Source organism: Alteromonas gracilis (genome assembly GCF_002993325.1).
GTDB lineage: Bacteria > Pseudomonadota > Gammaproteobacteria > Enterobacterales > Alteromonadaceae > Alteromonas > Alteromonas gracilis.
Map to the genome: position 1 here is coordinate 230,687 of NZ_PVNO01000025.1, position 57,671 is coordinate 288,357.

The 57,671-nt window shown below is 44.7% G+C and carries 51 protein-coding genes and 3 tRNA genes (2 of these 54 running past the window's edge); 35 read left to right on the forward strand and 19 right to left on the reverse strand.

What is annotated here, in order from left to right; genetic code table 11:
- The 5 genes from topA to fdhD form a co-directional block, all read left to right on the forward strand.
- On the forward strand, positions 1-151 hold the end of the coding sequence (gene topA / locus C6Y39_RS09530) for a type I DNA topoisomerase (protein WP_105931029.1). Its footprint begins 2,510 nt before the window's first position; 151 of the gene's 2,661 nt are visible here — the last part of the coding sequence; the start codon falls outside the window, past its left edge; its stop codon occupies positions 149-151.
- Positions 152-281: 130 nt separating this feature from the next.
- Complete coding sequence (locus C6Y39_RS09535; RefSeq protein ID WP_105931030.1) at positions 282-833, forward strand: DUF2058 domain-containing protein; 552 nt, start codon at positions 282-284, stop codon at positions 831-833.
- 199 nt (positions 834-1,032) lie between these two features.
- Complete coding sequence (locus tag C6Y39_RS09540; RefSeq protein WP_105931031.1) at positions 1,033-1,848, forward strand: leishmanolysin-related zinc metalloendopeptidase; 816 nt, start codon at positions 1,033-1,035, stop codon at positions 1,846-1,848.
- 72 nt (positions 1,849-1,920) lie between these two features.
- Entirely contained in the window at positions 1,921-2,520 is a 600-nt protein-coding gene (gene mobA, locus C6Y39_RS09545; protein WP_240618856.1) for a molybdenum cofactor guanylyltransferase, read from the forward strand.
- Between the two features lie 65 nt (positions 2,521-2,585).
- Complete coding sequence (gene fdhD / locus C6Y39_RS09550) at positions 2,586-3,404, forward strand: formate dehydrogenase accessory sulfurtransferase FdhD (protein ID WP_105931458.1); 819 nt, start codon at positions 2,586-2,588, stop codon at positions 3,402-3,404.
- A 1-nt stretch (position 3,405) separates the two neighbouring features.
- On the opposite strand, the gene C6Y39_RS09555 is transcribed toward fdhD, so the two are convergent.
- Complete coding sequence (locus C6Y39_RS09555; RefSeq protein ID WP_105931033.1) at positions 3,406-5,730, reverse strand: FdhF/YdeP family oxidoreductase; 2,325 nt, start codon at positions 5,728-5,730, stop codon at positions 3,406-3,408.
- Between the two features lie 371 nt (positions 5,731-6,101).
- Here C6Y39_RS09555 and C6Y39_RS09565 point away from each other — a divergent pair, with 371 nt between their 5' ends.
- Positions 6,102-6,566, forward strand: coding sequence for a GNAT family N-acetyltransferase (locus C6Y39_RS09565; RefSeq protein ID WP_105931035.1), 465 nt, complete (start codon positions 6,102-6,104; stop codon positions 6,564-6,566).
- Positions 6,567-6,710: 144 nt separating this feature from the next.
- Here C6Y39_RS09565 and C6Y39_RS09570 read toward each other — a convergent pair whose 3' ends face one another.
- The 5 genes from C6Y39_RS09570 to rne form a co-directional block, all read right to left on the reverse strand.
- Entirely contained in the window at positions 6,711-7,535 is an 825-nt protein-coding gene (locus C6Y39_RS09570) for a haloacid dehalogenase type II (RefSeq protein WP_105931036.1), read from the reverse strand.
- 175 nt (positions 7,536-7,710) lie between these two features.
- A complete protein-coding gene (locus tag C6Y39_RS09575) occupies positions 7,711-8,400 on the reverse strand; it encodes a response regulator transcription factor (RefSeq protein ID WP_105931037.1) in 690 nt (229 codons plus the stop codon).
- A gap of 42 nt (positions 8,401-8,442) precedes the next feature.
- Entirely contained in the window at positions 8,443-10,014 is a 1,572-nt protein-coding gene (locus tag C6Y39_RS09580) for a sensor histidine kinase (RefSeq protein WP_105931038.1), read from the reverse strand.
- A gap of 114 nt (positions 10,015-10,128) precedes the next feature.
- On the reverse strand, positions 10,129-11,310 hold the full coding sequence (locus C6Y39_RS09585; protein WP_105931039.1) for a phosphotransferase: 1,182 nt from the start codon (positions 11,308-11,310) through the stop codon (positions 10,129-10,131).
- Between the two features lie 93 nt (positions 11,311-11,403).
- On the reverse strand, positions 11,404-14,817 hold the full coding sequence (gene rne / locus C6Y39_RS09590) for a ribonuclease E (RefSeq protein ID WP_105931040.1): 3,414 nt from the start codon (positions 14,815-14,817) through the stop codon (positions 11,404-11,406).
- A 792-nt stretch (positions 14,818-15,609) separates the two neighbouring features.
- Here rne and rluC point away from each other — a divergent pair.
- Entirely contained in the window at positions 15,610-16,551 is a 942-nt protein-coding gene (gene rluC, locus C6Y39_RS09595) for a 23S rRNA pseudouridine(955/2504/2580) synthase RluC (RefSeq protein WP_105931041.1), read from the forward strand.
- A 5-nt stretch (positions 16,552-16,556) separates the two neighbouring features.
- Complete coding sequence (locus C6Y39_RS09600) at positions 16,557-17,264, forward strand: HAD-IA family hydrolase (protein ID WP_105931042.1); 708 nt, start codon at positions 16,557-16,559, stop codon at positions 17,262-17,264.
- Positions 17,265-17,270: 6 nt separating this feature from the next.
- Here the strand turns inward: C6Y39_RS09600 and C6Y39_RS09605 are convergent, their stop codons facing one another.
- Positions 17,271-17,891 carry a Maf family protein gene (locus C6Y39_RS09605; protein WP_105931043.1) on the reverse strand — a complete coding sequence of 207 codons (621 nt, stop codon included), beginning with the start codon at positions 17,889-17,891 and terminating at the stop codon, positions 17,271-17,273.
- Between the two features lie 177 nt (positions 17,892-18,068).
- On the opposite strand from C6Y39_RS09605, the gene yceD reads away from it, so the two are divergent.
- The 14 genes from yceD (at position 18,069) to C6Y39_RS09680 (ending at position 29,667) form a co-directional block, all read left to right on the forward strand.
- The gene (gene yceD, locus C6Y39_RS09610) at positions 18,069-18,602 is read left to right on the forward strand and encodes a 23S rRNA accumulation protein YceD (RefSeq protein ID WP_105931044.1); all 534 of its coding nucleotides are present in this window, start codon (positions 18,069-18,071) and stop codon (positions 18,600-18,602) included.
- Positions 18,603-18,605: 3 nt separating this feature from the next.
- Positions 18,606-18,776 carry a 50S ribosomal protein L32 gene (gene rpmF / locus C6Y39_RS09615; protein ID WP_012518206.1) on the forward strand — a complete coding sequence of 57 codons (171 nt, stop codon included), beginning with the start codon at positions 18,606-18,608 and terminating at the stop codon, positions 18,774-18,776.
- Positions 18,777-18,791: 15 nt separating this feature from the next.
- A complete protein-coding gene (gene plsX / locus C6Y39_RS09620; RefSeq protein WP_105931045.1) occupies positions 18,792-19,817 on the forward strand; it encodes a phosphate acyltransferase PlsX in 1,026 nt (341 codons plus the stop codon).
- Entirely contained in the window at positions 19,814-20,779 is a 966-nt protein-coding gene (locus C6Y39_RS09625; RefSeq protein WP_105931046.1) for a beta-ketoacyl-ACP synthase III, read from the forward strand. The genes plsX and C6Y39_RS09625 overlap by 4 nt, the downstream gene beginning before the upstream one ends.
- 68 nt (positions 20,780-20,847) lie before the next feature.
- Positions 20,848-21,774 carry an ACP S-malonyltransferase gene (gene fabD / locus C6Y39_RS09630; protein WP_105931047.1) on the forward strand — a complete coding sequence of 309 codons (927 nt, stop codon included), beginning with the start codon at positions 20,848-20,850 and terminating at the stop codon, positions 21,772-21,774.
- A 12-nt stretch (positions 21,775-21,786) separates the two neighbouring features.
- A complete protein-coding gene (gene fabG, locus C6Y39_RS09635) occupies positions 21,787-22,527 on the forward strand; it encodes a 3-oxoacyl-ACP reductase FabG (protein WP_105931048.1) in 741 nt (246 codons plus the stop codon).
- A gap of 200 nt (positions 22,528-22,727) precedes the next feature.
- The gene (gene acpP, locus C6Y39_RS09640) at positions 22,728-22,967 is read left to right on the forward strand and encodes an acyl carrier protein (RefSeq protein ID WP_012518211.1); all 240 of its coding nucleotides are present in this window, start codon (positions 22,728-22,730) and stop codon (positions 22,965-22,967) included.
- Positions 22,968-23,046: 79 nt separating this feature from the next.
- Positions 23,047-24,285, forward strand: a complete 1,239-nt coding sequence (gene fabF / locus C6Y39_RS09645; RefSeq protein ID WP_105931049.1) for a beta-ketoacyl-ACP synthase II — start codon at positions 23,047-23,049, stop codon at positions 24,283-24,285.
- Positions 24,286-24,623: 338 nt separating this feature from the next.
- Complete coding sequence (gene pabC / locus C6Y39_RS09655; RefSeq protein WP_105931051.1) at positions 24,624-25,472, forward strand: aminodeoxychorismate lyase; 849 nt, start codon at positions 24,624-24,626, stop codon at positions 25,470-25,472.
- Between the two features lie 108 nt (positions 25,473-25,580).
- A complete protein-coding gene (mltG, locus tag C6Y39_RS09660; protein ID WP_105931052.1) occupies positions 25,581-26,600 on the forward strand; it encodes an endolytic transglycosylase MltG in 1,020 nt (339 codons plus the stop codon).
- 71 nt (positions 26,601-26,671) lie between these two features.
- Positions 26,672-27,343 carry a dTMP kinase gene (gene tmk / locus C6Y39_RS09665; protein ID WP_105931053.1) on the forward strand — a complete coding sequence of 224 codons (672 nt, stop codon included), beginning with the start codon at positions 26,672-26,674 and terminating at the stop codon, positions 27,341-27,343.
- Entirely contained in the window at positions 27,343-28,230 is an 888-nt protein-coding gene (gene holB, locus C6Y39_RS09670; protein ID WP_105931054.1) for a DNA polymerase III subunit delta', read from the forward strand. The genes tmk and holB overlap by 1 nt, the downstream gene beginning before the upstream one ends.
- 61 nt (positions 28,231-28,291) lie before the next feature.
- Positions 28,292-29,074, forward strand: coding sequence for a TatD family hydrolase (locus tag C6Y39_RS09675; protein WP_105931055.1), 783 nt, complete (start codon positions 28,292-28,294; stop codon positions 29,072-29,074).
- Positions 29,075-29,109: 35 nt separating this feature from the next.
- Positions 29,110-29,667 carry a pyridoxamine 5'-phosphate oxidase family protein gene (locus C6Y39_RS09680; protein ID WP_105931056.1) on the forward strand — a complete coding sequence of 186 codons (558 nt, stop codon included), beginning with the start codon at positions 29,110-29,112 and terminating at the stop codon, positions 29,665-29,667.
- Positions 29,668-29,844: 177 nt separating this feature from the next.
- Here the strand turns inward: C6Y39_RS09680 and C6Y39_RS09685 are convergent, their stop codons facing one another.
- From C6Y39_RS09685 to C6Y39_RS09695, 3 genes are all read right to left on the reverse strand, one after another.
- Positions 29,845-30,477 (reverse strand): SDR family oxidoreductase, encoded by a 633-nt coding sequence (locus tag C6Y39_RS09685; protein ID WP_105931057.1) that lies wholly within the window; start codon positions 30,475-30,477, stop codon positions 29,845-29,847.
- A gap of 199 nt (positions 30,478-30,676) precedes the next feature.
- Positions 30,677-33,610 carry a ligand-binding sensor domain-containing diguanylate cyclase gene (locus tag C6Y39_RS09690; protein ID WP_240618857.1) on the reverse strand — a complete coding sequence of 978 codons (2,934 nt, stop codon included), beginning with the start codon at positions 33,608-33,610 and terminating at the stop codon, positions 30,677-30,679.
- A 176-nt stretch (positions 33,611-33,786) separates the two neighbouring features.
- Positions 33,787-35,607: a M2 family metallopeptidase gene (locus C6Y39_RS09695; RefSeq protein WP_105931059.1), complete on the reverse strand. Its 1,821-nt coding sequence runs from the start codon at positions 35,605-35,607 to the stop codon at positions 33,787-33,789.
- A 220-nt stretch (positions 35,608-35,827) separates the two neighbouring features.
- On the opposite strand from C6Y39_RS09695, the gene C6Y39_RS09700 reads away from it, so the two are divergent.
- Positions 35,828-36,193, forward strand: a complete 366-nt coding sequence (locus C6Y39_RS09700) for a DUF4870 domain-containing protein (protein ID WP_105931060.1) — start codon at positions 35,828-35,830, stop codon at positions 36,191-36,193.
- 32 nt (positions 36,194-36,225) lie between these two features.
- On the opposite strand, the gene C6Y39_RS09705 is transcribed toward C6Y39_RS09700, so the two are convergent.
- From C6Y39_RS09705 to C6Y39_RS09715, 3 genes are all read right to left on the reverse strand, one after another.
- Entirely contained in the window at positions 36,226-36,501 is a 276-nt protein-coding gene (locus C6Y39_RS09705) for a hypothetical protein (RefSeq protein WP_105931061.1), read from the reverse strand.
- A gap of 218 nt (positions 36,502-36,719) precedes the next feature.
- Complete coding sequence (locus C6Y39_RS09710) at positions 36,720-37,484, reverse strand: SDR family NAD(P)-dependent oxidoreductase (RefSeq protein WP_105931062.1); 765 nt, start codon at positions 37,482-37,484, stop codon at positions 36,720-36,722.
- 46 nt (positions 37,485-37,530) lie between these two features.
- Positions 37,531-38,445 carry a haloalkane dehalogenase gene (locus tag C6Y39_RS09715; RefSeq protein WP_105931063.1) on the reverse strand — a complete coding sequence of 305 codons (915 nt, stop codon included), beginning with the start codon at positions 38,443-38,445 and terminating at the stop codon, positions 37,531-37,533.
- Positions 38,446-38,690: 245 nt separating this feature from the next.
- Between C6Y39_RS09715 and C6Y39_RS09720 the strand changes: the two genes are divergently transcribed.
- The 3 genes from C6Y39_RS09720 (at position 38,691) to C6Y39_RS09730 (ending at position 43,960) form a co-directional block, all read left to right on the forward strand.
- Positions 38,691-40,814 carry a 3-hydroxyacyl-CoA dehydrogenase NAD-binding domain-containing protein gene (locus C6Y39_RS09720; protein WP_105931064.1) on the forward strand — a complete coding sequence of 708 codons (2,124 nt, stop codon included), beginning with the start codon at positions 38,691-38,693 and terminating at the stop codon, positions 40,812-40,814.
- A 155-nt stretch (positions 40,815-40,969) separates the two neighbouring features.
- Positions 40,970-42,151: an acetyl-CoA C-acyltransferase gene (locus C6Y39_RS09725; RefSeq protein WP_105931065.1), complete on the forward strand. Its 1,182-nt coding sequence runs from the start codon at positions 40,970-40,972 to the stop codon at positions 42,149-42,151.
- A 9-nt stretch (positions 42,152-42,160) separates the two neighbouring features.
- Positions 42,161-43,960 carry an acyl-CoA dehydrogenase C-terminal domain-containing protein gene (locus C6Y39_RS09730; RefSeq protein ID WP_024016198.1) on the forward strand — a complete coding sequence of 600 codons (1,800 nt, stop codon included), beginning with the start codon at positions 42,161-42,163 and terminating at the stop codon, positions 43,958-43,960.
- 681 nt (positions 43,961-44,641) lie between these two features.
- Here C6Y39_RS09730 and C6Y39_RS09735 read toward each other — a convergent pair.
- Positions 44,642-45,040, reverse strand: coding sequence for a DUF3718 domain-containing protein (locus tag C6Y39_RS09735; RefSeq protein WP_105931066.1), 399 nt, complete (start codon positions 45,038-45,040; stop codon positions 44,642-44,644).
- A 242-nt stretch (positions 45,041-45,282) separates the two neighbouring features.
- Positions 45,283-45,681 carry a DUF3718 domain-containing protein gene (locus tag C6Y39_RS09740; protein ID WP_105931067.1) on the reverse strand — a complete coding sequence of 133 codons (399 nt, stop codon included), beginning with the start codon at positions 45,679-45,681 and terminating at the stop codon, positions 45,283-45,285.
- A gap of 396 nt (positions 45,682-46,077) precedes the next feature.
- Here C6Y39_RS09740 and C6Y39_RS09750 point away from each other — a divergent pair, with 396 nt between their 5' ends.
- Positions 46,078-46,281, forward strand: a complete 204-nt coding sequence (locus tag C6Y39_RS09750) for a hypothetical protein (RefSeq protein WP_240618858.1) — start codon at positions 46,078-46,080, stop codon at positions 46,279-46,281.
- Positions 46,282-46,436: 155 nt separating this feature from the next.
- Here C6Y39_RS09750 and C6Y39_RS09755 read toward each other — a convergent pair whose 3' ends face one another.
- Positions 46,437-46,829, reverse strand: a complete 393-nt coding sequence (locus C6Y39_RS09755) for a DUF3718 domain-containing protein (protein ID WP_105931069.1) — start codon at positions 46,827-46,829, stop codon at positions 46,437-46,439.
- Between the two features lie 163 nt (positions 46,830-46,992).
- Positions 46,993-47,895: a LysR family transcriptional regulator gene (locus C6Y39_RS09760; RefSeq protein ID WP_105931070.1), complete on the reverse strand. Its 903-nt coding sequence runs from the start codon at positions 47,893-47,895 to the stop codon at positions 46,993-46,995.
- Between the two features lie 233 nt (positions 47,896-48,128).
- Between C6Y39_RS09760 and C6Y39_RS09765 the strand changes: the two genes are divergently transcribed.
- Complete coding sequence (locus C6Y39_RS09765) at positions 48,129-48,578, forward strand: MaoC family dehydratase (RefSeq protein ID WP_105931071.1); 450 nt, start codon at positions 48,129-48,131, stop codon at positions 48,576-48,578.
- A 167-nt stretch (positions 48,579-48,745) separates the two neighbouring features.
- On the opposite strand, the gene C6Y39_RS09770 is transcribed toward C6Y39_RS09765, so the two are convergent.
- Complete coding sequence (locus tag C6Y39_RS09770) at positions 48,746-48,910, reverse strand: entericidin A/B family lipoprotein (RefSeq protein WP_105931072.1); 165 nt, start codon at positions 48,908-48,910, stop codon at positions 48,746-48,748.
- A gap of 17 nt (positions 48,911-48,927) precedes the next feature.
- Positions 48,928-49,914 carry a mechanosensitive ion channel family protein gene (locus tag C6Y39_RS09775; protein WP_105931073.1) on the reverse strand — a complete coding sequence of 329 codons (987 nt, stop codon included), beginning with the start codon at positions 49,912-49,914 and terminating at the stop codon, positions 48,928-48,930.
- 431 nt (positions 49,915-50,345) lie between these two features.
- On the opposite strand from C6Y39_RS09775, the gene C6Y39_RS09780 reads away from it, so the two are divergent.
- The 7 genes from C6Y39_RS09780 to C6Y39_RS09810 form a co-directional block, all read left to right on the forward strand.
- Positions 50,346-53,039, forward strand: coding sequence for a TonB-dependent receptor plug domain-containing protein (locus C6Y39_RS09780; RefSeq protein ID WP_105931074.1), 2,694 nt, complete (start codon positions 50,346-50,348; stop codon positions 53,037-53,039).
- A 167-nt stretch (positions 53,040-53,206) separates the two neighbouring features.
- Entirely contained in the window at positions 53,207-53,509 is a 303-nt protein-coding gene (locus C6Y39_RS09785) for a 4a-hydroxytetrahydrobiopterin dehydratase (protein WP_105931075.1), read from the forward strand.
- Positions 53,510-53,712: 203 nt separating this feature from the next.
- Positions 53,713-53,789: transfer RNA gene (locus C6Y39_RS09790), tRNA-Met, on the forward strand.
- A 53-nt stretch (positions 53,790-53,842) separates the two neighbouring features.
- Positions 53,843-53,919, forward strand: a tRNA-Met gene (locus tag C6Y39_RS09795).
- A gap of 47 nt (positions 53,920-53,966) precedes the next feature.
- A tRNA-Met gene (locus C6Y39_RS09800) sits at positions 53,967-54,043 on the forward strand.
- Positions 54,044-54,203: 160 nt separating this feature from the next.
- A complete protein-coding gene (locus C6Y39_RS09805) occupies positions 54,204-57,539 on the forward strand; it encodes an MHYT domain-containing protein (protein WP_105931076.1) in 3,336 nt (1,111 codons plus the stop codon).
- Positions 57,540-57,553: 14 nt separating this feature from the next.
- Positions 57,554-57,671 carry the start of a response regulator gene (locus tag C6Y39_RS09810; protein WP_105931077.1) on the forward strand. It continues 884 nt past the right edge of the window, so 118 of the gene's 1,002 nt are visible here — the first part of the coding sequence; its start codon is at positions 57,554-57,556; the stop codon falls past the right edge of the window.

Sequence of the window (57,671 nt, forward strand, 5' to 3'; positions counted from 1 at the left end):
ACGCTACAGCAGAAAGACCAAGCAGCAATACGTAATGTCTGAAAATGACAGCGGTAAGGCAACTGGATGGTCAGCCTGGTACGACAACGGGAAATGGCAAGAACAGGCGGCGAAAGCACCAGCGGCTAAGTCAAAAGCGAAGAAAAAGTAACGCATAGTGAAGGTAAATGCATTGCCTCAAGCGTAAAATATAAGCCCGAATTTTTCGGGCTTATTACGTATTAGCCATTATTTTGATGCGTTTAGACGTGAAATTTAGAATCTATTAATGAGAGTTGATTATGTCCTCTTTACAAGACCAACTTTTAAAAGCCGGTTTGGCGGATAAAAGTTCTGCAAAGCAAGCTCGTGCAGACAAGCGCAAGAAGCAAAAGCAAAAAAATAAACAGAAACAGCCGGTACTTGATGAAGCAACCTTAGCGGCTCAACAGGCTGCCGAAGAGAAAAAAGCGCGATCTCGTGAGTTAAATCAATTGCAGCAGCAAGAGCGTGAGAAGCGCTCAATTGTGGCCCAAGTTAGACAGCTTATCACGGCGAATAAACAACCTAGAGACGGTGACGTTGTTTTGAACTTTACTCACGATAACGTGGTAAAGCGTATGTATGTGAGCGAGTCCATTCACAAGCAAGTGACCAAAGGTCGCTTGGCTATTGTCTTGTTAGACGATGCCTATGAGCTCGTACCCATGCCTGTTGCTGACAAAATTGCTCAGCGTGACGAAGCGTCAGTCATTTATCGTGCTGATTTAGATAAAAGCGGCACTGATGGCAAAGATGAGGCTGAAGATGATTGGTATGCTGACTACGAAATTCCTGACGATTTAACTTGGTAGTCCACTTCTAAATGCGTCGGCGCAGCACTAATCTTATAGAGTTGCGTTGACGTACCTGTGTTGTTCGCAAATAGCGCTCGTCATTTATCCTTCTGATGTTACAATTTTTCAAGTATTTTAAAACGGAACACGCAAGCTGCTTCAACATTCTTGAACTATAGTTATACATCTTCACGTTTGCTGATTCAGGAGTCATACTATGGGCGGCGCAGGTAAATTAGTGTTAGCTATTACTTTTGCTCTATTCTTATCTACTTCTGCAAAAGCAGGTTTATTTAGTATTTCAATCAATAACCTGGGCGGATTAACACCATCACAATCCAGTATTTTTAATGATGCTATAGAATATTGGGAATCATATCTTACAGGGGTTCAAAGCACATTTGATCATAGTATTCTTATTGACGCGAGCGGCGTGTCCATTGATGGGACGGGAGGGATCCTTGGTCAAGCTGGACCTACTGCAATAACGCAATTAGGCGATAGTCCTTTCGTTTATGCAAATAGAGGACGAATGCGGTTTGATACTGCTGATTTGAGGAGCCTCGAAAATCGTGGGCGCCTTTTTGACGTTATCGTTCACGAAATGGCCCATGTGATAGGGTTTGGAACGCTCTGGACGACAGACTTTTTTATCGCGGGTAGTCAGTCGAACTATGTAAATGGGTCTGGGCGCTATACTGGAGAATATGCTTTAAAAATTTATCGCCGTGAGTTTGTTGAAAACGCTGAATTTATCCCTGTCGAACTTGGTGGCGGAGCGGGCACTGCCAACAGTCATTGGGACGAACCTTGGCCTGGTGGTTCATCGGACTTAATGACCGGATATTTGGGGCCGTATCCAATTACCTTAAGTGACACCACAGTAGCGTCGTTTGCTGATATTGGTTATTACACCACAGTAACTCATGCTGTAAGTGAGGCCGCGACGGTTTGGATATTTCTCTTTTCTGTGGGTTTAGTGGCTATGAGAAGTAACTCAGGAAGGCAGCGGCGCTTTTTCAACTACGTTTAATTTGCATTAAGCGCGCCCTATAATTTATTTCAAAGACGAAATTCTTTATAACCCAAGAAAATGGAGATAGGTATGTTATATGGGGTTGTGCTAGCAGGTGGTGCATCTCGACGCATGGGGCAGGACAAAGCGCTGATGCAATTTCAGGGGCGTACTTTAATAACACATGCTTCGCATTTGCTTGAGGCCGCGGGGTGTAAAAGCGTACTAGTAAGTCGTAATGAAGCGGGGCACGTCATTGATAAAATCGAAAACGCCGGGCCGCTTGGAGGTGTTCACGCCGCCGTTTGTGAAATATTAAAAAACGCGCCATGTAAAACCATGAAAAATGGGGAAGAGGAAACGCTCAAGCGTGAACTTTTGGTTTTGCCAGTCGATATGCCTAAAATGACATCACAGTTACTTAATCAATTAGTTTCACTAGGAAGGCAAAATGAACGGGCTTGTTTCGTTGAAAACCGCTTTCTCCCTTTCTATTTACCGATTAGCAGCAACACACAAGAGGTGTTAAATGATTATCTTGTTAACCAAGGTAAAAGGCGGGTTATTGGTTTTCTAGAGCACGTAAATGCGTTAGCGCTTTCTTCATCAAGTGTTGAAAATGAAGCGCAATGGCTTAATGTTAATACACCAAACGATTGGCCTAAAAACAAACCACATCCTTCTTTGTGAGCGAAAAGTGTCAACAAGAAAATCCTCAACAAAAAAACGTTTTAGCTAAACATGTCAGTACATCTGTGGCGGTCAAAAACGAAAATAAGAATGAAAGCAAAGGTGAACGCGCTGACAAAACGCAAGCAGTGATTATTCAATATAGTGCAGATAGCGAAGGGTTTATACTTGCTGAAGAAGTTGCGCTTAGTATTAGCTATAACGGCATAAATTACGCAGTAATGTTAGTGTCTCCTTACGATATCGAGGATTTTATTATTGGCTTTAGCTTGTCCAATGACATTATTGAGCACACCAGGCAGCTTTATAATATCGAAGTCTCTTATCATCAAGAGCATATTAACGCGGAAGTCGAAATAGCAAATAAGTCGTTTTGGAAACTGAAAGAAAAGAAACGTCAGCTAACTGGTGCGTCAGGCTGTGGTTTATGCGGTATTGAAGCGCTCGAAAATGCACTACCGTCACTGGTACCTGTGGACAGTGCAGCATTGCCTTCAGCTAACTGGTTTAAAGGCTTGCGAATTGCTATAGAAAAATCTCAGCGCCTCGCCCAAAAAAGTGGCGCTGTTCATGCGGCTTTATATTTTGATAAAGATCGAAATGTCATAGCATGTAGAGAAGATATAGGGCGGCATAATGCCTTTGACAAGCTTATTGGGGCTATTGCATCGAAGGGTTATTACAATACCGAGAACATTGCGGTTTTAACTAGCCGTTGCAGCCTTGAACTCGTTCAAAAAGCAATTAGAGCAAAGCTTGCGTTATTAGTAACACTGTCTGCACCAACGGCTCTTTCAGTAAAATGGGCGAATCGACATGGTGTAACCCTTATCCATGTACCCAAGCACGATGCTCCCCGAGCATTCGTGCCAGGCGCGTCTTAGTTTACGTTGAAGAGATCGGAATACGCCCATCAGATTCAGATTTAGTCAGTTTGATGGCAATAAACTTTGACGTCGGTGTAAAGGTGCCGTCTCCGTAACTATCAAGGGGTACAAGGGGATTTGTTTCAGGATAATATGCAGCAGCTTGCCCCTCAGGAATATCATAAGCTACCAGCATAAATTGCTTTATTTGACGGGTTCGACCATCGTTCCACAACGACGTAATATCCACTTTCTCCCCGTCTTTAAAGCCAAGCTTTTTTATATCACTTTCATTTACAAACAGCACGTCTCTCGCGCCAAACACATTTCTGTACCTATCGTCCATGCCGTAAATGGTGGTGTTGTATTGGTCGTGGGAGCGTAGCGTTTGCAGTATGAGGTCAGGCTTTTCGCCTCTTGCTATTATTTCGGAGTTCAACAAAGACGCTGGCAATGTATTTGTGGCAAATTCCGCCTTACCCGAAGGTGTTAACCAACGTCTCTCACTTGCTGCATTACCAAGATGAAAGCCACCAGGCTGAGACACTTTTTTATTAAAGTCTTCAAAGCCGTCTATGGTATCAGCAATAAGCTCGCGAATATTGCCGTAGTCGCTAACTAAGACGTCCCAGTCCACGGGGATATTGCCAAGCGTGGCTTTCGCTATACCCGCAATAATGGCTGGCTCTGAACGCAACATTTCTGAACTAGGGGGGAGTTGACCATAAGAGAGATGGACCATTGAAAAGGTGTCCTCTACTGTTACACCTTGCTGTCCATTTGCCTGCATATCAATTTCCGTTCTGCCTAAGCAGGGCAGAATTAGGGCATCCTTTCCCGTTGTGAGGTGAGAGCGATTAAGCTTTGTCGCAATATGTACAGTCAAATTGCACTTCGACAAAGCAGCATGAGTTCGGGGGGTATCTGGTGTAGCTTGGGCAAAATTTCCGCCTAAGCCTATGAATACCTTTGATTCACCACTTTCCATAGCCTGAATGGCTTGAATAGTGTTGTGACCTCTTTCTCTCGGTACCTTAAAGTTAAATCTTTTCTCCAGCGCGTCGAGCAATGCTTCTGGCGGCGCCTCGTTAATACCTACGGTTCTATCGCCCTGTACATTGCTGTGACCGCGAACGGGAGAAAGCCCTGCACCAGGCTTACCTACGTTGCCTCGCAATAACTGCACGTTTACTATTTCCTGTACCGTCGCGACAGAGTGTTTGTGCTGTGTGATCCCCATGGCCCAGCACATGATGACCCGTCTACCGCGCTTGTACATCATAGCAGCATGTTGTATCTCGTCTTTTGAAAGACCTGATTGCGCTTCAATCTGCTCCCAACTGGTAGCCTTAACCGCAGTTAAGTAATCGTCTAGCCCATTTGTGTGAGTTTGAATAAAGTCATGGTCTAATACCAATGGCTTGCCGTTCGCTTTTGCTTCGTCATCCCACGTTATTAGCCACTTGGCGATGCCGCGCATCACTGCCATATCGCCACCAAGTGACGGTCTGAAGTAAGCTGTATTTGTCGGCGTTGAACCATTGGTGAGCATTTCGATAGGATGTTGAGGGTGTTGAAAGCGCTCTAAACCCCTCTCTTTAAGCGGGTTAAAGCAAACAACTTGTGCACCTCGGCGAACAGCGTCACGCAGTGGCTCTAGCATGCGAGGATGGTTAGTTCCTGGGTTTTGACCTATTACGAATATGGTATCGGCCTTTTCAAAATCATTGAAGGTGACCGTGCCTTTACCAACACCTATAGTTGGTTTCATGCCTTGGCCTGATGCTTCATGGCACATATTTGAACAATCGGGAAAATTGTTGGTGCCATATGCGCGTACAAATAGCTGGTACAGGTAGGCAGCTTCGTTACTCGCTCGTCCAGAGGTGTAAAACTCGGCCTGATGAGGGGAGGGTAAATCATTTAGGTGCTTAGCGATGAGCGCAAACGCATCGTCCCATGATACGGGTTCATAATGGTCAGTCTGAGCATTGAAGCGCATAGGGTGGGTGAGTCTGCCTTGTGATTCTAACCAATAGTCAGTGTGCTTTTTGAGCGAACTTACTGAATGGTTTGAGAAAAACGCTGGGTCAACATACCGACCGGTAGACTCCCAATTCACAGCTTTAGCGCCATTTTCGCAAAACTTCACTAATCCGCTTTCTGGCGACTCCCCCCAAGCACAGCCAGGGCAGTCAAACCCTTTGTCTTGGTTGGTTTTGAGCATGGCCCGCAAATTTTTAAGCGGCTTTTCACTTTGTATCCAGCTTTGGGTAACACTTTTCAAAGCGCCCCATCCGCCAGCGGGTTTGTCGTAAGTTTTGATATTCCTTTTGTCGCTCATACTCTTTGTTATGCCTGTGAATGTTCGGATACTCTAGCTTTGATACACCTTAACGACTCAATTGGATGAAATCCAACAGTTAATAAGGTGGAACCGACCAAAAATACAAAACTTCAGATATAGGGAAAAGAAGAAAGAGTGGCAACTGGAAGCTAAGCCAATCTTTGTTGAGGTTATACCAATCCGCATCGAGAGCTTGTTTATTATAATGACGCAAGGCTTGAGTGAAAAACTCGTTGCATAATTTGTGAGAAGAAGCGCCACACGTTACACTTCGAACTTTGAGTAGCGCTCATCGGCATAAGTGTCTATCTCAACATCTAGATGACAACTGCTTGTTAGACGGCTTAAATATCAATCAACGAGGCAACATGGTTTCTTGGCAATCACTCACATTTAATGAACTGACTAATAATCAACTCTTCGACTTGCTTAAGCTGCGTGTGGATGTTTTTGTTGTTGAGCAAAACTGTGCCTACCCTGAGCTTGACGAAAAAGATCGCCATCCGCAAACCCGTCATTTGATGGGGTTTCAAGACAACCGATTAGTAGCGTGTGCACGATTACTTAGCGAAGGCGTAAGTTATCCATCGGTAAGTATTGGCCGTGTTGCTACCAGCGAGGCGTTCAGAGGGAAGGGAGCGGGCAAGGCGCTAATGCGTGAAGCTATTAATCATTGTGAGGCACTATGGCCGGGCTGTGATATTGAAATTGGCGCGCAAGAATATTTAAAACGCTTTTATGAAAGTTTTGGGTTTGAAGCCACCTCGACGATGTATTTGGAAGACGATATTCCTCACATTGATATGAAAAGAGCAGGCATGGCGAGGTCGTAGCTAAGTGCCTATCTCAAAAAATCGATTGGCATAACTTTTAGCTTTGGCTCAGGCGTTTAACCTGAGCATCAAGCGAATCTGCTATCCCGTGCAAACCAATAAACAGTGCTTTAATGTGCACCTACATACCATCAACCCTGACGCTTATTTGGCATCGGGTAATTGAGATACCAGTTCATCTAGCCCGCTTACAACAGTGTCAGGCGCTATTGCTAACGGGTAAAGTACCTTACCGGGACGTGCAATGAACGCCGCTTGCCAGCCCGCTTGTTTCGCACCAGCAATATCCCAGCCGTGGGCCGCTACTAACATAGCGTCTTCTGGTGCTATCCCCATTTTTTCAATAGCCCACTCGTACGTGCGTGTATCGGGCTTGTAGAGATTAATGTCTTCTACACTGAGTCGTTCATCAAAATAAGACAAAAGATCGGCGTTTTTAAACTGGGTATAAACACCCTGATTAGATGAGTTGGTAAGGCTTACCAGTTTATAGCCCTTGTCTTTAAGTGCTTGCAAGCCATCGCGCACGTCAGGGTGGGGCGGAAGGCTTCTAAGCGGCGTGACGATTGCCGTTTTGGCTTGCGCTTTGGTCAACTCGATCCCTTCAATTTCTGCGACCATCAACAGTGAGGCAACGCCAACTTCTCCGAAGGTATGAAAGCGACCGGTGGTTGAATCCACCAGTGAGTGATGCAACATGGTAGAGAACCACAGTGGCAACAAATCATCTCGACCGCCTAAGGCTTCACCTACCGAGCTGCGCATGGCGGTCAGGTCGAGTAAGGTCTCATTGACATCGAAAAAGATAATTTTTGGTGCTTTTAATTTACTTGTCACCTGTGTATTTGGTTCTTGCTGAGAATGTCGACTTTCATGGGTTTGTGCAGACAATTGAGCAGATACCACGCTTAAAACTAGAGAGGTGGCGCATAGAAACGTGGGGATATGTTTAGAAAGAAATCGAGTCATCATTATCCTTAGTAATTAAGATGCTATTTGAACGAGTGTTCAAATTAGTTCTAATCAATAAAGAAAGCAATAGAACCTGTGATGAATTTACTGATTTATGGGGTTGTAATCGTGGTAAGAGGCTGCATGTTTCCAGTGCTGAGAAAGATGCAACCTATTATTTAGTTTCGCGCATTTACTCTTTGGCAGCGTGCTTAATTGTAAGGCGATAGCCATTTCCGCGTAATGTCTCAATTACAATGCTATTGCTTGCCTGAAGTTTTTGTCTTAATCGGCTGATGTATACGTCGACAACATTGGTAAGCGGGTCGGCATGACTTCGCCATACTCGACTTAAAATACGCTCTCGAGACAACACCTTTTCTGCATTTTCGGCAAAATAATAAAGCATATCGTATTCCAGTTTAGTGAGGGATATCTCCACGTCGTTCAAGGTGGCTATCCTCGATTCGTCATCAATAAATAATGGACCAACGGAAAGCCCCTCATTTGCCGCCGGTACATTTGTCACCCTGCGACCAAGGGCTGTTATACGGGCCAGTAACTCATCAAAGTCAAAGGGTTTACACAGATAGTCGTCGGCCCCTTGCTTTAAGCCGTTTACTCGTTCGCGTACTTCATCTACCGCAGTTAAAAGTAACACCATAGGCGCGTTTGGTAATGATTTTATAGCGGGAAGCAATTCAACACTGTCTTCGTCACCGAACATTCTATCGAGCACAATGATAGAGGGGGATTCATGACGAATTCGCGTCACTAAATTATGTAGCGCTGATTCCTCGACACACTCGAAACCTTCGGCGCTCAAACCCCGCGACAGAAAGCGCAATAGCGGGGCTTCATCATCAGCAATAAGAATTTTCATTGTTTTTATAATCCTAAAGGTTCGAAAGTTATTCTAGACGGTTTACGCTGACGGGGTGTTTTGGTCATCCAGTAAAGGTAGCGTAAGCGTAAATTGTGACCCTTTACCCAACGTCGATTGGGCTGAAAGGGTACCATTGTGGGCCTCTGCTATTGCTCTGGCGATAGATAGGCCTAGCCCCATACCATTGCCTTTGCGTTTTAGTCGAACAAAACGCTCGAAGACATGTTGTAAATCGCTTGATGAAATGCCATCACCCGTGTCGATTACGGAGACCATGATAGTAGAGCCAACATTCTCAACCTTAAGTGTTATAGGGGCATCGGCATAAGAATATTTGTGTGCGTTTTCGATAAGGATGGTCAACACCTGCAATATTCGGTCTTTATCGATAAGCACGTTAAGGTTCATGTTGGCAAGCCACTGCAAATCAAAGGTTCTAGGCTTTGTGAGTTTTTGCCATAAGTGCATGTTTTGAGTAAGCAGACCGTGTAAGTCTGATTTCACTAAATCTACGGTGAATTCGTGCATTTCAGCACGTGCCAGTAGCAGAAGATCATCGACAAGCTTACTCAAGTTCACGGCTTGTTCAAGTATGGTCTCTAGGGTTTCTTTGTAAATTTCATTGGTTGCTGCAGCTTGGCGTAACGTTACCTGCGCCTCTCCGCGAATGATAGTAAGCGGCGTGCGTAATTCATGACTAACATCAGCCATGAACTGGCGGCGTTTAGTGTCTAGCTGGGTTAACTTGTCATTGGCCTCTTTGAGCGCTCGCGTTCGACTTTCAACTTCAAACTCTAGATGTTTACGATGAGCATCAGCCTGGTCTTCGTGCTCTTGAAGCCTCACTATCATCGAGTTGAGCGCTTTCACTAGATCGGTGAATTCGCCATCCAAGGTTTCCGGCAGCCGATAATGGTAATTACCCGATGCAATGGCATCGGTGCCTGTGCGTATAACAGTAAGCGGTTGATAAAGTGCGTTAAAAAGCCAATAACAGCCGAGCAAAATGAATGGGCAGGTGATGAGCCCTAAGCTAATCGTAAACCACACAATGCTGGTGTTGAGCGTTTCAATACTTGCATTGATACGTGAAACCACGCCTGTTTGGCGATTTACCGCAGAGTTGATAGCCTCTCGAAACTGATTGTCGATGGTTACCTCAAGCAGGGTTTGTAACCGTTCCTGTTGATTAAGCGGAGTGTTGTCGTTGCTAAGTGCAATTGCCCTGAATTCTTCTACAATGCTTTGAATAAGTGTCTCTAGTTCACCGGTGTCTTCTACACTACCGAGGGTCGCTTCAACACCCAGTGCCTCGCGCTGATCGAGTTCCAGTGATTTAATACGGTTTAGTGAATTTTCAATCTGTTGCTGTTTGTTTCTTACCTTTGCCTGATTAGCATTTTTACCGAAAATGAGTTCGTCGGTAAGTTGCTTAAATAAGCGGTAAGAAATACTGGAGAGCTGTTGATGTTCTGATAATAGCGACTGAGCGAGTTGGGCTTGTGCCAAATTGGTTCGGGTCAAATGAGCAGATACTGCCGCGCTTGCTAATGCGATCAGCAAAATAAACGTTGAAAGCAGGCCGAATAGGTAAAGTTTGCGTTTATACATGATAAGTGCGTTACATATATTTACTTGTATATACGCATAACTGTATGTAACGGAGCAAAATTAGCGCTATTTGAGGTTCAACGTAGGGCGGAAATGCGAGCTGTGTATAAAACGCTAAATGTCTTTACTTAACTTGGCCAATGTAATGTCTGTCTGATGCTGAAGTTCTTGGTCAATCTTCCAATGTTCTGGGCTCCAGCCTGCTAAAAAACGATAAAAATCTGCACAGGCAAAACTATATAGGTCTTTCCATTCTTTGATTACTTGCACTACGTCGTTGTGCGTAAGAGCATCGTTGTTTAAAGAACCATCGCTGTGTGTAAAGTCGCAGTGATGATCATTTTCAGACAAGCGAGCGAGCAACGCTATTTCTAACTCGTTAAAATACGCGTCGAGTAAAGCTTTACGATGTTCCTGTTGCTCTTGCGTGGTTAGCGCGCTTCCCAAAAAATAGGCTACGTCCTTTACTCCAACGCCGTAGCCGACATATTGAAAATCAACAGCCGCACAGGATGAGAAATCTGCGGTAAAACAAAAATTAGCGACTTTAGCATCGCCATGAACGAGTGTTTGATAACGGGCACTGGACAGACGTTTAGAAATAGCTTGGGCATTTTGCTTCAACAAACTTTCAGGCATTGCCTGATACTCATCTTCCCTTGTGGATAAGTGCCAGTAGGTGCCTTCGTGCCAAAGATTGGTATCGGGATTTTTCTCAACGGCCTCTTTAGTTAAAAAGCGGGCGTGAAAATGAGCCAGCCATTTAAGAACTGTTTTTGCATTATCCGGTGAAAGAGACATTGAGGTATGGGTAAAGCCACTGTGTGCTAAATCTTCCATCACAAGTAGCGTTGACGTACCTTTTTGCGCATGGGATACGCAAGTGGCCGTCCTACATCGGTCAGTAGTTAACCACTGCACTTTATCGTAAAAATAGTTTTCAACACGAAAAGAGCGACGCTTGCGTTCGTCACTTCGTTGTCCGTTCCATCCTCTTGGGTGGGCTAAATTAGGTGGCGGCGACGCGCACTTCACAACGACGTGGGTGAAGCGCTTGCTATCAGCGATGGGATAAAACGCGCTGTTTTTAGTATTAGTAGCAACCCCAATACCTATGCTTTCTTGCTCAAGCTTATGTTCTTTTTTATGACCAACAGGCGCAGAGTAATCAAGTTTGGCTCTAAAACACGCGCCATAGCCGCTCCAAAGTGGCTGGATCATTTGTGTATGGACAACACGGGCACAGCATGCTTCGCTAAGCCAAGTTATATAGCCTTTATCGACTGAACTTTCCATTTCTCACCTGCGACTTTTGGGAAGAGGTATGTACCAATTTAACAAACGAAAAAGCCGCTCGAAAGCGGCTTTTTTTAATTTATTAGCAAAATGCTATTCGGCAGCCGTTTCAGGCTCAACAGCAGTTTCGGCTGACTTAGGTAACGTAGTCGGTGCAGAAGCACGAGACGCTACGCGAGCCATCGCTGCTGTTTTTCCTGATACTGTTAGGGCAGGGCGAGCATCATCAGCTTTGGCCGTTAGCGCAACATCAACGAATGTGTCGTTCACTGTTGCAGGTAGGGCCATCGGATGTGATGCGCCACGCTTACCTTTTCCACTAGCCGCAAGGCTAACTTCAGTGGAGGAGGCGACGCTGTCATCAACCTGCTTAGAAACTACAGGTGTTTCAACTGCTGTTTCTGATGTCGCATCTTCTGACACAGGCTCTTCCGTCTTTTCAGAACCTAACGTTTCAGATGTATCAGCTAAGTTAATCTCAACTTGTTCTGGCGACGCCGTTGTTTCTTGAGAAGCAGCAGGAACCTCTGGTTTCTCTTCTTCTTTCGGGGCCAAGCTATCAGCAACAGGAGCGGTGTCTACTACCGGCGCTTTATCTTCTGACGCGCGAGTTTGTTCAGCCACTGGTTCTTTCTCAGTTGAGTCCGCTGTTTCAACGGAGTCATCAGTTTCTTCTAGAGGCTTTTCAACTTCAGCTGACGGCTTTTCACCTTCGGCTGACGGCTCTACCTTCTCAGCTAAAGGCTCTGCGTCAAATTGTAGCTCATCCTGAACCGCCTCCACATCGAGTTTAGCAGCTTGTTGCTTCTCTTGTGTTGATACAGGCTGCTCGTCTGCTGGTTTTAATTGACCAGGCTCTTGAGCTTGAGTTTCCTCAACAACAGGGGCGTCAGATTTAACAGGAGACTCAACCTTTGCCTCTGAATCCTGAGACTCTAGCTCGCCTGGCTGCTTAACCTGTGTTTCTGAATCATCCGCTAACTGTGATTCTTTCTTGCGACGCTGACCGGCTGCACGGACGTGACGAGGAGAACGGCGTGAACGTCCGCGTCCCTCTCGTTTCTGTCCATTTTCGTCAGCGTTAGCATCTGTAGAGTCTAACGTTCCAGCTTGGCCTTCTTCTGGCTTTTCGACGTCAGGTGTCGTTGTTGCCTCTGCTGCAGAATCAGTAGCTTTCTTTGCAGGTTTCTTAGGCTGTGGCTTTTGTTCTTGCTCTACAACACTGTCAGCTTTGTCTTCTACATCGTCAGACTTTGTTGTTTTTTGAGGCTTAGCATCGCTCTTAGATTTACTTTGCGCCTTGCTCTCTTGTTGAGGTGCTTTTACCGCATCATCACCTTTTGGTGCTGACGGCGCTTTTGCATCAATCTGCTCAATAGTATCAGATGCAACTTCATCTTTATTAACGCGAACACTACGACGCTTGTCACGGCGCTTTCTACGTTCAGCTACCTCACGCTTTTTCTGCGCTTGGTTTTCTTGCTGTTCGCCTTCTTGCTTTTCCTGCTTAGGCTTTGGCTGCTCGTCACGAGGCTGCTGTACTTTGCGCGGCTTACGACCCTTGTTGCTGCGTTTTTCCTCTTGCTCTGGACGCTGCTCACTGCGAGGTTTGCGATTGTCTTGCTCCTCGCGATCGCGGTTCTGGTCTTTAGCTTGGTCTCTGTTTTGAGACTGAGTGCCTCGACGGTTGTTCTTGTTCCGTGGCTTACGGCGTCGGTCGTCATTATTACGACTGCGGTTGTTTCGCGGCTTACTATTTTCGTCAGCCTGTTGTTTCTTGTCTTGACTTGCTTCTTGTACACTATCAGAACCAAACAAGTCATTTATCCACTTGCCGATACGAGCAAATAGAGAAGGCACATCATCAGCTTTCTTAACCGGCTCTTCTTTAGGCGCAACTACTGGCGCTGCCGTAGGTGCAACTAAGCCTTTAAGTGCTGGCTCTTCTCGCTTAACTGGGGCCGTGGTTGAAACTTCAGTTTCTGTTTCTACCGCTGGCATCAACTCTACTTCATAGCTAGCATCTGATAGAACATCATCAGGACGGCGGCGTAATACTTGGTAATGCGGCGTATCTAAATTAGCGTTTGGAATAAGCAATAAATCAACACCATGACGCTTTTCTAACAGTTGAATTGACTTACGCTTTTCGTTAAGTAGATAGGTTGCTACTGGAACAGGTAGTTGCGCTTCAATTTGCCCTGTATTTTCTTTGATGCTTTCTTCTTCCAAAATACGAAGAATAGAAAGCGCTAAAGATTCGGTTCCGCGAATAGTGCCATGGCCCGAACAGCGAGGGCACACGTGGTGCGCTGATTCGCCTAGCGACGGACGCAAGCGTTGACGAGACATCTCAAGCAGGCCAAAGCGTGAAATACGCCCTAACTGAACACGTGCTCGGTCGCTTCTCACCGCATCTTTCATGCGGTTTTCTACTTCACGCTGATGGCGCACAGGGGTCATATCGATAAAGTCGATAACCACAAGGCCACCTAAGTCACGCAGACGCAACTGACGAGCAATTTCGTCTGCGGCTTCTAAGTTGGTGTTGAGCGCAGTTTCTTCAATATCTCCGCCCTTCGTTGCGCGAGCAGAGTTAATATCGATTGAAGTTAGCGCCTCTGTTGGGTCAATAACAATTGAGCCACCTGAAGGTAAGCGAACTTCACGTTGGAATGCAGACTCGATTTGGCTTTCAATTTGATAGTGACTAAACAGTGGAACTTCACCGCGGTACAATTTTACGCGGCTAGCAAAGTCTGGTCGTACTAGCTGGATATGCTGTAGCGCCTGCTCATATATGCTGGTTTTATCAATTAGGATTTCACCAATATCGCGACGTAGATAGTCACGGATCGCACGTACAATAACGTTACTCTCTTGGTGGATTAGAAACGGTGCTTCACGCTCTTGAGAAACCTCTGAAATAGCTTCCCAGTGCTTCAGAAGTACTTTTAAATCCCATTCTAATTCTTCGTAAGATTTTCCTACGCCAGCAGTACGAACAATAAGGCCCATGCCGTCTGGAAGTTCTAGCTTGCTAAGCGACTCTTTTAGTTCTGTGCGCTCGTCGCCTTCAATACGGCGAGATATGCCACCAGCACGAGGATTATTTGGCATAAGTACCAAATAGCTACCTGCAAGTGAAAGAAATGTGGTGAGGGCAGCGCCTTTTTGACCGCGTTCTTCTTTATCAATTTGAACAATAACTTCTTGGCCTTCTTTAATCACATCTTTGATGTTTGGGCGGCCTTCGAATTTGTAACCTTTAGGGAAGTAAGTGCGGGCTATTTCTTTGAGGGGGAGAAAACCGTGGCGTTCAGCGCCGTAGTCGACAAAAGCAGCTTCTAAGCTAGGTTCAACGCGGGTTATCTTACCCTTGTAAATATTTGCTTTTTTTTGCTCGTGCCCCGGGCTTTCTATATCTAAATCGTACAACCGTTGCCCATCGACAAGGGCTACGCGCAACTCTTCTTGCTGAGTTGCATTAATTAACATTCTTTTCATTGTATCTAACTCTGGTTTAGTACAGCCGTTAAGACACAAAATTAAAGTGACATGTGCAAACCCTCACCGCGCAACCTCACGGCTGGACGGGGACTTTGTTGTAACGCCGCATTATCCTTGGTGGTTGACCATTTTGACGTCGTTTTTAACGCCTTAGCTTGCTCGATATCATTCTTACTTCGTATTGAAACTACGTTGCAAATGAATCGTTATGGTCACACTGCTTTAAGGATGTCGGGAGCGACTTGCCCTTATTACTGTATTCATTATCGCGAGCAATCTTTTATTGCTCACGTGTCATTTAATTCTGTTTTAACGGCAAACTTATTTTATGTTCGCAAGCAATGGCGGTTGCTTTATTACGGCAGTGTAGTCGTTGCCTCTCTAGCTAGGTTGGTATGAAAAGTACTTTTTCATTGCGGATGCCACCAACACGATCGCCATGCTTTTTCGTATACAAGTTTGAACAGCGCCATTATTTTTCGCTGATTCGGTCTTGTTTGTTGTTTTTATAACGCTGAGTTTCACGATTTTGAGGTAGGGGGGAGAAACCGCCTGCTACCAAAAATTATAGTGTGAATTATTCCGTGCCAAAAACGCCGTTAAGTATCGCACCAAAACCCCGTTTTTAGCAAGGAAAGCAAGTGAATAAATTGTGTATATCTTTTATATCTCTTACTGGTCTGCGCACGAAACTAGTACTTTGCTCAAAATTAAAGCGAAAAGGGTTATTTTCGATATTTTGTGACTTTCAGTTAGCCGAGAGAAATAGCATTGAGGTATACTGAGCGAATGAAAGAAGAATCTCTCCAAAAAGTACGTTTCGTAACCGTTGAGGCCGACTTGGCTGGGCAACGTATCGACAATTTTTTGCGCACGCAGCTGAAAGGTGTGCCAAAAAGCATGATTTATCGCATTCTGCGTAAAGGCGAAGTGCGAGTAAATAAAGGTCGAGTAAAGCCTGAATATAAGCTTCAGGCTGACGACCTAATCAGAATTCCACCGGTTCGCGTGTCGGAAGGCGCGCCTGCACCCTCGCCAAAGCTTGATAAAATCGCATCGTTAGAATCGCACATCTTGTTTGAAGATGATCGTCTCCTTGTTATCAACAAGCCATCAGGAACAGCGGTTCATGGCGGAAGCGGGTTAAGCTTCGGGCTTATTGAGGGGTTGAGAGCGTTGCGTCCGGATGCCAAATTTATGGAGCTGGTCCACCGGTTAGATAGAGATACCTCTGGGTGTATATTAATAGCAAAAAAGCGTTCTGCACTTCGCCATATGCACGAGCAACTGCGCACAGGTAAGATGGACAAGCGCTACAATGCACTAGTGGCAGGAGAGTGGCCAGAAAGCAGATTTAAAGTTAAAGCGCCCCTTCGCAAAAACGTGCTGCAATCTGGTGAGCGCATGGTCAGTGTGAGTGACGATGGTAAGCCGTCTGAAACTCGCTACCGCATATTAGAAAAATATGCGGGTGCCACCCTTGTTGAGGCATCGCCAATTACAGGCAGGACCCATCAGATACGAGTGCATTGCTTGCATGCAGGGCATCCAATTGCGGGTGATCCAAAATACGGTGACGCGGATTTTGATGCAGCCATGCGTCAAAAAGGATTGAACAGACTATTTCTTCACGCTCGCAGTATTTCTCTGTTGCACCCGGCAACGGAAGAACGCGTTACGTTTACTGCACCGTTAGACGATACTCTTGTAAACACACTTAAAGCACTTTAGTCGTTATGGAATCGAAAGCTCACGAAGCCGCTGTGCGGTCCTCTACCTCGTTAAACGAAAAGCAGCCCCGATATAAGTTAGTTATTTTTGATTGGGATGGGACCTTAATGGACTCGGCGGCAAAAATAGTAAGCTGTATGCAAATAGCCGCAACGCAGTGCGGTATGCCAATTCCAACTTATGACGAAGTTGGGCATATTATTGGTATAAGCCTAAAACCGGCTATCAAAAAGCTGTTCAACATTGAAGATGACAAATTAGCGGAGCAGCTAGTTGCTGCTTACAAAGATGCATTTGTGACCCGTGATACCACGCCTTGTCCGTTGTTCGATGGTGTTAATCCACTATTGGCCAGTTTAAAGGAAGCTGGTTGTACGTTGGCAGTTGCTACAGGAAAAGCACGCCGCGGCCTTGACCGAGCTTGGGCGCAAACCAATACAGGCAGCTTCTTTAGTGCATCAAGAACCGCCGACGAGGCCGAGTCAAAGCCTTCGCCTGATATGCTGTTGCAGCTTTTAGATGAGCTTGGATTTGAAATAAGCGATGCAGTTATGATTGGCGATACCACCTACGACATGCAAATGGCCAAAACCATTGGTATGGACAGAATAGGGGTGTCATACGGCGTGCATGCGCAGGTGCACTTAGAAGCGTTGTCACCCGTGGCGCTAGTTCATTCTGTAAGTGAGTTGGAAGCCGCACTTTTTAATTAGCGCTTTTTAACGCGCAGCTACCTCTAGCAAGTCAACGTTGAAGTGTGCGCCGAGTAATTCATTTAACAGCATAATAGGAAGCCCTATTAAACTGTTAGGATCTCGGCTTTCAATTTTCTCAAACAGTAAAATACCTAACCCTTCGCTTTTGAAGCTGCCCGCACAATCTAAAGGTTGTTCTTTTTCTATGTAAGCGCGAATGGCTTTTTCACTGTTGTGTCGGAAAAATACCCGTGTTTCATCCACCTGTGTAATCGTTTTATTCGTTTCGGGCTGATGCAAACAAAGGGCGGTATAAAATGAAACTTGCTTACCTTGGCACGACATTAGCTGCTCCACAGCCTTATCTGAGCTACCTGGTTTCCCTAGCAACTGGGGTCCAATGTCTGTTTGTACGAGCGCGACTTGATCACTACCGATAACGATGACATCGCTATCTAAAGAATTGCATTCAGCCGCTACCTTGCGCGCTTTCGCTTCTGCAAGACGCATACTCAATTCAGTGGGGCTTTCATTACATAAGGGCGTTTCATCAATATCCGGAGCATATGTATCTACCTGAATACCAATATTGGCAAGCAGCATTTTTCGGTATTGAGAAGAGGAAGCTAGAACCAGATGAGCCACAAAAACTCCTTGTACTGAAATCAATATGTTGCAGAACATGTGTTATTCGGTGTTTTTACCGACGCGTTATACTGAGATGGTACATTATCATTGCTCGATATATACAGCCTTTTATTGTAAGTTAAAACGCAATTATGCTTTGACAGGAAGGGGTTGACCCTTTATCATGCGCGCCCTATGCAGAAAGTGAAACTCCCTCATTCGGTTGAACCGACTAAAAGCGCCATGAAACGTTCCGATTATCGGGGCGTGATTGCGTCTAAAGATATGGAACGATTGAGTGAAGCAGTTGTCCGATGCAACGACTATGTGGACGCAGAAGTACAGTTCGAAAAAGACGCGCAGGGTCTTACTGTTTTTCACGGCCGCCTAGCCACGCAGGTAACACTTATCTGTCAAAGGTGTAATGGTGAACTTGATTATCCCGTGGAAGCGGAATTCTGTTTTACTCCAGTGCAGGGAGAAGAGCAGGAAAGCGACGACATCATTCCCGAGGCTTACGAACCGGTAGAGGTCAACGACCACGGAGAAGTTAGTCTGCTTCAAATTTTTGAAGACGAACTACTGTTATCTTTGCCAATTGTACCCCTTCATGCAGAGTCGGAGTGTACGGTAAAGCGAGACGACATGTCGTTTGGAAAGATTGAACCGGAACAAGAGCGACAAAACCCTTTCGCGGTTTTGAAAGAACTTAAGCGAGACCAGGAGTAAGTTATGGCAGTACAACAAAATCGTAAAACGCGTTCTAAGCGCGGTATGCGTCGCTCACACGATGCATTGACAGGCGCGACTTTGTCTGTCGATTCAACGTCAGGCGAGACTCACCGTCGTCACCACGTGACTGCTGACGGTTATTATAAAGGCAAGAAAGTAATCGGCGCGTAATACGGCGACTACATTTTGTCTACACTAACCATCGCGTTAGATATCATGGGGGGCGATCATGGTCCCCCTGTTATCCTTTCTGCAGCCGTCAAGGCTATCCAACTTCACCCCGATGTGCACTTTACATTGTGCGGTGACGAAGAAATTATTCATTCAGGTCTTCAACCTCTTTCTGATACAGAGCGACGTCGTGTTTCTGTAAAACACTGCTCGCAAGTTGTTGAAATGGGCGAAGCGCCGACATCAGCGCTCAGAAATAAAAAAGACTCCTCTATGCGCCGCGTTATTGAGCTTGTCGAAAGTGGCGAAGCAGATGCGTGCGTAAGTGCAGGCAATACAGGAGCGCTGCTCACTCTATCTTTTTACCTGCTTAAAACACTGTCTGGTATTGATAGACCCGCGCTTATTAACATGATGCCTACCACAGGGCATCACAATGTATTTCTCCTCGATTTAGGCGCCAATGTAAATTGTACGCCTGAAATACTATTTCAATATGGCGTCATGGGGTCAGTACTGGCACAAGAAGTTGCTGGCATTGCGTCCCCCCGCGTTGCTTTGCTCAATGTGGGTGAAGAAGATATTAAAGGTAATGCGCAGGTAAAATCTGCCGACCAGCTTTTCAAAGACGCGCCTGGCATTAACTACATTGGTTATGTTGAGGGCGATGATATTTTCACCGACCATGCGGACGTGGTAGTTACCGATGGCTTCACTGGAAACGTAGCACTAAAATCTAGCGAAGGGTTAGCTAAGTTAGTGATTAACGAGGTGAAACGTCAAACACAAAAGAATTTATATACCCGATTATTAGCCAAAATTGCTTTCCCATTACTGAAATCTATCTATAACAGTGTGAACCCCGACCAGTATAACGGTGCGAGTCTGATAGGATTGCGCGGCATTGTTATCAAGAGTCACGGAAATGCACAAAAAGACGCCTTTTATTACGCCATCGTGCAAGCAATGAAAGAAGCAAAGATGCATTTACCTGAAAAGATAAAGACAAAGATAGAAACGGTATTGTTGGAGCAGCTTTGAGCAAATATTCACGCTTTATAGGAACAGGTAGCTATTATCCCAGCGACGTGCGTACGAACGCTGACCTAGAATTAATGGTAGACACCAGTGATGAATGGATCACTGACCGTACTGGGATTAAAGAGCGACGCATTATTGGAGCAGATGAAACCGCTGCTACCATGGGGGCAGAAGCCAGTAAAAAAGCCATCGAGATGGCGGGTATCGACCCCAAATCTATCGACATGATTGTGTGCGCTACCACAAGTGGTCGCTATGCGCTTCCAAGCACAGCATGCGAAATTCAACGCATTCTTGATTTAGACGGTATTCCCGCATTTGATGTTGCTGCAGCATGCGCAGGGTATTGCTACGCTCTGAGTGTAGCCGATCAGTACATAAAGTCAGGCATGGCAAAACGCATTCTTGTCGTCGGTACTGACTGTTTAAGTCGTTTGATTAACCCCGAAGACAGAACCATGGTTATTCTATTTGGTGATGCCGCAGGGGCAACGATAATAGAAGCAAGCGATGAGCCTGGTATTCTCTCGACCCACATTAACGCATCTGGTTCTCACGGAGATTTGTTGTACGTTGGAAACCCAACCCGTGGGGATGAGCAATCAGTGCACGAAAACTGGGGGGTTATGCGCGGCAACGAGGTCTTCAAAGTTGCGGTAACTAAGCTTTCAGAAGTAGTAGAGCAAACCCTTGCTGCTAACGGTATGGAAAAAACTGATCTTGACTGGTTAGTGCCACACCAAGCAAACTTTAGAATTATAAAAGCCACAGCGAAAAAACTGAATATGTCTCTCGACCAGGTCGTGCTTACATTGGAGCAGTACGGTAATACATCTGCGGCCACAGTGCCAACAGCATTAGATACCGCTATCAGAGACGGGCGTATTCAGCGCGGACAGCATTTATTACTAGAAGCATTTGGAGGCGGATTTGCTTGGGCATCGGCGCTCGTTCGCTATTAAGCTCGGCAATCGCTTCATAAATTTTTGATGTATTCTCGTTTCTAGTAAAACAATAACAAGGAATCGACATGACAAAGACAGCTTGTGTATTTCCGGGGCAAGGCTCTCAAAGCGTAGGCATGCTAAAAGAGCTTGCTGAGACGTCTCCGATTATCGAAGCAACCTTTAAAGAAGCCTCTGACGCACTTGGTTATGACCTGTGGGACCTAGTCCAAAACGATACAGACGGTAAACTTAACGAAACCCACATTACTCAGCCAGCGTTGCTTGCTGCAAGTGTTGCAATTTGGCGTGTAATTCGTGAGCAAGGTTTAGACGTAGACTACCTTGCAGGGCACAGCCTTGGAGAGTATTCAGCGCTAGTGTGCGGTGGCGCGATGGACTTTTCTGACGCCATTAAACTCGTAGAAGCACGCGGTAAGTATATGCAGGAAGCTGTGCCGGCAGGCGCAGGCGCTATGTATGCCATTATCGGTTTGGATGATGCTGAAATTGCAGATATTTGTCAGCAGACAGCCATTGCCACTGGTGACGTTGTTGCACCTGTTAACTTTAATTCACCGGGGCAGGTTGTGATCGCTGGTGAGAAAAACGCGGCAGAACAAGCTGCCAACGCGTGTAAAGAAGCGGGCGCTAAACGCGCACTGCCGCTTGCGGTAAGTGTGCCCTCTCACTGTGAGCTAATGCGACCGGCCGCGGATAAACTCGAAGAAGCGCTTTCTTCTTTAAATGTTCACGAGCCTGCAATCAATATTGTTAATAATGTTGATGTCACCATTGAAACACAGGGTGATGCAATCAAAAACGCGCTGGTGAGACAACTTTACTGCCCAGTACAGTGGACACGTACCGTGGAATACTTAGCTGCAGCAGGTGTAGAGCGCGTTATTGAAGTTGGCCCGGGTAAAGTGCTGACGGGTCTTAATAAACGCATTGATAAGAGCTTAGCGTCTCTTGCAGTAAATACACCTGACGGTGTAGAAGCATTAAAATAATAAGGAATCGCAATGAGTCAATTAGACGGTAAAATTGCGCTGGTAACCGGAGCTAGCCGTGGAATAGGCAAAGCAATTGCCACACAGCTAGCACAACAAGGCGCAACGGTTATTGGCACGGCCACGAGCGAAAATGGCGCACAAGCAATTAGTGACTATCTTTCTGAGTTCGGTGGTCAAGGGTTTGCACTGAATGTTACCGACAAGGAAAGTGTTGATACCACCTTGAAAGCGATTAACGATGCTCACGGTGGGATTGATATTTTGGTCAATAATGCAGGCATTACGCGCGATAATCTTTTAATGCGCATGAAAGATGACGAGTGGCAAGATATTATAGATACTAACCTTACTTCAATATTTACGCTGTCAAAAGCTGTACTTCGCGGTATGATGAAGAAACGCTTTGGGCGCATAGTAAATATTGGTTCTGTAGTGGGTAGCGCAGGTAACGCTGGTCAAGCCAACTATGCTGCTGCGAAGGCCGGCGTCATTGGTTTTTCTAAATCTATGGCAAGAGAAGTGGCTTCTCGTGGTATAACAATCAACGTTGTTGCCCCTGGTTTTATCGATACAGATATGACAAAGGCGCTAAGTGATGACCAAAAAGCCGCCATTTTTAAAGATATTCCGGCTAACCGTTTAGGTGAGCCTGATGAAATTGCAGCCACTGTTGCCTTTTTGGTGAGCGATGGTGCAGCCTATATTACAGGCGAAACCATCCATGTTAATGGTGGTATGTATATGGGGTAAATTCGCAATTTTTGCGAATTTTCCTTAGTTTGGGGTGGTATTTACCCGAACTTGGATGTAAAAATAGTATTTTACGAATTTCGAATGTCGCTGGTTTGACCAGAAAATTTGTTTAAACTGGTGCTTGCAAGGATGCACCTTGCAAAATAAACTAGCGGCACTTTTATTATCTAGTGACGTTTTAAGGGAAACCTAGAATTATGAGTAACATTGAAGAACGCGTTAAGAAAATCATCGTTGAACAACTTGGCGTTAAAGAAGAAGAAGTAAAAGCAGAAGCTTCATTCGTTGACGATTTAGGCGCTGATTCACTTGACACTGTTGAGCTAGTAATGGCTTTGGAAGAAGAATTCGATACTGAAATTCCTGACGAAGAAGCAGAGAAAATTACTACAGTTCAATCAGCAATTGACTACATCAACGCTAACAAAGACGCTTAAGTCTTAAGTAGCGACAAAACGGCTCTTATTAAGAGCCGTTTTTGTATCTCCTACCTTAGTTCCAAAGCGAGGGCTTTTTGTGACAAAACGTCGCGTAGTGGTTACTGGTCTTGGAATGCTTTCACCATTAGGTCTTAATAGCGAAGACACATGGCGCAAATTGCTCGCGGGCGAGAGCGGCATCGGTGAAATCACCCATTTCGATTGTAGTAACTATTCAACCCGTTTCGCAGGTCAAATCAATGATTTTGATCCGCAGCAATACATTGAAAAGAAAGAAACCAAAAAAATGGACCGCTTTATCCAGTTGGGTATTGCAGCTGGCAAGCAAGCGCTGGTCGATTCTGGTTTCAGTGTTTCTAAAGATAATGCTCACCGTGTTGGTGTTGCTATTGGCTCAGGTATCGGTGGTTTAGAACAAATTGAACAAAACCATTTAAAGCTGACAAATAGCGGTCCTAAGCGCGTATCGCCATTTTTTGTACCTTCAACCATTACCAATATGATCTCAGGCTTCTTGTCTATCATGGAAGGGTTGAAAGGACCGAATTTAAACGTTGTGACTGCATGTACTACAGGCGTTCACAACATTGGTATTGCCGCAAGAACTATCGCTTACGGCGATGCAGATGCTATGTTAGCTGGCGGTGCTGAAGCCTCTATCACACCGTTAGGAATGGCAGGCTTTGCAGCAGCGCGCGCGTTGTCTTCTCGCAATGACAATCCTCAGGCTGCAAGTCGTCCATGGGATAAAGACCGCGATGGTTTTGTTATGGGCGAGGGCGCTGGTGTTATCATGCTGGAAGAATACGAGGCAGCGAAAGCCCGTGGCGCGCATATTTATGCTGAGCTTGTTGGTTTCGGTATGAGCGGCGACGCATATCACATGACATCACCACCAGAAGATGGTGAGGGCGCAGCAGCGTCAATGCAAAATGCTATCAATGACGCAAACGTAGATGCGAACCTCATTGGTTACGTGAACGCTCACGGTACATCAACCCCAGCCGGCGATATTGCTGAAGTTGCGGCAGTTAAGCGTGTTTTTAATGAGCATGCTTACAAGCTACTGGTAAGTTCTACCAAATCAATGACAGGCCACCTACTAGGTGCTGCTGGTTCAGTAGAGGCAATTTTTACTATATTAGCATTGCGTGACAAAATGGCGCCGCCAACTATCAATCTAGATGAACCAGGCGAAGGGTGCGACTTAGATTTTGTCGCAAACAAAGCGAAAGCCTTCAATGAAGATTACGCGCTATGTAATTCATTCGGCTTTGGCGGTACCAATGGTTCGTTGGTTTTCAAACGAATCTAGATCTAGCGAAAGCATAGATGTTATTTTCAAAAGGCAGCTAACCGCTGCCTTTTTCTTATATTCTCATTACTTAATTTCGCACATCAATAAACCCCAGCAGCAAAAATTCGCTGTAAGCGAAGTGAAATTATCTATGCGGACTGGTATTAGCGATGGACAATCACAAGGCTTCCTAAACTCTCCTAGTTGTTTGATTATTAATCTAGTTAAATGGGTTAAACGGTTATCAGGTGTTGAAATGCAATGATAAGCCTATGCTGAATAGCGCTATAAGTTGTTTGACCAACGCAACTTGGTATACTCCTCCTAATCAGTAAATCAGCAAGTAAGACCAAGCATTGATAATTATTCCAAATGCTACGCCTATTTCATCCAGTGACCGGGCATTTAATTACGGAGACGGTGTGTTTACCACATTGTTGGTCCATCGCAATAAAGCAGAGCTAAAGCCTTATCATTTATCTAGGTTAAAGCACGACGCCGCAGCAATTAAACTTGATATTGATATCAAAGCCCTGGACGTCGCTATTTCTGAGCATATAGATCATATCGCCACATCGTCATGTAACGATTTGGAATCTAAATACGTCTTAAAAGTGCACATTTCAGGTGGACAGGCGGGCAGAGGGTATGCGCGAAGCGAAGACAGTGTGGTTCAGGTCAGATTTAGTCAGCATCCTTTTCCCGGTCATTATGACGCTATGTTGCGGAAAGGTTTATCTGTTATATGCGCTCAAACTCGGTTGGCCATTCAACCGCTGCTCGCGGGCGTAAAACATATGAATAGATTAGAACAGGTCCTGATTAAACATGAAGTGAATGAGGCAGGCGCAGACGACGCTATCGTGTGTGACACTCAAGACAATGTGATTGAAGCAAGCGCGGGCAATCTGTTTTTTTTCTATAACGATGCCTGGTACACCCCTTCACTGAAAGGGAGTGGAGTAAATGGCGTGGTGAGGCAATACCTTATCGATTCATTGCTAAATGATAATCATGAATTACATGTGGGAGAGTATCAACTTTCTCATTTACAAAGCGCCAGCGCTGTCGTGATGACGAATGCTTTAATGGGTGTAATGCCCGTGAGGGAACTTCGAATGCCCGATTTTTCAATGGTCAGTTTTGACGTGAAGAACAAGGCAATTGAAGTATTACAGCAGCGACTGAATGATGGAAAGCGCTAACCCAAAGCACTCGCGCAGGGTACGCCGACAAACTCCAAATAATGATAAGCATAAAAAGCGAGAGCTTAAAATGGAAATAAAACCTGTGAATTTAGGAGAGCGGCAATAATGAAGCGCTTAGTAATTCTCCTTTTAACCCTTGGCTTACTTGCTGTCATCGGGGCTGCATCGGGCGTTATGTTTGTATCTTCGAAGGTGACTAAGCCCTTAAAACTGCAGAAAGAAACCCTCATAACTATTGAGCGAGGAAGCAATGCTTATCGAACGGTAAAGCTGTTGCGTAATGAAGGTTTGAGTGAGGTATCCCCGTTTGTAGCTAAGGTTTGGCTAAAGCTTTTTGCAGGTAATACGTTGGTTAAATCAGGCTCTTATATGTTGCGTCCCGGTCAATCCCTGGTTGATGCCTTTACCCTTTTTACCGAAGGTGATGAGCATTTGTTTGCAGTAGGTTTAGTCGAGGGCCTAACGCTCACCCAATGGCTTGATACGTTGAGACAAAACAATCAGCTAGAATTTGATATTACTGATGCTACGTTACGCGAGATAACCAATGATAATGACGTAAAGTGGTGTTGTGAAAACGTTGAACAAACTGAAGGCGTTTATTTAGCCGATACCTACTTTTTCACGAAAGGTACCAAGGCTAGCCAAATTTTGAAGCGGGCTCATGGTGCACTGGTCGATTATGTGACTAGCGAATGGGAACAGCGTGCTGTTGATTTGCCTTTGCAAACTCCATATGAAGCGCTCATTTTGGCGAGTATTATTGAAAAAGAGACTGCAGTGCCGTCAGAGCGGGATATGATAGCAGGCGTATTTATTAACAGGCTTAATAGAAATATGCGTCTGCAAACCGATCCCACCGTAATTTACGGTATTGGACCTACGTTCGACGGAAATATTACGCGTAAGCACCTGCGTACCGCTACACCCTATAATACTTATGTCATTAAAGGGTTGCCGCCAACGCCGATTGCCATGGCCGGTAAAGCTGCTATTCATGCTGCGCTGCATCCCTTATCAACCGATGCGCTGTACTTTGTGGCAAAAGGAGATGGAAGTCATCAATTTTCCACAACACTAGAAGAACACAACGCTGCTGTGCGAAAATATCAGCTTAAAAGATAACGCAGTGAAATTTACCAATGCGTTCATTATCTATCGCGAAACACTGAAAAATAAATAGAGTTTAAAACGTCATGCGCGGAAAGTTTATTGTAGTAGAAGGCCTTGAAGGGGCAGGTAAAAGCTCTGTAATCGGGTTGATTGTTGAGGCGTTAAAAAAAGCCGGAAAGCGCGTGGAACAAACTCGAGAGCCTGGCGGTACACCAATGGCCGAAGCCATTCGCGAATGTGTGAAGCATGATTGGCATGAAACGGTAAGTGAAGAGACGGAGCTACTTTTAATGTACGCTGCCCGTGTTCAACTGCTTACGAATAAAATTTTGCCGTCCCTCGATACGGGGGCGTGGGTAGTGGGAGACCGGCACGATTTATCGTCTCAAGCGTATCAAGGCGGTGGTCGTGGGGTTAGTGAAAAAACGATGACGGCGATAAGCGATATCGCGTTAAAAGGTTTCAAGCCAGACCTGACTTTGTACCTAGACGTTGACCCTGCAGTGGGCCTAGAACGTGCTCGTGGGCGTGGCGAGCTAGACCGTATAGAGCAAGCTGGTTTAGCGTTCTTTGAACGTACCCGCGCTAAATATCTCGAATTAGCAGAGCAAGATGAAAGTATAGTAGTAGTGAGTGCTATGCAGTCTATGGACAAGGTTCATCAAGACGTTATTGCAGTTATTCATCACTATATAACTAGCGAATGCAGCGGCGATGTTAGCCAGCGAAATACATCTGTGTTAGGAGACGGTTAATGCAGATGTTGCCTTGGTTCACTGCAACCTATGCCACCTTACTCTCTCGATATCTGGCTAAAAAGCTGCATCATGGATTGCTTTTAACTGGGCCAGAGGGCATCGGTAAGCACCGTCTTGCTATTGGGCTTGCCAACGCACTGCTGTGTAAGCGGCCAGGTGCAGACGGCCCGTGTGAGCAGTGCCAGAGCTGCCAGCTAAGACACGCTGGCAATCATCCTGACTTTCACATCCTTGAAAGTGAGAAACAGCTCGGCGTGGATAAAATTCGCGAAGGAATTGCCAAGCTCTCAGGAACGGCGCAAATGGGGGGAAACAAGGTGTTGCTTATCCCGAGCGCTGGCTCTATGACTGAGGCGGCAGCTAATGCGCTGTTGAAAACCTTGGAAGAGCCCACAAATAATACGTTCTTGCTCTTGATAACTGACAATATCAACAAGCTTATGCCTACAATACTAAGCCGTTGCGAGAGGCAATTATTGCCACTGCCGTCAGTATCAGAGAGTTTGAACTACTTGCAAGCCAAAGGCGTAGAAGATGCAAGCGAAGCATTACTTGCCGCCTATGGCTATGCCCCGTTGCGCGTGGAAGAAGCATTATCAGGCGATAATGATTTTAGCTACCGCAATTTCAGCGATGGTATCCAGGCGCTGCTAGCCGGGGATGCCAACTTGCAAGCACAAACGCTGGCGAGTAAGTGGCAGGATAATGCTCAGCAAGTTGCATTGTGGTGTCAGCAAATGGCTCATGATGACTATATGCAGCGCCAGCAAGTTGTTGACTTTAACCGTTACAAAACCTGTGTTGAAGCCGTCAAAACGCTTCAGCATGCAGGCGTCAACAAGTCCATGGTGCTTTTTGGGTTACTCAAACAATTTCAACGTTAATAACACAATATAAGAAACCATCTTATGTCGTGGGTATTAACTACAAAAATATAGGTGTAGTTTGTTCGTAGATTCTCATTGTCATTTAGACCGATTAAAGCAAAGCCCGCAAGAACTAGCAGAAACGCTTAACTTTGCGAGAGCCCGTGGTGTTGAGCACTTCTTGTGCGTCTGCGTGTCAGTGGGCGATTATGACAGCATGTTGGAAGCGGTAAGTGGTTTTGATGATGTTTCTGTGTCTTGTGGTGTTCACCCATTACACCAAGACGAGGCATGCAGTTATGAAGTGCTTTTGGAAAAAGCAAAACGTGAAGAAGTTGTCGCTATAGGTGAAACCGGGTTGGATTATTTTTACAGCCCAGAAAGCAAAGACGTACAGCTGACATCATTTGTTGATCATATCAAAGTGGCGAATGAAACCAATAAGCCGCTAATTATCCATACCCGAGATGCGCGGGAAGATACCATTAATTTGCTGAAAGAGCATAAGGCGCCACATACGAGAGGCGTACTACATTGCTTTACAGAATCGCTGGAAATGGCACAAGCAGCAATCGACATGGATTTTTATATTTCTATCTCTGGTATTGTGACCTTCAATTCTGCCAATGAATTACGGGACGTAGTAAGCGCGATCCCTCTAGAGCGGCTATTGATTGAAACTGACTCTCCTTGGCTCGCTCCTGTCCCTCATAGAGGTAAGCAAAACCAGCCGGGTTACGTAGTAGAAGTTGCCGAGTTTATTGCAGAACTTAAAGGCGTATCGGTGGAAGAATTAGCAAAGATAACTACGCGTAATTTTTATACTTTGTTTTCTCTTGCCAGCAAACAAAAAGTGGCCTAACGCATACGGTTAACGACAAGCAGTCGGAGGTAATCATGCCCCAGTGGCGACAAGGATTAACGAAAAGTTTGCATCAAACCCGAAGTATGCCCGAAAGTCGATATTTTCAATTGGCTACCGTGGGGGAAAGCGGTGCGCCTTTTTGTCGAACCGTGGTGTTTCGAGGGATAACAAACGATGACCAATTAGTTGTTATTTCAGATACTCGTTCCGAGAAATTTGACCAGCTTTCTCAAAACGCTAAAGCTCAAGTGTGCTGGTATTTTTCGAAGACCAGAGAGCAGTATCGTTTTTCATGTAATGCGACAGTGATGACCGCTGATGATGATTATGATTTGGTAAAACAGCAGTGGGACAAGTTATCTGATGCGGGAAAAAAGCAATTCTTTTGGGGAGAGCCGGGTACGCCTCGAAATGATGGTTCTGCGCTTCACATTGAAGGGGACTTTAAGCAGGTTCCTTCACATTTCTGTACCATATTACTCGCTATACAAAATGTAGATTATTTAAACTTGCGAGGAAACCCACAAAATCGTGAGTGGCATGAAAAAGACGAGAATGGAAATTGGGTTAGCCAATCGCTGATACCATAATGTTTCAATGGGCTGACACACTTAATTATTTGTGATCAAACCTCGTATTAAAACAGATAGAATAAACAAAAACAGCGACCCTCTTATATTTGTCTTTAGATAATACAAGAAGGTCGCTCATCCTAATGCTTAACTAGTTTTAATTTAGTCCTAGCTAAGCGAGTTACTTTCGCTAGCCTAGAAAACCTGAGAAATGGGCGTATCACCTTTAAATAAATAGGTGATGAAGTTATCACTACTTTCCCTTGCAACACTTTCTACAATGGCGGTAGCAACGTCCTCCCTTGGAATAACGGCATCGTCTTTATTATCAGGCATATCGGTGCGAACCAGGTGTGTTCCAGGTTCATTCAATAACGTGCCAGGACGTAAAATAACGTGATGCAAACCGCTATTAATTAAGTGCTCGTCTGCCATGTGTTTAGCGACTAAATAGGGCTTAATTTCCGAAGAAACCGCATCTGGATCACCCGCACCAATTGAACTCACCATTACAAATTTAGGTGTACCTGCATCCTTGGCATAGTTAACTGCATTTCGTGCCGCCCACAGGTCTATCATGATAGTCTTCTCTGCGCCCGTGTTTCCGCCAGACCCAGCGGTAAATACGACAACGTCAGCACCGTCAAAATGCGCTGAAAAATCGTCTTCCAAATTTTGCTCAACAACAGTGAGATTATCATTTTCTATATCTGATAATTTATCAGGGCTTCTTACTGGGGCTAGTACTTTATGCCCCGCATCTAACAATTTTACGGTTGCCTGTTTACCAATTTGTCCTGATGCGCCGATTACTAATACATTAGCCATTATTTGATACTCCTTTCAATTCGATAAGCGAATCGTTATTAAATGTGAATTCACAGATGGATAGTGGTCACATGCGTAAAGCGATCAATAAGAGCGGTTAAATGCATGATGAAGAGATTGACGACATCAGCCTTGCCATAAAAAAGAGGATAGTAGGGCTGTGTTCTGCCCGCGGTAGAGTGTTAGTTGACGTTAGCGCTTATTTGATTACAGCATTTCGTCCAGACTCTTTACCCCGGTACAGTTTTTTATCAACCGCGTAAATACAGGCTTCAATGCTATCGTAGTCGGTAATATCAGCGACGCCGCACGTAATAGACACGCTGATTTCATTACGAGAAATAGCAATGCTTGTCTCGGCTATACATTTACGTAATTTTTCAGCAACCCAGTAGGCTTCCTTTAGGCTTAAAGAGGGAAGTAATATCAGAAATTCTTCACCGCCCCACCTAGAGATTACATCGCTCTCGCGAAGGTTATCTTCGAGAATTCGCGCCACCTTCGTCAGTACGATATCTCCAGCTTGATGACCGTAGTTATCATTGATGCGCTTGAAATGATCGATATCAATAATGAGTAGAGAGAACGTGTGGTTGTGTCGTTTGTATTCATGCCATTGAGCACTTGCGCGCTGTGAAAAGTAACGGCGATTTTTCAGGCCGGTCAGCGTATCCTGAGTAGAGAGTAGGGTAAGCTTTTCAACCGCTTCCTCTAAGTCTTTTGTTTTTTCTTCCACCTTTAGCGCGAGTTCGGCCGAGCGTTTTTTTAATGTCCTAATTCTGAACCAGACGGCAGAGGACAAGAGTAAAATAATGGTGAGCAGGAATACCGTTCGCCATATCGGTTTGTCCCACCACGGCGGTACAACAATAACCTCAATTTGTGCTTCGTTACTGCTCCATTCATTCTCTTTATTAATGGCTTTTACCGTAAATCGGTATCGACCCGGATCTAGGTTTGTATAGGTCGCTACTCGGTTTTTGGCGTCGGTAAAGCGCCAACTGTTTTCAAAGTCGGCAAGTTTGTAAGCATAGCGGAGTTCGTTTGCATTGATGTAATTCAATGCTGCAAATTCAATAGATAGTGCAATGTCATTGTGGTCAAGACTCACAGTACTACCTAAGCTTACTTTTTGCTGAAACGTCTTACCGCTCTCTTGCTCCTTACTTACTACCTCTATTTTTGTAAGATGGATACTTGGATCCCATTTTGTACTGACCACATTTAATGGATTAAAAAGTGTGAGCCCCTCTGCGCCGCCAAAAAGAATGGTGTTATTTTGTGTCAGAGCCACTGAGCCAATGTAATAGCCCGTTGTCAATACGCCATGCTCAGCGCCATAGTAGGAGAGGGAAGAAAGGTTTGGCGCGATATAGGTTATGCCCTCGATCGTTGATATCCATAGTCCATACTCATCGTCTTCTATTATTGCGCCGATCGAAATATTGCTTAACCTGCTCTCTCGCTTCAATTGTGTGACCTTGATGGAGGATAAATCATTGCCGTCTTTGGTGACGAAAAATAAGCCTGCCGCCTGAGTGCCAACCCAGTAGCCACCGCGTTTCGAGCGAGAGATCCAAGTGACAACGGTTTTATCAGTAATTTTGTCAGTATATTGGCTAACGCTGGCTATTTCCCCGGTAAGTTTGTTGGCAAGGTGCAGTCCAGAAACCGTACTGAGCCAAGCGTTTTCTTTATCTTCCATTAAAATTCGGGTGGTTAATGACATAGGCCACTGCTTTATTATTCTTCCTTCGGATGGCCGAAAAACGAATACGCCATCACTATAGCCGCCGAACCAAATATCACCGTCGGCATCTACGTTAACACTGTATCCAGCTTTACCTTGCATAGCCACAATATCTAGCTGGCTGGTCTGCTTATTAAGTCTTGCAAGCCCAGAGCGAGTTGCGACCCAAAGGTTGTCTCTCTTTTCATCATAAACAAGACCCAGAAGCTTATCGCTCGATATATCATCACTTTCTCTAGCATCGCTTGATGTGAAGGGACCTTCATAGCTGTTTTCAACGGTGTCGAAAAGCCACAGCCCCTTTTCATTGGTAACCCAGACTTTATTGTCCTTATAACTTGTCATGGATCCGATGATGCGTCCGTCACCTACTTCTCTTGACTGAAAGTGGCTTAACCCCGGATTACCAATGGCAAAACCATCATCTTTGGTTCCCACGACAACTAGGCCTGTTCGACCTTGAAAAATACTTGAGACTCGCTCATTGCCAGCCTCTTTTTCTGACAGTGGAATTTCCACTACCGTGTAGGAGCCAAAAGAGGTCAATAGATTGAGTCCACTTTCAGTGCCAACCCAAACGTCGCCCTTAGCGCTAAGCATAATGTCTGTCACATAATTGTCAGACAACCCATGCACTTCTGAAGTACATTGAGCTGTAATCTTCTCGCTTTTACGACTTGGGTTATAAAGACAGACGCCACGAGTGGCTGTGCCCAAAAACAGCGTTGAGCGCTCGGCTACGGCCAACCTTGTTATATTGATTTTCTCCGTCGCGGCTGACTCTAATTTCTTCTTAATCGGGTCAAATTTGAAAAGGCCAGCGGTAGATGCTACGTAAAGGGTTTTACCTAAAAGTGCAACATCAGTAAGCGTGCTAGTCGTATCTGCTAGATAGCTTACAAGTTCTACACTGTCCGTTTCTTCATTGTATGTATAAAGGTCACGTTCTGAGATAATCCAGAGTTTTCCATCTTCAGTTCTTTTGATACGGTTAATAACGTGTTTAGTGAGTGAAGACGATGCTGGAAGCTTATAGTGTTCAAACATTTCGGTATCTACATTAAGGCGGCTTAAACCACTAAATGTGCCGATCCACATATATTGGCCATCTTTACTCGCTTCTATCTGTAGTGCTAGGAGAGTCTGTAAACCTGAGGCTTTGTCTTCACCCCACATACCAAAATTAGAAAAAGTATAGCCGTCGAACTTATCAATGCCAGACTGTGATGCGAGCCATAGAAAGCCGTATTTGTCTTCTGCAATGTCAGCAATGGAGACGTGAGCAATCCCACTCTCTTTATTGAAAGATTGAAAGGCGGGCGCATCAATCTGAGCGTGAGCATTAAGTGCAAGGCTAAGAAAAACACTGATAGTAATGAGCAAGTGAGTAAAGACGCCTTTCATACTTAAATAAATTTAACGTTATAGTGGCTTAAACGGTACGCTTTTAACGAAAACTTACAATGGGACAAAAGTTTAATTTGAACAAAAAAGCCTCGAATACTAGAGGCTTTATCACTTACATTGAGCGTTTTACGTTGCTCTCAATAGCAGACAATTTACCAGCCACATTGGCGTGAGGCGTTTTGCTCATCAAGCCATGTCTTTAGTGGTGCAAAATAGTCTGCAATGGTGCTGGCATCCATTTGCGGTGACCCTGTCAATGTCTCTAATGCATTTTGCCAAGGCTGGCTCATACCCATTTCCAACATCTCGTTCAGTGCTTTACCCGCCTCTTTACTACCGTAAATAGAGCAGCGATTTAGCGGGCCTTCGTCACCTGCGATATCACACAACGCCTTATGGAATTGGAATTGAAGGATGTGCGCTAAAAAGTAGCGTGTGTAAGGTACGTTGGCAGGAACGTGATACTTTGCTCCAGGGTCAAACGCATCGGCGCTGCGCTCAGTAGGAGCCATTACGCCTTGGTACTTTTCTCTTAGTTCCCACCATAGCTGATTGTATTGCTCTGGGGTCACCTCACCAGACATGACTTTCCAGCGCCATTGGTCAACCATCAAACCAAAAGGAATAAAGGCTATCTTGTCTAGTGCAACCTGCATTAGCATACCAATATCGTTAGACGCGTCTGGAATCTCGTCAATTAAGTCGATTTGCTTCAGGTATTTAGGCGTAATAGACAGGGCGATAGTGTCACCGATAGCTTCGTGGAAGCCGTCGTTTGCCGAACCGCGATAGAGTAAAGGTTGATCCTTATAAGCACGCTGGTAATAGTTGTGTCCCAGTTCGTGATGAATAACATTGAACTCTTCGCCCGTCTTCTGGATACACATCTTAATACGAAGATCGTCTTTGTCATCTAGGTCCCAAGCTGAAGCATGGCATTGTACGTCACGGCCTTCGGGCTTTTGAAACATAGAACGTTCCCAGAACGTATTTGGCAGTTCTTCAAAACCAAGGGACGAGAAAAACGACTCAGCCTGTTTCACCATAGCAATTTCGTCATAGCCTTGTGCAGCCAATGCACCGGTAACATCTGGCACTTGCATTTCTTGTTGAGGTTTAACGATATCGTAAATATTACCCCAGCTCTGCGCCCACATATTTCCTAATAAATGCGCGGGAATAGGCTTGTCTTGCGGCACAACGTCTTCACCATAATGTTCACCAAGCTTTGCTCGAACATGACAATGAAGTGACTCGTAGAAAGGCTCAACTTGCGTCCATAAACGGTCTAATTCTTTTGGAAATTCATCAGCAGGCATATCGTATTTGCCACGCCACAACGCACTTACGTTTTCAAATCCTAGTTCTGCTGCACCTTCGTTAGCAAGCGATACTTGTTCGGCATAAAGTGGCGCCATTGGTTTTGATACCTCACGCCAGCCCGCCCAATACTCTAATAGTTTATCGGCGTCGCGCAGGGTCGCCATTTCACCGCTCATTTCTACTAAGCTTTTGCAAGAACCGTCATTGCCACAATATTCGCCTGAACCGTACATAGCGCTCAGTTCAGAGCCTATTTTTGCTAAGCGTTCTGCTTTTTTTGTATCGGCTGGCGGCGGCATAGTTAAGCTGTTTTTTAGCAGTTCAAGTTGCCTGCGGGTATCAGCATCAACGTCTACATCATTAAACTTCGCCGCCTCTTTAGCTAACTTAGCGACTTTCGTTGAAAGCACTTCATTAAAGTAGGCGCTAACGGCAGCAGTATCGAAGTTGATGTTGGTGGCATAGCTCCACTCTGCGTGCGCAGCCGGAACCTGCATTTTTGCAACATCGTCTTGTGCTTGTTGCAAGAATTGTTTTGCATCTTGTGCGGTGAGTTCGGGTTTGATTTCTGTCTGTGTAGTACTTTCGCCACATCCTACAAGTGATAGACTGACCACAGCCGCTATCAGAGTGCGTTTATGATTGAGCATACTTTGTCCTTTAGTTGTTTTATTTTTAACGTGAATCAACGTTCACATAGACATGCGAAAGCATTGTGTAACGCTACATGGCTTTTGTAAAACAAATTTGAACTTCGCTATTTGTACGTTTGCTTTTTTTACGACACACGGTATATATAATGGCTAATGGCCAACATAAAGATAGGGCCATAACCTATCGAGTCACACTAACTCAAAAGTAAGGAAAATTATGTCAACGGAAGAACCGCTTTATTGGGGACTTAATGCTCGAAGCTACTGTACACTGATACACGTGTCTCAATTATCCAGCTTTGTTATTCCTGGCTTAGGTATTGTCCTGCCAATTGTGCTTTGGATAGCGCATAAAGATCAAAATGAAGATATTAATCAGCACGGAAGAGTGACAGCGAATTGGTTGCTGAGTTTGCTTGTATACTCGGTGATTTGTTTTATCTTGACGTTTATTTTGATTGGTGCGCTAGGTTTTATTGTACTTGGCTTGATGAATCTTATCTTCGCCATCGTGGCGGCAGTAAAAGCTAATAAAGGTGAATTGTGGGTTTATCCACTAAGCTTCCAATTTATAAAGCGATAGCTTAGTCAGCTCAGCTAAATGTCTAATAGTTGCTAGTTAGCTTTCGAACTGTTGTTGGGCAAAACGCTATGAATTAAGAAAAGGCCGCTTGGCTGCTTTTTACTTTGAGACACTGGAAAAATACTGCGTTTAAGAGCGTTAAGCGCCAATGACTTGTTTAGGCGTTGCTTTTTAACGTTTTGATTAGACGAGATTTCCTGTGCTTGAGTCATCGAAAGGGATGCCTCATTCTCTAGGGCAAAAGAGGGTGATGATGCCATTGAGCTAAGCGCGATTGATAAAAGCATGTATTTACTCAGCGTTTTCATAACACGTTTCTCTTAAAAATCAATTAGCGTGGCTTTCATCTTGTCTAAGACAGGTTCGACGTAAGAGGCGGTTGCACCCACCTCATTCGTCGGCTTTGTTTGTTCGAGATCATTACACCTAAAGTAGAATGAAATCGAAACATTACGTGTTATACCAGGGTATCCATTCTTATACCTTTATATAGCTGAATACGCCTTATATGGATATTAGAGGTACATCACCATGCGGTTACACCACCGTCTACGGCTATTGTTTGCCCGTTCATATAGCTATTGCCTGGTGACAACATGAGCATCATGGTGTTAACGATTTCTTGCGGCTCGCCAAGGCGTTTCATTGGGCTGCCCATGCCAAGCTGTTCCCGTGCCTCAGGGGTGTTATAACCATCCACGTTTAAAATATTAGTTGGGCTATAAAAGGGGCATATGGCGTTAACGCGAACGTTTTTGCGCCCGTATTCTACTGCGGCGGTTCGCGTTATACCCGATACCGCATGTTTAGCGGCTGCGTATGCTCCACCTTTAGGTGCTCCACCTAGCCCTGCTAGTGAACTCACATTTAAAACATGCCCTTGTTTTTGTGCGAGCATTACCGGAATTTGATACTTCATTCCAAACATAACGCCCTTAACATTCACTGCAAACTGGGAGTCCATAATTTCCTCAGTCATTTGGTGAATAGGCGCTGGATTGTGGGCAATACCGGCGTTATTCACTGCGATATCCAGCCTGCCAAAGGTTTTCATGGCTTTATCAACTAAGTCTTTATTAAGTGATTCACTGGCAATATTACCCGCTAGTACCACCACATCAGTGAGGCCTTTTACGTCCTTTTTCGTCTCCTCTAGTGCAGTCTCATTAATATCTGAAAGAACAAGTTTTGCGCCGCGGTTGGCAAGGCCGAGTGATAACAAGCGGCCAAAACCGCTTCCAGCGCCTGTAATTAATACAACTTGCCCTGAAAAATCGAGTAGAGCATCCATGGTTATCTCCTAATGGTTAATGGTTTAGTGTTTGTTGAAAACCTTCTTACTTAAGTTGGGTTTTCTTAATAAACTGAATAAGCAAGTTAGCTAGCAGTTCCCCCTGGTCTTCCTGAATAAAGTGACCACCGTTTTCTACTAACCTATGGGCCATGCCTTTGCAGCCGGGGATAAGTTTTTGAAATAATTTATCGCCGCCTTTCGTTATGGGGTCGCTATCGCCGAAAGCCGTTATAAATGGTTTTTTGAATTGCTTTAATTTATCCCATGCTCGCTTATTAGCCTGTGCTTCTGCACTGTCTGGGCTTGTAGGGACAAGTAGGGGAAACATCCGCGCCCCTGCTTTGTATTGCTCATCAGGGAAGGGAGCGTCGTAAGCAGCAAGTGTCGCTTCATCTAATTCTGTTGTCGTCCCATTTTGAATAATTGTTGAAGTGGGAAATATCGGCACATCTTGTGAAAAGCGGCGCCATTTAATAAACGCCTCGCTTGGCAAATGGTCACCGGTTGGTAATCCGGTATTCGAAACCATAACACCTGAAAAGTAATCTGGCATGTCAGCAACGAGTCGCAGCCCTAACAACCCTCCCCAGTCTTGGCAGAACAAGGTGGTAGGCCCTTTCACAACCTGCGTAAACCAATCCTTTATCCATATCAGATGTCGAGCGTAGGAATAATCTTCTTTTCTAATAGGTTTATCTGAACGCCCAAAACCAATGAGATCCGGTGCTATGACGTTGAATCCCGCTTCGGCCAATACGGGCATCATTTTACGGTATAAATATGCCCACGTAGGTTCACCGTGCATTAAAAGGACTGTGTGTCCATCTTCTGGTCCGCATTGATAATGGGCCATTGTCATTTCACTGCTGACTGTATCTGTTATTTCAGTGAAGCATGGAGAGTAGGGAAAGTCTGTAATCTTGTTGAAGGCGCTTTCCGGTGTTTTAAGCACTTGCATAGCCAATTATCCTTTTGTAAATAAAATGTAATAACAAGTGTTGCTCAGTTAACAAAAACACTGGTTTTATTTTCTGTCAAATAAACCTTAAGCAAGGTAGGACGAGCTCTACATCAAGAAATGAAACAGCAAAGGGGCTGGCGGTGATTATTAAAAATTATGATAAATGTCTATAACACCAATAAACTTGGATGATTAACAACACTGCAATAACATCCAGTTAACGTGATAAACAGGACATGGTTATGACTGAGATGGAAAATAAAGCCGTAGAATATGCAGTACAACATGGTGTTGCTACGCTGACAATGCAGAGCGCGCCGGTGAATGCGCTGTCGCGCGCGCTTAGAGTAGGGTTGATAGGCGGTATAGACGACGCATTACGTGATGATAGTGTAAACACTATTGTCATTACTTCTTCACTACCTATTTTCTCAGGCGGTGCCGATATTAGCGAATTCTCTGGCGGCGATTTATCACCCATACTGCCTGAAGTTTTAGACAAGATAGAAAATGCGTCTAAGCCGGTTCTTGCTGTCCTCCCTGGGCCTGCATTTGGTGGTGGTTTAGAGGTTGCATTAGCCTGTCATCATCGCATCACCTTTGCCGACAATAAAGTCGGTTTACCTGAAGTTAATCTCGGCATTTTGCCTGGCGCAGGCGGTACGCAAAGACTTCCACGCTTAGCTGACGCTCAAACATCCTTAGAAATGATTGTAACAGGCAAACCAACGTCGGTGGTTAAGCTTCCTGGTGTGTTCGATAAGATTTCTGACAAGCCAGAGCATCTGCTTGAAGATACAAAAAATTACCTACAATCGCTAACGCCAGAAAACGCGATAAAGCGTACCAGCGACATTGCGCTAACCATGTCTGACGAAACGCAGGCGGTTTTCGATGCAGTTACTGCACAAACTAAAAAAGCAACGCGAGGATTCTTTGCACCGCTTAAATGTATCGAAGCTGTTCGCGGTGCCTACACACTTTCGTTTGAAGATGGCCTTAAAAACGAAGGCAAACTCTTCATGGAATGCATGAATACGCCACAAGCTCGTGCTCAGCAGCATTTTTTCTTTGCCGAACGCGCGGCGGGTCACGTAAGTGATTTCGATAAAAACACCCCTGAACGCAGTATTGAGAAAGTCGCCATCATTGGCGCAGGTACCATGGGTGGCGGTATTGCCATGAACTTTGCCAATGCTGGCATTCCGGTCACAATGCTTGAACTTAAAGAAGAGGCGCTGGAAAAAGGGTTGGCGCTCATTCGAAAGAATTACGAAAATTCAGCGAAAAAAGGCAAGTTAACCCAAGAGCAAGTGGAAAGCCGTATGGCGCTGCTGTCTGGAACGACTTCCTATGACGATTTGGCTGATGTTGATCTTGTTATTGAAGCCGTGTTCGAGAAGATGGAAGTGAAGAAAACGGTGTTTTCGACGCTTGACAAAGTGTGTAAGCCCGGCGCCATCTTAGCGTCTAATACGTCAACATTAGATATTGACGAAATTGCGACTGCCACATCGCGCCCAGAAGATGTCATTGGTCTTCACTTCTTCTCGCCAGCTAATGTAATGAAGCTGCTTGAAGTCGTAAAAGCAGAGAAGACATCTGCAGAAGTCATTAAGACTTGTATGAAAATGGCTAAACGCATTAAAAAAGTAGCGGTGTTGGTTGGCGTTTGCTTCGGTTTTGTGGGTAACCGCATGATTGAGCCTTACGGTCGTGAAGCCAACAGATTGCTTCTTGAGGGAGCGACGCCTGAACAGGTTGATCGCGTCCTAACCGAGTTTGGCATGCCGATGGGGCCGTTCACCATGGGCGACATGGCAGGCTTAGATATTGGTTACTACGTGCGTCAATCTCGCCAAGAATATATCTCACACGATCCTGCTTATGGCGCAGTAGCAGATCGTTTGGTAGAAAAGGGGCGCAACGGCCTTAAAACCGGACGTGGGACCTACAACTATGAGCCAGGCAGTCGAGTGCCAATCCCCGACCCTGAGGTACTAGAAATTGCAAAACAAGAGGCAGAACGTCTTGGGGTTGAGCAGCGCTCAGACATCAGCGATGAGGAAATTCTCGTTCGCGTGATGTACTCATTAATAAACGAGGGTGCTGCCATCTTAGAAGAGGGCATTGCGGCTAAATCAAGCGATATCGATGTGATTTATGTTTACGGTTATGGTTTCCCAGTGTATCGCGGCGGTCCTATGCAATATGCCGATGAAGTAGGGCTTGGCACTATTTTAGAAAAGCTGACTACTTATCGTGATCAATTGGGTGAGTACGGAAAAATGTGGCTTGAGCCAAGTGATCTGCTAGTGAAATTAGCGCAAGACGGCGGCACGTTTAAAAGCTATCAAGCGAAGTAGTCGTAACTAGATGTAGCAAGAAATTAACGACGAGAGCGGGTAAAAGTTTTCGTCACTAGATATAAAGACTTGGTAAAGCTAGGCAGCGAGTGAAAAGTACACAAGCCTAGCTAAATTCTGGCTGAACTCTCAGCCTAAATGAAAGGAATATAAATATGCGTGATGCAGTTATCGTAAGTACAGCACGAACGCCAATTGGGCGGGCTTATAAAGGTGCCCTAAACAACTTACCCGCACCGTCATTAGGTGGGCACGCTATTCAAAACGCAGTAGCACGTGCGGGCATCGACCCTGCCAGTGTCGATGACGTGGTGATGGGCGCAGCACTGACACAAGGCAGTGGCGGCATGAATATTGGTCGTTTGGCTGGTTTGGCTGGTGGTTTACCGGTGACAGTGGCGGGTATGACGCTTGACCGCCAATGCAGTTCTGGCATGTATGCAATTGCCACCGCAGCAAACTCAATCCGCACTGGCGATACCAATATTATGGTAGCAGGTGGCTTAGATTCGATTTCTTTAGTGCAAAACAAGAATATGAACATGTTTCGTGCGGTAGACCCTGCGCTTGTCGCTAAGCACAAAGATATCTACATGCCAATGCTTCAAACTGCTGAAGTTGTGGGCAAGCGCTACAATATTAGCCGCGACGTTCAAGACGAATACGGTTATCAAAGTCAAATGCGAACCGCAGCGGCGCAGGAAGCGGGTAAGTTTGATGATGAAATTGTGCCAATTACCGCAGTCCAAGCGGTTTTTAACAAAGAAACGGGTGAAACATCAGAGCGTGAAGTTACCTTGTCAAAAGATGAAGGTAATCGTCCAGAGACCACGTTAGAGGGCCTAAAGGCACTTAACCCTGTTATCGAAGGTGGCTGCATTACCGCAGGTAACGCAAGTCAGCTCTCTGACGGCGCTAGCGCGACCGTTATTATGGATGAGCAGTCAGCGGCGAAGGGGAGTGCTCAGCCACTTGGTATCTATCGCGGTATTGCAGTAGCAGGCTGTGAGCCAGATGAAATGGGGATTGGCCCAGTATTCGCCATTCCTAAGCTATTAAAGCAGCATGGATTAACCATGGACGATATTGGTCTATGGGAGCTTAACGAAGCGTTCGCAGTACAGGTTCTGTATTGTCGCGATAAGTTGGGCATTCCAGACGAATTATTAAATGTAAACGGCGGTGCCATTTCTATTGGTCACCCGTACGGCATGAGCGGTGCTCGCATGGTGGGTCACGCACTCATCGAAGGTAAACGACGCGGTGCAAAGTATGTAGTATGTACCATGTGTATCGGTGGCGGCATGGGCGCTGCTGGTTTATTTGAAGTTCTATAGGTATTGGGTATGGAAGGTTATAAAGCTCCACAACGTGACGCCATGTTTGTAACACATGAGCTATTAGATTATCAAAATCACTATCAGAAGTTAGGTTTCGAAGAAGCTTCAGAAGACTTGGTGTCGGCAATTTTCGCTGAAGCCGCAAAGTTCTCTGAAAACACGCTGGCGCCTATCAACGCGTCGGGTGACGAGGAAGGCTGTAAGTGGGTTGATGGTGAAGTAACGACGCCGAAAGGCTTCAAAGAAGCCTACCAAACCTACGTAGAAGGCGGCTGGCCAAGTATGTCTCACCCAGAAGAGTTTGGCGGGCAGGCGCTGCCGTACTCACTGTCTTCTATTATTGCTGAGTGGTTCTCAGGTGCGAACCACTCGTGGGCAATGTATCCAGGTCTCAGCCAAGGCTGTATGGAAACGTTAAAAGCTCATGGCACAGAACTACAGCAAAAGATGTTCCTTGAGAAACTCATCAGTGGCGAGTGGACGGGAACAATGTGCCTAACTGAAGCGCACTGCGGTTCAGACCTTGGCATGCTTAAATGCCGTGCGGAACCTCAGGAAGATGGTAGCTACAGCTTAACGGGGACGAAAATCTTTATCTCTGCTGGTGAACACGATATGTCGGAAAATATCGTTCACATTGTGTTGGCTCGTTTACCAGACGCACCAGAAGGCACTAAGGGTATCTCGCTATTTGTTGTGCCTAAATTCAACGTCTCTGAAGACGGGGAAAAGCAAGATAGAAACGCAGTGAGCTGTGGCAGCATTGAACATAAGATGGGTATCAAAGCCAGCGCTACCTGTGTGATTAACTTTGACGGCGCTAAAGGCTTCTTGATTGGCCCTCCAAACCGTGGTCTTAACTGCATGTTCACCTTCATGAATACTGCACGGATAGGTACGGGGCTTGAGGGTTTAGCCGCGTCTGAGGCTGCCTTCCAGGGTGCATTGCGCTACGCAAAAGACCGTATCCAGTTCCGTTCATTGACGGGGCGCAAGAACCCAGATGGCCCGGCTGATCCTATTATCGTGCACCCTGATGTACGCCGTATGTTGTTGACGCAAAAAGCTTTCGCGGAAGGTAATCGCGCGCTTGCTGCCTACTGCATGCAACTAGTAGACGTTACGTTATACGGTGATGACGCTGCAGAAAAACAAGTAGCCGAAGCTAAACTGGCTTTCTTAACACCTATCGTGAAAGCGTTTCTAACTGAAACAGCCCAGGAAGCAACTAGCTACGGCATGCAGGTTTATGGTGGTCATGGCTTCATTAAAGAATGGGGCATGGAACAGCTAGCCCGTGATACACGTATTTGTACCATGTATGAAGGGACTACAGGTATCCAAGCGGTTGATCTATTAGGCCGTAAAGTGATGGGTTCTAATGGTGAGCTGCTTAACGTATTTGTTCAAGAAGTGCGCGACTACTGCAACTCTCTACGTGACAACGCACAGTTCAGTGCTTGGACTAATGCGCTTAGCTCACACCTTGACGAGTGGCAGCAAATTACTATGGATATTGGTAAAGCAGCCGCGTCTAATCCAGATGAAATTGGTGCTGCGTCAGTCGATTACTTAATGTATTCAGGCTATGTATCGGTGGCTTATTTCTGGCTCAAAATGGCAGTAAAAGCGCAAGAGCAGCTTGATGCAGGTAGTACAGAAACCGAGTTCTACAAGAGCAAGATCTTAACGACAGGCTTCTACTTTGACCGTCTGTTAACGCGCACTCGCTCGCTGGTTTCTGCGATGCAATCAGGTGCAGATAACTTGATGTCTATGCCAGAGAGTATGTTTGCTGTCGAGTAATGGCATAGTAGTAAAACGAGCTCTAAAATACGCGCGTAGCTAAAGATGCGCATATAAGGCCGAGCGAATGGGGTAACCAAATTTATAGTTGGATACGCCATTTAGTTCGGTCTTTTTGTTTTTAAAAGTAAAACCAAGTGTGCAACGTGATAGTTGCTACACAATTCTGACATAGACGGCTGACTTACTGTATATCTCCGTGAGAGGACAATAGCAGCCACTTCTCTATTACTTTGCACCGCATTGCCTGACAGAGCTGCTACGATAAAGGGCTTTATAATTAGATAACTTTTACATAGCTATGTGATTGGGCCTGACTCTCCTTCCTGATATCACTAAAACTAGAATTTGTTTAGTCTCCTTGAACACGAAGAAGATCATCAAGTGCATACCCGTTCATCTTTATTCACTCTCTGATTTTAGTGTTATGGGAAAGTAGATTGATGCTTTCGAACTGTGTGGCACTTATTTATGCGAAAAGGTATAACACCACTTAACATATATTTGCGTGAGTTATCGTTACTTAACTTTCAAAAAACAGAGCATGTGAGATGTGCGAAAAAATAGCAGAATATTTTGAGGCTTAGAAAAGGGTGAGGCCCCAAGAAGGGGCCTCTAGTGCGGCGTCCCGCCGCTACCATGTTGAAGCGTTACATCACATGGTGTGACTAAATTTTTATATTAGATTCTGCCGTTAAGTTCAGCTGAAATTGGTGAGCTTTGAAGACCTTGCTCAGCAATCCAAGCTTGCAATGTCTTGCCATCTGACTCAGGCTCAGCCAAGTCTTTGCTAGGCATCTGCTTAACGAGTAGCGTACCCACTTCAACTGCGTTGCTAGTAATAGCCGTTCTAATGAGGCTTTGGCCGTTGCAAGAAATACCTGAGTAGTAGTCGCGAAGTTTTAACTTGTAGTCTGATTGTACGCTACGCATTTTTTTACGAAGTTCACCTTTATCGTCTGCTTGAACGATTGTGCAGATATTTGCTAGTGCTTCGTTGATATCATTCGCCTGTGCTGCGTTAGAAAAAGCTAGAGTAGATGCCGCAATTACTAGAGAAGTTTTAACGATTTTCAACATGGTTAAATTCCTTCGGTTGTTGTTTAGTTAATGTTTGTTCGTTGAGATGTATTAAACCCTAATCTAACTAATTGAAAAACATGCTGTAAAATAACAGGGTATACGAAAGTATACTTTAAGCGGTAGTCAGTCTTAACGTAGGTAGCGCACCAATAAAAAAGGCCCCGTAGCAGTGGGGCCTTCGAGTGCAGCATTCGCTGCAACCATGTTGAATCGATTCACATGGTGATGTGGTATGATACCTAAATTCTGTCGTTAAGCTCAGCTGATATTGGAGAGCTCTGCAGTCCTTTCTCAGCAATCCAAGCTTGTAATGTTTTGCCGTCTGATTCTGGTTCAGCAAGATCTTTACTCGGCATATTCTTAACAAGTAGCGTACCTACTTCAACCGCATTACTGCTAAGCGCGGTGCGGATTAAGCTTTGCCCGCCGCATGAAATACCTGAGTAGTAATCGCGAAGCTTTAATTTAAAGTCTGACTGAACGCTACGCATCTTTTTGCGGAGCTCGCCCTTATCGTCTGCCTGAACGATAGTACAAATGTTTGCAAGTGCTTCGTTTATGTCATTCGCTTGCGCTGTGTTTGAAAAAGCAAGTGTTGATGTAGCGATGATTAGAGAAGTTTTAACGATTTTCAACATGGTTAAATTTCCTTCGTATCTTTAATAATTTAGAGAGATTGTTTGTTCGGCTTTCATTAAAAGACAACCGTGATGATTAAAAAACATTCACTCAAATAACCATGTATGTCACTTGATACCTTATACTAAAGGCGTAGATAGCGTGAGCTTCGTTATAGCCTTTAGTATTAAAGGGTTTGCGAGGTTAACGCATACCAGAACTGGTGGATGGGAAATGATCAAATAAAGTGTAAAAAAACAGCGTTCATGCTGTTTTTTGCGTTTGCTGTTCTCGCTATTCAAGCTAGAACCTGCAAGCTTACCTAACTCATCATAAATAAAATCGACTTTGCAACGAGGCGATACATTATCTTTCAAGATGGAAAGCCATAAAAAATAAACGGCGTATTGTCCGACATGTTTCATCGCGCTGCTCAGCAAAACGAAACAGCCACCTTACGCTTTTTGAAGATAGAAGAAGTGTTTGGCGAGCTTGCTCAAAAAGAAAAATTAGCTGATGCCTATAAGGCATTCCTAGCGCGTATTTATCAAAATGAGCCTGTACTTTCGATAAGCGAAGGACTTTTTGAAGAAAAGCTAGCGGTGGCTAAAGCCGGTTAGTTATTAGTTACTCATAATTAGAAAAAAGGAGAGTTAGCAATAACTCTCCTTTTTTCTTTTAAAGATGAAAAGAAAAAAGCGACCCGAAGGTCGCTTTTTAAAGTGCAGATTTCTCTGCAACCATGTTGAAACGGTTCACATGGTGTGAAAAGGTATTACAGACGGTCGTTGATTACCGCTGCAATCGGGTTATCTTGTAGACCGTTTTCAGCCACCCAAGCTTGAAGCGTTTTCCCGTCAGCTTCTGGTGCTTCCAAATCGCTCTTAGGCATTTTTTTAACAAGCAGCTCGCCAGCTTCAACGGCGTTGCTTAGAAGTGCGGTGCGAATAAGACTGTTACCACCGCAGCTGATACCTGAATAGTAGTCTTTCAATTTCATGCGATAGTCAGATTCCACTGAACGCATTTTTTTTCTAAGTTCGCCTTTATCGTCTGCTTGTACGATAGTGCAAATGTTTGCTAGTGCCTCGCTAACATCGGCATGTGCGATACCCGACATACCAAATGATGCTGCGATAACAAGAGAAGTTTTAACTATTTTCAACATGGTTAATTCCTCAAGTAAATTTAGATTTGTTTGTTCGCTCGAGGTAATTAAAAGATAAATTGAGGAGTATGGAAATGTTATTAACAATACACGGGTATGCAGGGTTATAACTAAGACTTGATACTAAAAAAGCGCTTACGTTAAGCGCTTTTTATTGAGTGTTTTAGTGCGGTTTGAAGTTACTTGCCACTTCCATAATCTGCTCACGCATCCACATGTGAGCATAGTCATGGTCTGCGCTTACATGCCAATATAAGTAGTATTCTACAGGGGGAAGGTCAAACGGCATCTCATATATAGCAAGGTCATAATGTTTTGCTAAATGAAATGGTAAACACGCTATCAAATCAGTTTTCACAATTGTGCTTGGTACAGTAAGAAAGTGTTGACCGCGCATGACTTCTTTTCTTCTTTTCCCCATCTTGTCTAATGCGACATCAATAGGACCTGCCCCTGATTTCCGCTGGGAAACATTGATATGCCCAAGTCGAAGAAAAGTCTCGAGATCCAGTCCATTTTTGAGGGCAGGGTGATTTTTTCGAGCCAATACGACGAATCTGTCCTGCGCTATCTTTTCTTTGCACAAGTGAGGGTCGGTAAAGGTAGATGCATCGGCAAAAAAGTCTAGTGTACCTGCCGCCATTGCCGATACCACTTGGCTTCGCGGTATCTCATAATTAGTTAGACCTATATTTGGTGCCAGGTTTTGAAGTCTTGCAACTAAGCGAGGCATGATACTAGCTTCAAGCAAATCTCGGCTCGCAAAGTTAAACGACTTCTCCGCTGTTAGCGGGTCGAAGGTATGGCTTTCTTGCACACTTTTGCGAAGTAACGCCAAGGCTTGGCGGGCAGGTACAATAATGTTTTGCGCAACGGGTGTTGGTGTCATGCTGTGGCCCGTTCTCACAAAAAGCGGGTCATTTAGCATTTCTCTCAATCTAGCTAATGAATTACTCACAGCAGGTTGTGTGATACACAAAACATCTGCTGCCTTGGTTAAACTTCCGGCGGTATAAATGGCGTCGAATACAGCAAAAAGGTTCAAATCTATTCTATTGAGATTCATAACTAATCCTTTAAGAGCGAATGCCCTGAAAAAAAGCCAATAGATGAAAAAAGCACTGAGTGCGACTCAGCGAAAACAATTGCAACAACTTCTCGTGCCGCTACATAGCATCTACGAATAATTTACGTTAGTGTAACAAGAATATTTATAAATACCTATTATTAAAAGTTAATTGAAACATTCAAGTGAATAATAGTAGTTTTAACAATATTCAACAGGAAAGAGACGCGAACATGAAAACACTTTTGGATTTATCGGTAGGAGATTCACTGGAACAGTCTGAATGGCTGCCAATAACTCAGGACATGATTAATCAGTTTGCAGATGCGACGGGAGATCACCAATGGATACACTTAGATGTAGCGCGTTGCGAGATGGAAAGCCCCTTTAAATCAACCATTGCTCACGGTTTTTTAAGCGCAAGTCTAATGCCAAAGGCTTTCGCGGAAGTCATATCTCCCAGTGATAAAATTGCGTCTATGATAAATTACGGCATAGATAAATTGCGCTTTCTTGAACCGGTTAAAAGTAACGACTCGCTGAAGTATCATTTTACTCTTGTTGAGGTGACTGAAAAGCCACAGGGCAAACTGTTTAAAGTAGAAGCATCATGTTTGCTCAAATCTAGCGGGAATCCAGCGCTTTTCGGTAGCTTCCTCATGCTAGCCGTGTTAAAGCCGTAGGCCTGCGCACGTGCACGTTTAGAATTTTCCCAACGTTTTAGCTTTTCCATATAAAACTCATCACTGAAATACTAGAAATAAAAAAGCCTGAACGATGCTTTCGCTTATCTTCAGGCTTTTTAAATTTCTAAATAACAATGTGCGTTAGAAGCGACCTTGTGAAGGTACTAGTTCGATGCTTCTTCAGCGCCTTCTTCTACCGCTTCGCCTGCACTTTGAATATCTTTGCCTGCGCCTTCAATGGTTGCACAGCCACCGAGGCTACCAATGCTTGCTGCAAGTATAAGGGCCAAAAATGCATGTTTACGTGTATTTGAATTTAACATTTCCATTTGTTTCTCCTTTGGATTTACTCTTCACCAGGTTGATCTGAATCGTTACCTGCTTTTTTATCCGACGTTGTTTGTGTCGAAGTTGAATCTACCTTGCCTGTTTCGCCTTCCTCTTTTTGGTTAATCATTGCATTAAGCTTATCGCCGCCTTTGGCGTTAAAGTCCAATGTCCTGATAGGAAACGGAATAAGAATATCGTTATCCTCTAATACTTTTTTGACCGTATTTATGGCATCGTGGCGCACTACCATAAACCCAGGCTCTCCTGGATATCGAATCCAAAACCATAAAAGAAGGTTAATACTGGAATCGCCGAAAGACTCTGCATAAACGGCGGTTTCGTCTCTCTTAATGACATAGTCTTTATCGTTCATTGCATCTGTGATGACTTTTGCAGCTTGCTCAATATCATCTGCATATGATATGCCTACCGGCACCTCTATTCGTCGATAACCCAACGTTGAATAGTTAGTTAGTATGTTGCGAAATAGTATCTTGTTTGGAATTACCTCTAACTGCCCGTAAAAGGTCTCGACCAGCGTATTTCGAAGGTTGATTTCCTTAACATTCCCAAAAACGCCCTCTGCCTCAATAACATCGCCGATTTCAAAGGGTTTTCTAATACCCATCGCTACACCAGCGATAAAGTTTTCAGTCATGTCTTGGAAGGCAAAGCCTATGGCTAAACCTACAATACCGGCCCCGGCTAATAGAGATGTGACTGTACCCTTGAGCCCGACAAAGTCTAACGCAATGAAGATGCCCGCCACGAGGATAATAGATTTAATAATAGAAGTAAGAAGACTAGCTATTTGACGAGACTCGAAAGTACGTCGCATGAGCTTTCCAACAACGTTGCCGACGACTTTCGCAATAATTCCAAACAAAATAGCGATAAGAAACGCAACAACGATATTGGGGAGAAGGGTGATACCTCCTTCTATCCAACTCTCAAGCTTTTCACTTAAGAGCTTATAGACCTCATCAACTTTTGGAAACTCCATAACCCTCTTTACCTTCACATATTTTATTTAGAGAGTTTCAAGATTCATTCCTAACACATAGATGGGCTATGCTTCTGAAATTTATGCATTTTATAAAAGTGAATAATAGATAACTAAGCGCAAAATAGCAGCTGGTGTGTATGAATTACCGATTGAGTGAAACATATTCTCATGAAGTAAGTTCATGAAATTGTGAGATGAACATTCTAAGTTAGCCTAAAGTCTACCTGGTCAGACCATGTGTAAAATTAATGTAAACATATTATTCACAATAAATTTACAAACATGGGAATCGCGCATAGTATCAAAACGGTAGGTCACAATTTGTGGATGGCCTATCACAATAACAACACAAAATCGAACAGCCTGTTGCTAGCGGAAAGTGTGGGTAGTAGTGCCGGTAGTGATAAGCCCAGATTTGGAATCACACTATGAAATTTAAAACGCGTAAGACAGCGGTTGCCGCCATGGTAGGCACTGCTTTATTTTGTTCTCCTTACCTTGCATCAGCCCAAGAAGCTGAAGTAGAGAATGAGCAAGAAGCTAAAAAAGATGTTGAACTCATTCTTGTAACCGGAAGTTTCGTTCGTCGAAGTGAAAACTTTGAATCTCCTTCACCCCTCGCTGTCGTAGATAGCGTCGCTATCGACGCGATTGGCGCGAAAAACATTGCTGACATTACTCAGACTCTTACTATTAATACCGGTGCCGAAAATAACCCTGATGCGTTTACTCAAAACGCAACAGCAGGTACATCTAACATAAATCTTCGCGGTCTTGGTGTTGCATCAACCCTAGTACTTCTTAATAACAAACGACAGGTTGTCACCGCTCAGCCTACAAACGAAGGCTTGAACTTCGTAGATACAAGTTCATTAGTTCCCATGATTGCCATCGATCGCATGGAAGTAGTAAAGGACGGTGCATCTGCGCTATACGGTTCTGATGCTGTAGCAGGCGTAGTGAACTTTATTACAAAGCGTAATTACGATGGTGCGATGGTGAGTGTCGATTATCAAGACGGTGCACATGGCGATAATAAAGAATATGTCCTTCAGGGCCTATGGGGAGCGACAGGCGATAAAGGTAATGTTATTGCGGCTATTAGTTATACAAATCGTTCTCCGCTTTTTATAAGCGATAGACGCTTGAGTCGTCCGCAAGACGATACCAGTGCCTTAGGGAATCCAGCTAGCTTCTTCATCGCGCCAGGTGTTCCAGTTATCGATCCGTTTGGATGTGAAGAATTTGGCGGTTTTCCACAGATACTAGCACCAGAAGGAACAGTGCCTGGGCTTGATGTTGGCCTTTGTGGTTTCGATTTCGGGCCATTTTATTCTTATGTGCCGGATGAAAGCCGTATAAATGCATATACTCGTGCCGAGTACGAATTTACTGACGATATTACATGGACGACTGAAATTGGCATGGCACGTAACCGAGCCGAGCGTGGTGGTGCGCCAAGCTTTCCTATTTTGACTGCACCAGTGGTTCCAGACTACCACCCACAAAACCCATTTGGGCGTGCGGTGTCGTTTTTTGGCCGTGCTGAAGGCAACGGGCAGCCCGGTGATGCTGCAAATACCGAATCAGATACTTTCCGCTTTAGCACGAATTTACAAGGGGTTACTGATAGTGGTTTCTGGGAAATAAGTTATACAAGAGCAGTGAATGACTTTGTATTTTCAGTACCTGATGTATTGAACACTGAATTTCAACTCGCGCTGTTAGGTTTCGGTGGTTCAAACTGTAACCCAGTCTTGGGAACGCCAGGTGAAGGTAGCTGCGAATTTTTCAATCCATTTGCAACGTCATACACAAGCGCACCTAACTCAGACTATGTACTTAATTCATTTACGGCTAAGCAGGTCATCGACTCGAAATCTGATTTAGAAGTATTCGAAGCGTTTACTTCATTTGATACTTTCGAAATGGGTGGCGGCTATGCTGCGCTTGCACTCGGGGTTCAGTATCGTGAAAACAGCCTGAGACAGGATTACGATGAATTATCTAATCAAGACAGTTTCACCTTCGTTATCGGTAACCCTGACTTAGATGGAAGCCAAGATGTTTGGGCAGCATTTGGGGAGTTAGCGTTACCGGTTAGTGACGAACTCGACGTGCAAATAGCCCTTCGCTATGAAGATTACGGCGGTAGCATTGGTAGCACAGTCGATCCTAAGTTGGCTATATCATGGCGCGCGACAGACGACTTTTCGCTACGAGGCTCGATCTCAACGTCATTTAGAGCACCAACCGTATTCCTAGCGCAAGGGGGAGCCACGTCACTACAACAAGTTGTCGACCCAGTGCAAGGCGCGCAGGCTTTTGTTGCTGTGCGTACATCGGGTAATGAGGATTTAAAACCAGAGGAATCTACAGCGTACAACATAGGTTTTTCTTACGAGCCGTTTAGAGACTTATCAATCGAGTTAGATTATTGGAACTTTGAATTTGAAGATTTGATTATTCAGGAGAATGCGCAAGCGCTATTGAACGCAGACCCTACTGACACGTCGCGGATCGTACGTGCTGGTGACCCTTTAACGGGGCCTGTATTACAGATTAACAATACTTATGTTAACGCAAGTTCGCTTGAAACATCGGGCATAGACTTCGTTTCTAGCTATAAAATGGAGACGGAGCTTGGGAACTTTACACCGACTATTCAAGCAACTTATATTACCAAGTATGACTTGAACGACCCGCAAGCTGGGGATATCGATGGTGCTGGTCGCCGTAACTTCAATAATATAGGTGTGTCATCGCCAGAGTTACGCATGAATATTGGCCTCAACTGGCAACATGATGTACACGCAGCAAACCTGTTCTTGCGATACGTATCATCATATGACGATGATCAAAACTGTGCAGATGGAACAAGTAATACCGGTGGATGTGCAAATGGTTTTTATGAAATCGACAGCATGTTAACGGTTGACGCTCAGTACAACATTGACTTAGGCAGCGTTTTCGACACCGATCAAAGCTATGTATTGACCATAGGTGGAGTCAATTTATTTGACGAAGAACCACCGCAGGTATTCACAAACAGCGGCTTTGATTCAAAAGTGCATGATCCTCGTGGTCGACAAATTTATGCGAGGCTAGCAATAGAGTTTTAAGGTTATTGCTGAAAATTGCAGAAAGATAGAGCCGGCTTCCAAAGCCGGCTTTTTGTAAACTAAAAACTCCACATATTTTTTCAAGTTTTATGCATATCCCTTTTCTAATCTAACTCTCATTATTTAGAGTAAGTAAAAGACTTACAAAAACCTACTGGGAGATAAGAATGCCGACAAAGTTAGCGGACGATACTATTGCCACTAAACTGGCTGCACTTAATGATTTAGTTACAGATGGCACGCATTGGGAGCGAAGCGGTGATTGCATCAAAAAAACATTCACGTTTAAAAGTTTTATCAGAGCATTTGGCTGGATGTCTCAGATTGCTATTTGGGCCGAGAAGTTAAAGCATCATCCAGAATGGTTTAATGTTTATAACAGGGTTGAGGTAACACTTACAACGCACGATGCCGATGGATTGACAGAACTCGACTTTTCTCTTGCTGAAAAAATGGAAAAATTTCAATAGGTCGGCTGGGAAAACCGGGGGCGTAGGGTTGAATACGCGCTTTTTCGTATTAACTTTATACATATTGGTCAATTAAGCTGCGAACAGTCAGAAAAATGAAATATTTCGGTGCTAAGCACTTGTGTTGAGTAAGTCCCTATGTATAATACGCACCACGTTGAAGCGAGGCATTAAACGAAACGCTTTCAACAGATATTTTCTGGCGCGGGATGGAGCAGTCTGGTAGCTCGTCGGGCTCATAACCCGAAGGTCGTAGGTTCAAATCCTGCTCCCGCAACCACAGAAAATAGACCAGAATTTAAAAGCTGTGCATAGCACACTTTACCGTACAATCGCGGGATGGAGCAGTCTGGTAGCTCGTCGGGCTCATAACCCGAAGGTCGTAGGTTCAAATCCTGCTCCCGCAACCACTTTTACATACCAGAAAAGTCTTGCTCAGCAAGCTTTACCGAACAGACGCGGGATGGAGCAGTCTGGTAGCTCGTCGGGCTCATAACCCGAAGGTCGTAGGTTCAAATCCTGCTCCCGCAACCACATAGAAGAACCCAGCATTTGCTGGGTTTTTTTATATCTGCTGTTATCTGACTTTTGTCTACATCACAAACAATAAATTAACGACTACACTACAACTGTGTATGATTGTTACCTCAATACGCCAATAGAATAATTGCATATAAGGTAGTTTGGCCGCCCTATGATTTCCCGCTTTTTTACTTTTGACGAGCACGCTACCTTACTTGAAGGTGCGTATCATTTTCCCTTGGTTGTTTTATCACTCTTAGTTGCCATGTTTGCTTCGTTTATGGCGTTTAACGTTGCTGAACAAGCGGCTGTTACAAAAGACAGTTTACGTCGGAATATTCTTCTAGGGACTGGAAGTGTCGCGCTAGGCGGTGGGATCTGGTCTATGCACTTTTTAGGTATGACAGCCTTTGAATTGTGCACACCTGTAAGCTACAGCGCTACGCTAACGGGGTTATCGGCATTACCGGGCGTAGCCGCCGCGTGGGTAGCGCTTTACCTTTTAACAAAGTCGCGTATTAGCGCAGGTGAGATTTTACTCGGCGGTGTACTGGTTGGTTCAGGTATTGGAACAATGCATTACAGCGGCATGGCAGCAATGGAAATGGCGCCATTGCTGCGATATGACCTTACTATGTTCGCGTTTTCTATTGTGATAGCTGTGCTCCTTGCAATGCTTGCTCTTTGGATAAAATTCGGCATTAAAAAAGCAACTAAGTCTCATAGTTTTCTTGGAAAGTATGTGGTGTTGGCCAGCGTAATTATGGGCGGTGCAATATCAGGTATGCACTATACCGGTATGGCCGCCGCAAGATTTGTTTTACCGCCAGGCATGGAAACGTCTACGCAATCATCAGGTATTGCAGGCTATCTCGCTGTCTCTATCGCCGTTGTTACCCTGATACTGATCACTATGGTTTTAGGTGTAAGCCTTCTGTTCAAATACCGCGATGTGATGGTCAGAGCCATAGAAAGCGAGCGGGTGCAAAGAGCAATCACGGATACGGCGGTCGATGCTATTCTTACTGTCGATGATAAGGGGATCATTAAAACAGCCAACCCTGCGGTTGAAGATATCTACGGCTTCACACCCGACGAGTTGGTTGGACAGCATGCATCCGTAGTTATCCCCCATGAAAAACGCTATCTATATGGTGACGACTTTTTTAGTCAACGAAGTGTGCCTACAGAACAAATTATAGGTACTGGAAGAGAAGTCGAAATTTTAAGGAAAAATGGCGAAAAGATACCCGTCCGCGTTGGTGTGGGCTACACCAAACTAGATGGAAGGCCAACGTTCGTCTCCTTCGCTTCTGATTTGCGTAAAAGAAAAGAGATGGAAAATGCGCTTCGAGAAAGTGAAGCTAAATTTAGAAGTTTAATTTCCAATATTCCCGGTGTGGCTTACCGTTGTCTTGTAAATCCAGATTGGCCGATGGTTTTTATTAGTGATGCGGTCACAGAACTCACAGGCTATCCCCCCGAAGATTTTGTTTTGCCCACTCCTAAGCGTTCGTTTTCAGAGCTTTACCACCCCGATGATGTGGAAATGTTTTCAAATATTGATAGCGACGCTGGCGGTTTTTCATTTGAATACCGCATTATTGCAAAGTCTGGCGACGTGAAATGGGTAACAGAACATGGCGTCCACGTTAAAGACGATGATGGGAACGTACTATATATAGATGGCTTCATCTCGGATATAACGCATAGACGCGTTATGGAAGAAGAGCTTAAAGCTGCAAAAGAAAAAGCAGAGCTAGCCGCAGCAACTCGCACCGCATTTCTTGCAAATATGAGCCATGAGATCCGCACGCCAATGAATGCCATTATTGGCTTTAGTGATCTCATGCTTGGCGAGGAATTATTAGACGAGCAAAAGTCTCACCTTACCACCATAAATCGTTCCGCGCGTTCTCTTCTCCACCTTCTCAACGACATTTTGGACAGCGCTAAGTTAGACAAAGGAAAACTCGAATTGGATTATCGGGATTTTATAATCCGTGAAGAGCTCGACTTAGTTATTTCAACATTCTGGTTAGAGGCCAAACGGAAAAAGGTTGAATTGATACTCCATGTGGATGACCAAGTTGCCACGTCTTATAGAGGTGTGCCAGAGCGTATTCGACAAGTTCTCAATAACTTAATTGGAAATGCGGTGAAATTTACCCATCAAGGCCAGGTGGTCATCAATGTGAAAAGCGACGAAAAGTTCGTTTGTTTTGATGTCTCAGATACCGGTATTGGCATGACGAGTGAGCAACTCGACAGGGTTTTCGACCCATTTTCACAAGCCGACGCGTCGATGAGCAGGAAGTACGGTGGTACAGGATTAGGAACGACAATTTCTAAACAGCTAGTGGAACTAATGGGCGGTACTATCTTCGCGAAAAGCGAAGAGAACAATGGGTCTGTTTTTTCTTTCAGGCTTCCCCTCGAAGTAGCAGAATTTGTTGAAAGTAGTGTTCCTATGATTAATGAACAAACAACGTATCTTGACGCTACCTTGAACGTATTAGTCGTTGACGACGTTTTGCAAAATATAGAGTTGCTCACACTGCTGCTTACACGCTCTGGCCATAATGTAAAAACAGCAACAGATGGCATTGAAGCATTGGAAAAAATGCGCGAGGAAGCATTTGACATTGTTTTGATGGATTTGCAAATGCCGAGAATGGATGGGTTGGAGGCAGCCAAACAACGTCGAATCTTTGAAAGCGAGCAGGGGCTACCGGCAACGCCCATAATTGCTTTGACTGCTAGTGTACTTGTACAGGACAAGCACGCTGCTCAGCAAGCGGGTATGGAGGGCTTTGCCAATAAACCTGTTGATTTTTCTTCATTGATGGACGAGATTGCGCGAGTACTTAATGTCGAAAGCAACAAAGCACCTGTTCACAGTAAACGTCGCGTAAAATCTCAAACTGTGCCTACGCTTTTGGTTGAAAAGCACGTCTTAGATTTAAACAGAGCCATTGAGTTATGGGGCAGTGAAGCGGCGGTTCTTCAAGAGGTAGACAAATTTACTTCTACGTGTCGCGATCAAATAAATGCGTTGATGAACTCAGCCATAAAAGAAGACTTTGCTGCTATAACGAAGCAAGCACATCGACTTAAAGGTACGTCAGGCAACCTGGGGTTAACAACATTCTTCAATATAGCAAGCGATATTGAGTCTCAAGCGCTAAAGTCGACGGTGGATATTGATGACATTAATGCGTTAAGAGAGGCGTTAGATAAAATTGAATTAATGTTAAGTGAGTCTCCGCTTTACGCTGAAGATGCTATAAATGAAAGCATCGATAATGAACTCATACTTGAGCACCTCAAAATATTATTAATTAGTGTTGAGCAAAACATGGTCAATGAAGAGGAGTTGGTCGTTCTGCGTGAAGCAGCGCCAACTCTATACAATGATGAGATTAATCAAATTCTCATCGATATTGATGATTTTGAATTTGAGCTAGCGCAACAGGGTATCAGAGCGCTCATCGAAAAGTTAACGTAGTTAAGAGATACGGCATGTTAGAAACTGAAATTGCTAAACCAACATTACTTATTGTTGACGACGAGCCTGTTAATCTTCGTGTTTTAAAACGGCTTCTTGAGTCTGAGTATCAGCTGGTATTCGCAAAAAATG

Excerpts from the sequence above, each read along its gene's own strand:
- C6Y39_RS09535 (WP_105931030.1), top strand. The coding sequence starts at position 282 with ATGTCCTCTTTACAAGACCAACTTTTAAAAGCCGGTTTGGCGGATAAA.
- C6Y39_RS09540 (WP_105931031.1), top strand. The coding sequence starts at position 1,033 with ATGGGCGGCGCAGGTAAATTAGTGTTAGCTATTACTTTTGCTCTATTC.
- mobA (WP_240618856.1), top strand. The coding sequence starts at position 1,921 with ATGTTATATGGGGTTGTGCTAGCAGGTGGTGCATCTCGACGCATGGGG.
- C6Y39_RS09555 (WP_105931033.1), bottom strand. The coding sequence starts at position 5,730 with ATGAGCGACAAAAGGAATATCAAAACTTACGACAAACCCGCTGGCGGA.
- C6Y39_RS09565 (WP_105931035.1), top strand. The coding sequence starts at position 6,102 with ATGGTTTCTTGGCAATCACTCACATTTAATGAACTGACTAATAATCAA.
- C6Y39_RS09570 (WP_105931036.1), bottom strand. The coding sequence starts at position 7,535 with ATGACTCGATTTCTTTCTAAACATATCCCCACGTTTCTATGCGCCACC.
- C6Y39_RS09575 (WP_105931037.1), bottom strand. The coding sequence starts at position 8,400 with ATGAAAATTCTTATTGCTGATGATGAAGCCCCGCTATTGCGCTTTCTG.
- C6Y39_RS09580 (WP_105931038.1), bottom strand. The coding sequence starts at position 10,014 with ATGTATAAACGCAAACTTTACCTATTCGGCCTGCTTTCAACGTTTATT.
- C6Y39_RS09585 (WP_105931039.1), bottom strand. The coding sequence starts at position 11,310 with ATGGAAAGTTCAGTCGATAAAGGCTATATAACTTGGCTTAGCGAAGCA.
- rne (WP_105931040.1), bottom strand. The coding sequence starts at position 14,817 with ATGAAAAGAATGTTAATTAATGCAACTCAGCAAGAAGAGTTGCGCGTA.
- rluC (WP_105931041.1), top strand. The coding sequence starts at position 15,610 with ATGAAAGAAGAATCTCTCCAAAAAGTACGTTTCGTAACCGTTGAGGCC.
- C6Y39_RS09600 (WP_105931042.1), top strand. The coding sequence starts at position 16,557 with ATGGAATCGAAAGCTCACGAAGCCGCTGTGCGGTCCTCTACCTCGTTA.
- yceD (WP_105931044.1), top strand. The coding sequence starts at position 18,069 with ATGCAGAAAGTGAAACTCCCTCATTCGGTTGAACCGACTAAAAGCGCC.
- rpmF (WP_012518206.1), top strand. The coding sequence starts at position 18,606 with ATGGCAGTACAACAAAATCGTAAAACGCGTTCTAAGCGCGGTATGCGT.
- fabD (WP_105931047.1), top strand. The coding sequence starts at position 20,848 with ATGACAAAGACAGCTTGTGTATTTCCGGGGCAAGGCTCTCAAAGCGTA.
- fabG (WP_105931048.1), top strand. The coding sequence starts at position 21,787 with ATGAGTCAATTAGACGGTAAAATTGCGCTGGTAACCGGAGCTAGCCGT.
- acpP (WP_012518211.1), top strand. The coding sequence starts at position 22,728 with ATGAGTAACATTGAAGAACGCGTTAAGAAAATCATCGTTGAACAACTT.
- mltG (WP_105931052.1), top strand. The coding sequence starts at position 25,581 with ATGAAGCGCTTAGTAATTCTCCTTTTAACCCTTGGCTTACTTGCTGTC.
- tmk (WP_105931053.1), top strand. The coding sequence starts at position 26,672 with ATGCGCGGAAAGTTTATTGTAGTAGAAGGCCTTGAAGGGGCAGGTAAA.
- holB (WP_105931054.1), top strand. The coding sequence starts at position 27,343 with ATGCAGATGTTGCCTTGGTTCACTGCAACCTATGCCACCTTACTCTCT.
- C6Y39_RS09680 (WP_105931056.1), top strand. The coding sequence starts at position 29,110 with ATGCCCCAGTGGCGACAAGGATTAACGAAAAGTTTGCATCAAACCCGA.
- C6Y39_RS09685 (WP_105931057.1), bottom strand. The coding sequence starts at position 30,477 with ATGGCTAATGTATTAGTAATCGGCGCATCAGGACAAATTGGTAAACAG.
- C6Y39_RS09695 (WP_105931059.1), bottom strand. The coding sequence starts at position 35,607 with ATGCTCAATCATAAACGCACTCTGATAGCGGCTGTGGTCAGTCTATCA.
- C6Y39_RS09700 (WP_105931060.1), top strand. The coding sequence starts at position 35,828 with ATGTCAACGGAAGAACCGCTTTATTGGGGACTTAATGCTCGAAGCTAC.
- C6Y39_RS09705 (WP_105931061.1), bottom strand. The coding sequence starts at position 36,501 with ATGAAAACGCTGAGTAAATACATGCTTTTATCAATCGCGCTTAGCTCA.
- C6Y39_RS09710 (WP_105931062.1), bottom strand. The coding sequence starts at position 37,484 with ATGGATGCTCTACTCGATTTTTCAGGGCAAGTTGTATTAATTACAGGC.
- C6Y39_RS09715 (WP_105931063.1), bottom strand. The coding sequence starts at position 38,445 with ATGCAAGTGCTTAAAACACCGGAAAGCGCCTTCAACAAGATTACAGAC.
- C6Y39_RS09720 (WP_105931064.1), top strand. The coding sequence starts at position 38,691 with ATGACTGAGATGGAAAATAAAGCCGTAGAATATGCAGTACAACATGGT.
- C6Y39_RS09725 (WP_105931065.1), top strand. The coding sequence starts at position 40,970 with ATGCGTGATGCAGTTATCGTAAGTACAGCACGAACGCCAATTGGGCGG.
- C6Y39_RS09730 (WP_024016198.1), top strand. The coding sequence starts at position 42,161 with ATGGAAGGTTATAAAGCTCCACAACGTGACGCCATGTTTGTAACACAT.
- C6Y39_RS09735 (WP_105931066.1), bottom strand. The coding sequence starts at position 45,040 with ATGTTGAAAATCGTTAAAACTTCTCTAGTAATTGCGGCATCTACTCTA.
- C6Y39_RS09740 (WP_105931067.1), bottom strand. The coding sequence starts at position 45,681 with ATGTTGAAAATCGTTAAAACTTCTCTAATCATCGCTACATCAACACTT.
- C6Y39_RS09750 (WP_240618858.1), top strand. The coding sequence starts at position 46,078 with ATGTTTCATCGCGCTGCTCAGCAAAACGAAACAGCCACCTTACGCTTT.
- C6Y39_RS09755 (WP_105931069.1), bottom strand. The coding sequence starts at position 46,829 with ATGTTGAAAATAGTTAAAACTTCTCTTGTTATCGCAGCATCATTTGGT.
- C6Y39_RS09760 (WP_105931070.1), bottom strand. The coding sequence starts at position 47,895 with ATGAATCTCAATAGAATAGATTTGAACCTTTTTGCTGTATTCGACGCC.
- C6Y39_RS09765 (WP_105931071.1), top strand. The coding sequence starts at position 48,129 with ATGAAAACACTTTTGGATTTATCGGTAGGAGATTCACTGGAACAGTCT.
- C6Y39_RS09770 (WP_105931072.1), bottom strand. The coding sequence starts at position 48,910 with ATGGAAATGTTAAATTCAAATACACGTAAACATGCATTTTTGGCCCTT.
- C6Y39_RS09775 (WP_105931073.1), bottom strand. The coding sequence starts at position 49,914 with ATGGAGTTTCCAAAAGTTGATGAGGTCTATAAGCTCTTAAGTGAAAAG.
- C6Y39_RS09780 (WP_105931074.1), top strand. The coding sequence starts at position 50,346 with ATGAAATTTAAAACGCGTAAGACAGCGGTTGCCGCCATGGTAGGCACT.
- C6Y39_RS09785 (WP_105931075.1), top strand. The coding sequence starts at position 53,207 with ATGCCGACAAAGTTAGCGGACGATACTATTGCCACTAAACTGGCTGCA.
- C6Y39_RS09805 (WP_105931076.1), top strand. The coding sequence starts at position 54,204 with ATGATTTCCCGCTTTTTTACTTTTGACGAGCACGCTACCTTACTTGAA.